Here is a 57,362-nt window from a genome sequence, read left to right on the forward strand (position 1 = left end):
CTTTTGTTACCTCTGTGGAAAAAATCCTGAAAGAATTTGGAGAAAACTATGTAATTAATTTTGTCTAGCTACTTATCAGGCGGAGTCCAAAAGTTTTATGCAAAATACTACTTTTTTGTTACAAAACTTTACTTAGCGCCCTCTGACTTTTGCAAATACTAGCTTTGACGTTAGTTGAAGCGATGGCGCCTCCCCGTTTATCTAAGTATTTACACTTATATATTTAGTATTAGTAAAATAATACACTAGCTACCGCTACCAAGCAACTAACAAACGCTAGCAATTTCCGTTATGCTATCGTTAGCCACATCTCACCACACCCGAAAATGGCATCAAAAGAAGACTTATTTGCCGAAGCCGCCAAACACTGGGATTTAGAAAGGCTGTACCAAGCTTTTGCAGAAGCTAAACGGCAAATCTCTCCTTGATCGCGCAGGGGACTAACAGAAACAGAAAAACTCTACCTGCGAGGATTGCTTTCCGGTTGCAGTCCCGCCGAAATCGCCCGCCAACTATTTCAGAGTTCCAAAAGTGCAGAGGTTTATTTATGTAAAACTTTATACCAATATGTTAAAAAACTCGCAGATGTACCTAACGAACCTGTAGGAAATTGGCGCAATATTTGCGATCGGCTACAGGAAGCCGGATATAAAACTCAGTCCTCTCCTGAATTTAAAATAAATAACTCTGTACCTACAGAAGCATTAGTAAAAATAGTTAATATAGGTTTTAAAGAAAGTACAGTATCAATTGATATTAACATTCGACTAGAATTCCCCTCAACTTCAGAAACTCCGAAAACAGAAGATTTGGATAAAGATGATTAGATGGGCGATCGCCCCTACACTAACCAATCTAACTGAAGGGCGATCGCCTACAATAGAATCAACACTCCTCATCTCAAACACCATGCAAATTGTTTTGCCTCCTGAAGTCGAAGCCCTCGTGCAGCGCCAACTCACCAGCGGCAAATACAACAGCGCGATCGACGTTATCCTTGCAGCCATTAAACTACTCGAACAACAGCAAGATATTTATCAAGGACGACTGCAAGAACTCCAACAAGACGCACTGATTGGTCAGCAAGCATCCCAACGCGGTGAAGTCGTAGACCGTGCAACCGCAATGGCACAAATTCGAGCTAATTTGCGATCGCGCTACAGTTCAAAAGAAACATGAGTCCAAAATTTCGCCTCACCCAACCCGCAATTCAAGACATTGAGCAAATTGCAGACTACATCGCTAGTCGATCGGGACTCGATCGAGCCGATCGCTTTTTAAGCAATCTTGACGCTAAATTCGCCACAATTGCTCAATTTCCCAATATTGGACGACAAAGAGACGAAATTTTACCATAGCTTCGCAGCCTCTCCATAGACAACTATCTCATCCTCTATATGCCGATCGGACAAAATGTAGAAATCTTTCGAGTTGTCAGTGGTTATCGAGATTTATCCGCCCTCTTCGCCGATGCTGATGATTGAATTTAACTAAACAACGATCGCCCTTTCATTCACCTGACCAAAAACGCCGCACACTCAACATGAGAAGTCTGAGGAAAGAAATCCGCCGGCTGCACTCGCGCTAACTTATAATCCCCATTTTCGCACAAAATCTTCAGGTCGCGAGCCAAAGTAGCAGGCTTGCAGCTAACATAAACAATGCGATTTGGTTTGATTTCCTTGATAGCTTCCAAAACCGCGCGATCGCACCCTTTTCTCGGCGGATCTAGCAGCACAATATCCGGTGTCAATCCCAAGGAAGGCAGCAAACTCTCTACTGTTCCGGTCTGAAACTCGACATTTCTCACGTCATTTAACTCAGCATTTAATTTGGCTTGTTCGATCGCCGCCGGTTGCACTTCTAAACCTATGGCTATTTTTACTTGTTTTGCCAGGGGTAAAGTAAAAGTACCAATTCCGCAGAAAGCGTCAACCAAAATCTCGTTTCCCTGCAAATTCAATTCCCCTACGATCGCCTCTAACAACCCTTCAGCCGCCTCTGTATTAACCTGAAAAAAAGTATCTGCTCTTAGCTGAAATTTCAAACCAGCAAAACTTTCTCGCAGATAAGAACGACCCGCAATGCAGCGAGTTTCAGTCCCAAAAATCACATTAGTTTGATCGGGATTTATATTCAAACAAACCCCTGCCAGTTGAGGATATTGTTTCAGCCACTCTGATGCTTGCTCTTCAAGTCCCGGCAACTCTCCAGTGCGAACTATTAAAGTTAGCAGCATCTCGCCGGTGCGCCGTCCGATTCGCAAGGACAAGTGACGCAATTCTCCTGTATGTTTCTTTTCGTCGTAGACTTGCCAATCCCGCCAGTGGATGTCTTCTTTGACTTCTTTTAACAAAGGATTGAGGCGCGGGTCTTGCACCGGACACTGATTGAGATTGACTAATTTGTGGGTGCTTTTTTGATAGTAACCTGCTTGGACTTGACCTGTCGCAGATATTGCCACGGGATAAGTCGCTTTGTTGCGGTATCCCAAAAATTGGGGAAATCCCTCGATTTTGCCCGTTAAAATTTCATCAACTTGCGGATTGCTAAATCCGCCAATTCGTTCTAAGGCTTGAGTGATTTGATTTTGTTTGGCTGCAAGCTGATATTGATAGTCTACGTGCTGCCACTGACAGCCGCCGCACTTGTCGGCGACAATGCAGTTAGCTCGAATGCGGTGTTCGGATGTTTCGAGAAGTGTGTCCAGCTTGCCTGTAGCATAGGTGGATTTGACTTGCACGAGGCGGACAAGGACTCGATCGCCCGTCACGGTATCGGGAACAAACACCACTAACTCACCAAAACGACCAACTCCGTCGCCGGTGTCTGTCAAGTCGGTAATCTCTATCTCAATCAGTTGACCTTGCTGGCAAGGGTTTGCCAATTTCGTCGAGTTTGGGGTCGGGAATTTAGATTTGGTCACAAGTAGTCGTGGTAGGATTTAATGTGGTAATGCAATATCGATCTCTCTTTCCTGAGATAAGTCGTAGCGAAGCGGGGCTCCATCCATCGCACTCAAGCTCAATAGCAGGCTGTATTCCTGCTGCTGAACGTCTTGCTGCTAAAGCCAAGCTTCAACCTGCAAGTCAAGCCTGCCGTGAGTTGTCCCGATCGAGCCTGTGCGATATGCTGTTGGGGCGAGCTAGCCAAAACTCGTTAAACAGTCAAAGTGTCTGCCGACATCAAAACTCTCACTCGCAGTTTTTGAGTTTTTCCCGCAGTACCCTGGAACACAGGGAAACTGGCTTGAACATCAAGCATAACGTTTGCGGAGATTTACCCGCTACTTCTAATGTTGATAAATGTTAGAAGCAAAGTAAATCGTCCAACCCTGAATCTCATCTTTAACGGATGAGAATGTCAATTAATCTTACTCTCAAATATCCTCAATTCTTTTGAATAACAATGAGCGTAGTTAGCCAACTAATTCTCCAAGCCGACGACGAACTTCGCTATCCCAGTACCGGCGAACTTCAAAGCATCAAAGATTTTTTTAAAACCGGGGAACAGCGGGTGCGTATTGCTACTGCGCTGTCTGACAGTGAGAAAAAAATTGTTGAAGAAGCTAGCAAAAAACTCTGGAAAAAACGCCCTGACTTTATCTCCCCCGGAGGTAATGCTTACGGCCAACGCGAACGGGCTTTGTGTCTGCGCGACTACGGCTGGTACTTGCGCCTGATTACCTACGGTATCTTGGCGGGTGACAAGGAGCCGATCGAAAGCATCGGTTTGATTGGCGTTCGGGAAATGTATAATTCTCTCGGCGTTCCTGTTCCTGGCATGGTCGAAGCTATCCGCTGTTTGAAGGAAGCTTCTTTGGCTTTGCTCAATCAGGATGATGCTAAGGAAGCAGCTCCTTATTTTGATTATATCGCTCAGGCAATGTCTTAATTGCTTTGGTGATTGCTTTCATGAATGTGGCGGAGCATTCGCGGGTGATTTTTGGGGTGATTTTATCTCGCAATTGCTCGCAAATGTTTCGCTTCTGTTTTGGGCAAGGAAATCTGCCTAATGTCTGCTAGGAAGCAATGCAGTTTAAGCTTTCCCAGATTTTGAGTTCGTCTTGTCTTTCAATGCACATTTGATTTAAAAAGTCAAGTGTTTTTTGGAGACATTGTTTTTTGAATTTCCGGCTGTCGTACAGAATGGATGTTTTGAGCTGCGAGAGTTCTCCAAGGGTGGGGCAGGTTTGGATATGATGGGCGATCGCATTTTGCCATTCTTCCAGCCTGCGGTACGAGATAAATTGTCCGCCTCTGTCCCGCCGATGCACAAACACCACGAAAGCCCAGGATTCGACTCGCTTAATTTGATTTTGGCTGATTTTGAGCAGTTGGGCGATCGACCTGACGGTGATGCGGAGCTTTTTCGAGGGTTGGATGCGGCGAAATAGTGCTGTCATAGCTGTATACTCAGGGCTTGAGAGGCAAGTTCTGTTTAGAGTCAATTACATATTACTATATCAGACTCTTATTGCACAAGTGCAAGAAAACTTAATTTAAACTTCTTAAGCTCAGATGTTGCTCGTGCAACCCTCAATCATTGATGCTGTGCTAGTTTGAGAGTTAACGTAGGTGGGAAAAATGTCAGGACTCTCTAACAAAGCTGTGGTAGACAAAGAGCAGGAATTGCGTCCCGTTCGCTTCACTGAAACGGGGCGGATGCGTTTGGGGAAGATTTTAAAAGCAGCAAGACAGACAACAGGCTGGTCTGTCAGCGAAACAGAGTTCAAAACAAAGGGATATGAAGAGGCGCTGTTCAGAGCTACAAATCAACCCGTACCGAAAGATGTGGGTATCAGTGCCGCAACAGTCAACCGTTACGAACGCGGGAAGCTGGATAATTTGGATTGGCGATCGCTCAGTCTGTTATGCTTTGTCCTCAAGCCGATCGACCCGGTGACAGGAGAGGCCCTGGAACCGACAAATGCGCTTTACATCGCGTGCGAACATCCCCCATACAACGATGCGAAGCTCTACGACTAGATTATTTGCAGATAGGTGATGACTGATGGTGATAGCAGAAGCTAAGCCAGAAAAAGAATACTTGAGACGGAGATTTACTGACACCGGGCTGCGGCGGTTGGGTAAATTTTTGCGATCGTGGCGGGAAGCTAGGGGGTGGAGCGTTCACGAACTGAGCGAAAAGACCAAGCAGCATGAGGCTCAATTTTATAATCTAGGGGGAGAGCCTTTGCCCAAAGTTTTGGGGGTCAGCATTGCAGGCATTTCGAGAATCGAAAATGGCTATTACAACAAGCCTGCACCCGATCTTTTGTGGCTGTTCCTCGATGTTCTCGAACCAGTTCACCCGGTTGAAAAGCGGTTGGTTACTCTAGAAGACTTACTGTTGATCGGAACTGAATTTTGGAACCCCAACGTCGAGGCGTAGGATTGACTTAATAGTTAAATTGGAGCTGTAAAATGCCCGGATTTCTTGACTTTAAGGCTGTCGTCGATCGAGAAAAACTGCGCCCTGTGCGATTTACGGATACGGGACGCGGTAGATTGGGCAAACTTCTGAAAGCAGCTAGAGAGATTCGGGGCTGGTCAATTATTGAAACAGAAATGGTCACAAAAGAATACGAGGCCGCTCTGTTTCGGACAGCCGGAGATCCTGTACCAAAAGATGTCGGTATTAGTAATGCTACTGTTAGTCGCTACGAACGCGGGAAGTTAGAAAGTTTGGATTGGCGATCGCTCAGTCTGTTATGCTTTGTCCTCAAGCCGATCGACCCGGTGACTGGGGAAGCCCTGGAACCGACAAATGCTTTATATATCGCGTGCGAACATCCCCCATACAACGATGCAAAACTTTACGAGTAGTCGATTGCTGACATCTGATTAAAGCAAATTAGTTAGATTGGGAGTTTTTAACCGCAGAGGGCGCAGAGGGCGCAGAGGAAAAGAAGAGAGAGATTAATCATTCTGATACCAACGGATTTGATATTACGCATCGCCCTTTTGTTTAGCAATTAAAGCTTTAGCTTGCTGCCACAGAGATTCTAACTCTTCTGGGGCATAATCTGATAAAGGTCGATCGCACGCAGCCTCCACCTTCGCAAACCGCTGCACGAAGCGATCGTTTGTTCCCTGCAAAGCAGCCGACGGATCTAAATCGTACCAGCGAGCTAATTGAATCAACACAAACATAATATCTCCCAATTCTGACTGCTGCGCTGCCTTATCCTCGTGTTTGAGAGCGTGTTCAAATTCTGCCATTTCTTCGTGAAATTTATCCCAAACGCCCTCTACACTGTCCCAATCAAAACTCACTTCCGCAGCTTTTTGAGAGATTTTCATCCCGGCGGTTATCGGCGGCAAAGTGCTGGCATAACGGCTCATTTTTGAGGCTAAAGTTGGCGGCTTTTCCGAAGTTGTGCCTTTTTCTGCTGCTTTGATTTTTTCCCAGTTTTCGTTGACTTCATCGACGCTGTTGAGTTCGACATCGCCGAAGACGTGGGGATGTCGCCGAATTAGTTTTTCTGTAATGCCCGCAGCGATTTCGGCGAAGGTAAACTGATTGGATTCGCTGGCAATTTGAGCTTGCAAAATTACCTGTAACAGTAAGTCGCCCAATTCTTCGACGATCGCATCTTTATCTCCTTTGCGAATCGCGTCGGCGGTTTCATAAGCTTCTTCGATTATGTGGGAAATTAGAGTTTGGGGAGTTTGGGCTAAATCCCAAGGACATCCGCCGTCTGGCGATCGCAATTTAGCCACAACTTCTATAAGTTCTTTGAGTGCTGTGAGCGATCGACTGTGGGAATTAGACATCGGAATTTACCTTTTAGATTTGCTGGAAGTGCGACGGGTTGGTTGGCGTTTGCGCCTCTTAATTGTGCCAGGAGGCCGCAACCCGCTCAATCCTTTCTTTTTGAATCTTTTGTAAGCCGAGCCGCCCCAATCGCTCAGATAGTGGCTCATAGCGCCCAATTCTAGACCGATGTAAACGGCTAAAATTTCGATGTGGTGTTCCCAGATCGATCGCCCGTAACTCAAAACCACATCCTGCCAATTCCCGCCCAAGTTCCCGACTTTTTCGGCAATTGCCAATCCCAACAATCCGAAAACCACGATCCAGATAGCGAGGTACAAGATTCGCAAAGCAGTGCCGATTAGAGGGCCGTGGGACAAAAAAGAGCGGTGGCGCAGGCTTTTTTGGTACGGGAGCCAAATCGGTTTGAACCATCCCCAGCGCTGATACTGGCAGGAGTAGATATCCAAGTCGGGGCCAAACATCAGCCCGCCGAATAAGAAGCTGCCGGAAACGAGCAAAGTCAGGTTGCTGCTCTGAGTCTGGCCAAAGGTGAGGGCTGCCACCAAGGGCAAACTCCACATGGTTATTTGATCGTGAGTGCGGCCAGAGGGCATTTAAAGTTTATGATTTTTTTTACTTGATCTTTCTGAGTTACTGTGATATGATAAATCCCGGTGAGTGCAATTGGGTGATTAGCTCAGTGGTAGAGCGCCTGCTTTACACGCAGGATGCCGTAGGTTCAAATCCTACATTACCCATCCGATAAGTCAATATCAACAGTTTCAGCCGTTTTTAGCCGTCAAGCCGAGAACGGCTGTTGCTGTTGAGGGTTGACTGTTGAATTGGGTGACGACTAAATTTAACATTCTGGGGCGGATGTTTCAAAAGTTGGCACCCAATGCTAGAAAATTAATTTATCGAAAATTTGGGTCTAAAACCCCGTCCTTTAACGAAGTGGAGGACGGCTTTACACATACTCAGTAAGTGTGTAAAATAATTTCATGCTAAACATGACGTGGGAATTCAAACTAGAACCAACTCCAGAACAGGTCGATACTATCGAGCGGATATTCGCTGTGTGTCGTTCTGTATGGAACTTTGCTTTGCGGGAGCGCAAAGACTGGTTGAATTCCCGCAAGTCGCCTGTAAATGCTTGTTCCATCGAACAGGAGTACATACTCAGGGCTGACGAGCCATACCCTAGTTACCACACTCAGGCTAAACGATTGACTCTTGCCAAAGAGCAATTTCCCCTCCTCACGAGCGTACATTCGCAAGTATTGCAACAAGTCTTAAGAACGCTGGACAGGGCATTTGAGGACATGAGAGCGAAGAAACTAGGCTTCCCTCGCTTCAAGAACAAATACCGAATGCGATCGTTTGTGTTTCCTCAATTGGGCAAAAATCCCATCAATGGAAGTTTGCTGAAATTGCCTCAACTAGGGTGGATTCGTTTGCGCTTGTCACGCCAAATCCCAGGGGGATTTGAAATTAAACAAGCCAGGGTTGTACGACGGGCATCGGGATATTTTGTCATGTTGTCATTACAGTTAAATGTATCAGTGCCAGATACACCCATATCCGGTCATCCGCGAGGTTTGGATTTAGGGTTTGATAAGTTTGTAGCTACTAGCGATAACGAGCAAATTGCTAGACCTCGCTTCCTGCAAACTCTACAACGCGAGTTGAAATTACTGCAACGTAGATTAAAGCATAAGAAGAAAGGGTCGAATAACAGACATAAGCTCAATCAAAAAATAGCCAGAATTCATCAACAGATTACTGACACCAGGAAAGACTGGCACTTTAAGTTAGCCCACCGTATGAGTGACGGCGTAGGGATGATATTTGTTGAAGACATCGACTTTCGCTCTTGGGCCAGAGGAATGTTGAGTAAACATAGTGCCGATGCTGGATTCGGTCAATTCGTCAACATACTGCAATGGGTGTGCTTTAAACGAGGTGTTTTCTTTGCCAAGGTAGACAAGGACTACACATCACAACAATGTCCTGAGTGTGGGACGCATACGGGCAAAAAGCACCTAGACGAAAGAATTCATTCTTGTCCAGTGTGTTTCTTTACTGCATCGCGTGATGTGGCAGCGGCACAGGTGGTTAGAAATCGTGGGTTGGAACTAATTTCTGGGCTAGGGCATAGCCTGGAAGTAAAACAAACTGTCTGTGGACTGGATGCGGCGGGGACTGGTGGTAAAGTCAGTCTAGCTGGCACGGGACGAAGCAGAAAACTCAAGAAGTGATTCTTGGGAATCACCCTCCCTTTAGGGCGGTGAGGATGTCAATGATTTTCTTTTTTAGAACCTTGTATATGAAGCCTAAAATAACTAGCCCGATCGCTTGGCAGCAAGCTGAACTGCTCATGCAACCAGCAATGATCCGAGTGCTCGATAACATCCGCAAACAATTAGAGGAGTCAGTTTGGACGGGTACTTATCAAGAAGTGCAGATTCCCATTCCTGGCTATCAACTAATTTTAGAGCTTCAAGGCGAGCAAAGATGTATCGATATTTGGGAACTTTGCTATCGAGTCTGCTTTGTCAACTACCAGCCCGCCCACAGTCAAATCCAAAGCCAAGAAGTTGTAATTGATACTAGCTTGATTGATGATGAGACTGGCGATGTAGATTGGAATCGTCTTGATGCTAAAGCCAGTCAATTAATACAAGAAATATTCGCCAATTTGGGCAAATAGTCAGTTGAGAGTTGTCAGTTGTCAGTTGAGAGTTGACAGTTGTGAGCTTTCCAGTCAACAGTCATCAGTCATCAGTCATCAGTCATCAGTCAACAGTCAACAGTCAACAGTCATCAGTCAACAGTCAACAAAATCTTATGATTCAAGAATTGCACGACATTCAAGCAGCGGCCGGTGCTACTTTTGCAGAGTTAACAACCAAAGAAATTGTGCCAGTCAGTTTTGGTAACGACGCAGAAGCGATCGCAGCAACTAAACAAGGTGCGGCTTTGTACGATCGCACTCACTGGGGACGCATTCAAATCTCAGACAGCGATCGCCTGCGGTTCTTGCACAATCAAAGTACCAATAATTTTAATATACTCAAACCCGGTCAAGGTTGCGACACCGTTTTTGTGACTTCCACCGCCCGGACGATCGACCTCGCCACCGCTTACGCTACAGAAGATGCCGTACTGCTGTTAGTTTCAGCCAACCGCCGCCGCCAACTGCTGGAATTGCTCGATCGCTATATTTTCCCAATGGATCGCGTCGAGTTAACAGATTTAACCGATACAACTGTTGCTTTCAGTTTCCTCGGCCCGGAAAGCACTCAACTATTAGAAAAAATAGGAGTTACCGAACTCGAAAATCAACCTTACGCTACTCACAAATTGATAAAGTTTGCAGGTATGGAAGTCCGAGTTGCGGTGGGTAGCGGTTTAGTAACTCCCGGATACACCTTAATTGCGCCAGCAAGCGATGCAGCCAACTTGTGGAAGGAATTAGTCAAAGCTGGGGCCGTACCGATGGGCGATCGAGTTTGGGAACAACTGCGAATCGAACAAGGACGCCCCGCACCCGATTTTGAACTCACCGACGATTACAACCCCCTAGAAGCCCGCCTTTTACACACGATTACCTATGACAAAGGCTGCTACATCGGTCAAGAAACAATTGCCCGGTTGAACACTTACAAAGGAGTCAAACAGGAACTTTGGGGCGTGCAGTTGAGCGGTGCGGTTGAACCCGGAACAGCAGTCACCATCGGAGAAGAAAAAGTCGGCAAACTCACCAGTTTTACGGAAACTGAATCCGGCTTTTTTGGTCTTGCTTACATCCGCACAAAAGCGGGCGGCGAAGGACTGAAAGTGCAAGTCGGATCGGTGTCAGGGGAAGTAGTAAATGTACCTTTCTTGAGTTCGTAGTTGCGATCGGTCGTTTGTTTGTTGACGCCGCAGCGCCAAAAAGTTTTTTGTTGAGGTTGATTTGGGAAGGATGGTAACACCATAAATTGGCCACAAGTCCTATCTTTAGATAGATTTGCAAACCAACAACCGCAATTATTCTGTATTACAGTCGTCACAGAAAAAACAGAGTTTTTCAATGAAAAAGTTTACATCGCGCTTAGTTACAACTTGCCTGCGAGTTGGAATAATCTTTGCTGTAGGAATAGCGCTGATTTTTAGCTCAGAATTGGAATTTTCGGGCAATAAAATGCAAGCGAACGCTACACATTTAACGCCAGAAGCTACGTCTTACGAAGTTGCCCGTCCCGATCGCCAGCCCACAAGTGATATCGAGAAGGGCGGAAATGATGCCGTTGACAATATCCGAGAAAAGCTGAATCTTGACCAACCCATTGCCCCCAGTACCAAAAGATTTATAGAATCGGTAAAAGATAACGTAGGCGAAGCAGTTACGCCAGCACGGGAAGCAGTAGAAAAAGCGGCAGATCGAGGTGGCAGCGATCGAGCCAACTAATTCAATCGTATCCAGTTTTCAAATATCAAATTCTTAGTCCCTCTCTGCTGGGACGAAAGTTTGTGTAGTAGCGATTTCAAGCCGAATCATGGAAGCGATAACGAACCCGGATTTGATGGTTCATATTGGGACTTCAGGTTGGAGTTACGACCATTGGGAAGGTGTGCTTTATTCCCACCAGCTACCGCCTGGCTCTAGGCTCGATCGCTACATCCAGCACTATCAAACCGTAGAAGTTAATAGCACCTACTACCGCTGGCCACCAAACACTACCTTTGCTAACTGGCGAGAGCGCCTCCCCCAAGGATTTCTCATGACCGTAAAAGCGCCCCGTGGTCTAACCCACTCCAAGCGTCTTTACTCGCCAGAAAAGTGGTTGGAACGCATGAGTGAGGGACTTCAATGCCTGGGCGATCGATTGGGTATTCTGCTCGTCCAACTCCCTCCCCAGTTCGGCTGCGATTTGGCCCGCCTAGCTTACTTTCTAGAACAGATGCCCCCCTGGATCAAAGTAGCTGTCGAATTCCGACATCCAAGCTGGCACACAGAAGAGGTATTTTCGCTGCTGGAACGCGAAGGAGCAGCTTACTGCGTCATGAGTGGCGCCCACCTTCCGTGTATCCTGCGTGTAACGGGTTCATTCGTCTATGTGCGACTCCACGGCCCCGACGCCAACAATCTCTACGGCGGCTCCTACTCGGATGATGATTTGCATTGGTGGGCCGATCGCATCCACGAGTGGGAAAGCCAGGGGCGACCTGTGTTCGTCTACTTCAACAATGACGGAGAGGGAAATGCAGTTCGCAACGCTTCAAAGCTGAAAACCTTTGTGGAGAATGGTACTTCCTGACAGACTCTAATTGAGACCATTCCCATTCTTTTGGGCGCATTCAAAAACTCTCCGCATTTCCCTGAAGCTGAATTACAAATCGGAGGTGGCGTTCGTCTAGGTTATGGTTTGACGATCGCACTCACCCCGAACCCGCACATCCAACTCAACATCACCCACCACAAGCCGATCAAATTCAAATCAACATTACTGAGCACTTTTGCTTCCATTTCAAACAAATCCCGCAGGGTGCGTTTGACATTGGGAAACACGAAATACTCCGTCAGTTTCTCAATGCAATAATTAAACGCTTTGTAGTGGCGTTTGAAGCACAGTTCCACCTTCCCTCAGTTTTCCCACCATCCCAGCAACTTGATGGCAACCTCTGAGTAATGGACTCTCACATCCCGCTGCACTTCGGCTATCCGTTCCTCAATTAGTCGAGTCGTAATTCCAATTTTAGAGAATGAGTGAGGAAACTTTAAAAAAGTTATGGACAGACTGAAACGAAATTGCAATGCTGTATCAGCCATCCGCTACAGACAGGAATTTTCAAGGTAAGCGTTGTTTTTTGGACGCTTGCTCCACAAACGCCAAACTCTAACTTAACTGCTTGTAGCGAAGTATACGCTTGATTGTGGTTATAAGTCCCTCTAAAGAATTATTTGTATATTCTCCTGAAGACAGATGATAGCAGCGACCAAGGTAAATAACATACAAAGTGTAAAGAGTTATTAGGTAATCTAAAGGCATAATTTAAAAGTAGTCTATTTGCGCCTTGTAGGAAAGACATTCGACTTACGCACGTGTACAAGCTAAACAAATTGGCAGTATGTGGTGTACTCTTGTGCCTTACTTCAGGTTAATGACTACTTGATATTTGATACTTTATTAAGTTTGCCTGATTTCTTCTTTCACTGTTATACCTATCAGACCCTAATTACCCTGTTGTTATAAGTCCCTATAAAGAATTGTTTGTAGATTCTCCTGAATACGGAGGATAGCAGCAACCAAGGGAAATAACATCAAAGTCTACAGAGCTATTTGGGAATCTCAATCCAGAATTAAAAGCACTCTATTTGCGCCTTATAGGACATACATTCGGCTTACGCACTTGCCAAAGTTGAACAAAGTTGCAGTAGGTCGCGTACCCTTGTGCCTTACTTCAGGTTAATGACCAATTGAGCTTTGATTCTTAATTAGGTTTACCTGATTTTTTCTTTCTCTGCTCTATCTATCACACCCTAACTACCATCTGGTAATACGCTTCTTTGTAGATAGCACACAGGATACCCGAAATTTTCGCAGTTTGAGACATTTGTGTTGCTTTTAGGTCATTGGGTATACCCAGACTGACCAATTTTCATTTTACCTTATCAAACTTATTTAAGAAGTCTCATGGTTAACTTACTCAGACCGCCCAGTGTTTCTTCAAGTTCTCGCTTCGGTACTGTAACTGGTTTGTGGAGAGAACAGTCTCTTTACGACAGGAGGGCGCTTAAGACTGGTATCGTCCATTTCGGGCCTGGTCGTTTTTTTAGGGGTCACCTCGCCTACATAATACATAACTATCTTGCACAGAAGGATTCCCAAGAGCAGAGATGGGGGATTTGTGGGGTTAGCCTGAAGAGTCAACAGACAATTACTAGGTTGAAACCGCAGAGATTCCTTTACACTTTGACCAAACATTCTAGCTGCGCTCAAAATCGTGAGGAAGCGGAAGTTATAGCTTCTATCAGGGAAATAGTTAATGGTAGAGAGAGGTGCGAGTATGTGCTTGAAAAGATGGCGTCTCCCTCTGTGCATCTGGTGACTCTTACTATTACTCAAGGAGGCTACCATCTAGACAAGAGTTTTAATCTCGACACAACGAATGAAGACATCGCGCACGATCTGCAAAACCCTTCCACTCCAACTACTGCAATTGGCTTTATCGTAGAGGCGCTACGCCGACGGCGCGATCGCAAAATGACCCCCTTCACGACACTTTCTTGCGACAACCTCCCAAGAAATGGGGAAATCTTGCGAAAAGCAGTGCTAGCTTACGCTGAAGAGCTCGATCCTCAGCTTGCAGAATACATCAGGGATAACGCGGTGTTCCCTAATTCAGTTGTAGACAGGATTGTGCCTCAAGAACAGGAATCCGACTATAACTACCCCAGCCGACTCTTGCAGGTTCGCGATCGCGCACCCATTGTAACCGAACCATTTTGGCAGTTTGTCGTGGAAGACAAATTCACAGGCGATCGCCCCAAGTGGGAAGATACGGGGGTGATTATGACTAGCGACATCACTCCCTTCCTCTATATGAAGTCGAGATTCTTGAATGCAGTACACTCCTTCATAGCCTGTTTAGCTGTAAGAGCAGGTATAGAGTATATGCACGAGGCGATCGCCCTACCGGAATTCCACTTGTTTACTCGGCATCTCATGGACGATATCGCAGCAGCAACACCAGTGCCTCGCGAGATGTGCGAACAATATATGGAACAGGTGTTACTAAGGCTGAGTAACGAGGATCTTCCCGATTCTACTGAGAGAATCTCTTCAGAAACAGCGAGGAAAGTAGGCAAGTATATATTTCCGATACTTCAGGATGCTTATAGCCGAAAAGTCAGCATGAAGCGGATTATACTTCCTGTTGCGGCGTGGCTGCTTGCAGTCAGAGAAGAGGCGTGCGAGTCTGGTCAACCCTATTATGCTAAGGATACCCAAAGCGCAATTACAGCCATTCAAAAAGGCGCAGTAATTAGCGGGATTCTGGGATTGGACAATTGCGAACACACAGAGGTCGTAGATAAGGAATGCCAACAAGCTTTGCGAGATATCCAAACCCACGGACTATTGACTACGCTTAAGAATTACTGTGATGGAGGTCTTTTAAATGAAACAGCTTCAGCATGATAAGGTGGTGCTTTTTGATCATGACGGAACAGTTGTTGACAGTGAAACCATAGCACTTAAGAGTGCATGGAGGCTGACAAATGAAGTGGCTCGTGAGTTCCCTGGCGCTCAACATTATGAGCTTGAGGACTTTGTTAAAAGCTTCGCCGGGAAACCCTACAGGGAAATACTCAAAAAGCTCTACCCAGACTCATCAACCAGTCTTAATGAGCGCGATATTGACAAGCTAGTGGCTGAAGAAGAAAAGAGAGCGATCGAACGGCTTACTGTAGAAGCAAAAGCGACGGTCGGAACGCCCCAAGTGCTGTCTTACCTGCGCGACGACGGAGTTGAATATGCGCTAGTAAGTAATAGCAGCTTACAGCGGCTGAGTGCTTGCCTTAGTGCTGCTGCCCTGACCGACTATTTCCCAAGCCAGCAGGTATTTAGCGCTCACGACTCTCTCCCGGTTCCGCGGCCCAAGCCGCTTCCTGACATCTACCTATATGCAGTGAAATGTCTGGACGCAAAAGTTTCCGATTGCGTGGCAATTGAAGATTCTATCAGTGGGGTAAGGTCTGCCGTTGCCGCCGGAATTGGGCAGATTATCGGTTATGTAGGGGGAACTCATATAAGCGAGGATGAACGAAAAAGCCGTGCAGATGCTCTTGTGTCGGCTGGGGCCGAGCAAGTTATCGATCGGATGCACGACCTTATCGGTCTATTATCACCAACCCCAGTGTAAGAACACGTGGCATCAGGCGATCGCTGGATGCCGTTAGTTGGGATGGTGAAAAATAGCGTTGCTGAATATCAAGAATTCTCAGCCATCGAATGCTTCACTTTATCAATCCAACCTTGGCTCAGACTCAACACCTGCGAATAAGACAAGTCCGTATCTAACACCAAATCAAACACAGACGGCTTAACTAAACGGGGAAACCATCGATGAAATAGCCTTCCGATCGTCAACCGCAAGAAAAACTCAACCACCAACAACTTCGTGCGAGGAAAGGAATAATTTGATAACTCTTGCAAGGCATGAGCATCCGGGACTCGCTGCTGTGAAAACTGTGGCAAAACCTTCCCCCAATCATCCCCATACTCCTCCAACAATTGCCCCAAAATTAGCACATCTTCTAAGGAAGAATTACACCCCTGCCCAATCGAGGGAGACACCGCATGAGCAGCATCGCCAATCAGCAACACACTATCGCCCTCATGAAAGCGATCGCAGCGTACCGTTAGCACCTTTGCCACTGGACGCTTCAACAACGCTTCCGCTTCTTCCCACGACATCAACTGACCAAACAGCGGGAAATTTTCCTCAAAAAATGCCTTGACTTCTTCTTTCGTGGATAATCCTTCTAGGGGATTAGTCTGTGCATCAAAAATAATCACGCCATTCAGCTGATCTCCTGGCTGGGGTACCATCAACATCCGGGTTTTATTATTCAAATTCCAGGCATGGATTTTATTCGGTTCTAACTCCACTCCTGCAGTCGGATTGAGCCGACTTAAAAACACCGATTTATAGGCATCTGGAACATAGCTTTGGGAACACGACAAGCCTGCATTCTCGACTAAATAGTCTCGAATTTGCGATCGCGCCCCATCGGTACCCACCAGTAGATCGTAGTGAACGGTAAAGCTATCTCCTTCTGAATGTTTCAACATCACGGTTTTAGCCGTTGCATCCACAGCCGTACATTCACAGTTGAAATGTACTTTAACCTGATTCGGACTAGAGGTTTCAGTTAATTGCTTCAACAGAATCGTCACGAGGCGATTGCGATCGATTGTGAGAACCGGATTTTCACGAGGAATCCGTCGGGATTTGCCATTTTTCCGATAAATAATCGTCCCGTGACAGAACACACTTTGAGCAGCGATCGCCTCCTCTAACCCAGCAATGGCTCGAATGGCTTTTCTACCCCGTTCCTGAAGCGAGAGCGGAAATGTGCGGTTTCCAGAAACATCAGTCAACCGAGGATCGAGACGACGTTCATAGATATCAATATGGTAGTTGCCCCGACGCAATAAATAATGTGCCAGTAACAGTCCAGCCGGACCCGATCCAATGATCACAACGTTTTGAACCATACGGGTTTACCGAATACGATGAGTTGATGTACCGAACTTTATTATGCTTCCCCGCAGAGCCCAGACTTCTGAATCACATTGATTCAGGGCAATCAGGGTTTCAACAAAGAAGTGGGGGTCTGAGTTGTCTTTTCATCTGTGATCGGCAACCCCTGAAAAGTTAGATATTCTCAAGAATAGCTTGGGCGACAACTTCATCGGCGATCGGTTTTGCGATCGACTTGCTATGCAGATCCGCCAAAATAGAGTCCACCTTTTTCAACCATCCTGCAATACTGATAATCAGCCGTCATCACAAGGTCATACATTAAGATGAACAGCAATACCAGCACAGACTCAACAATCAAGCTGAATCAAGCATCCCTGTCTCGTTTACCTGGAAACGTGCGCGTACCCAAGTACGATCGCCATCAAATTACTAATGGAATTGTGCATATTGGGGTTGGTGGATTTCATCGATCGCACCAAGCGCTCTATCTCGATGATTATTTCCATCAGAATCCTGGTAGTGACTGGGGAATCTGTGGGGTTGGATTGCTTGACAATGACTATGACAGGCGAATGCGGGATGCGCTTCTGCCCCAAGATTGTTTGTATACCTTAGTTGAGCGATCGCCTGAGAGCGATCGCGCTCGGATCATTGGTTCAATTACTCGATATCTATTTGCACCAGACAATCGTCAAGCAGTTATTGAAGCATTAGCCGATCCCAAATGCCGAATTGTTACTCTAACGATCACTGAAAGCGGCTACTACTACATTGAAGGAAGTGGCAATTTCGATGTAAACCACCCGACGATGCAGCACGATTTGCAACATCCTGACCAACCAATTGGGACATACGGTTTTTTGACAGCCGCACTCGAAAAGCGGCGTAAACAGGGGTTGGCACCCTTTACAGTCTTGTCCTGCGACAATATCCAGGGCAACGGCAACATGGTGCGGAAAATGCTAACTACATTTGCCCAAATGCGCGATCGGGATTTAGGAAGTTGGATTGCTGAACACGTTGCGTTTCCTAACTGCATGGTCGATCGCATTACTCCGCTGACAACCCCAGCAGATATCAAAATGGTGGCCCAACAGTTTGGTATTGATGATGCGTTTCCCTGCGTCGCGGAACCTTTCATTCAGTGGGTAATCGAAGATACCTTTTGTGCAGGCAGACCCGATTGGGAATCCGTTGGCGTAAAGATGACTAAGGATGTTCATCCCTATGAAATGATGAAAATTCGGCTGCTTAATGCCAGCCATATGCTGATTGGCTATCTCGGCTCTCTGGCAGGTTATAACTACGTTTATGAAGTCATGGCTGACCCTTTGTTTCAGCAAGCCGTTGCTAACCTGATGGATGAGGTGACACCTACGCTTCAACCCGTTCCGGGGATTGATTTAGACGATTATAAAAAAACTTTAATTGAACGGTTTTCTAATCCTAAAATTCGCGATCAGCTTCCACGCCTTTGCCTGAATGGATCGGCAAAAATTCCTAAGTTTGTTTTGGGATCGATCCGCGATAAATTACAACTTGGAGGTGCGATCGATTACCTAAGTTTGACGATCGCTGCTTGGTGTCGCTATCTCAATGCTTACGATGACCAAAACCGTCCTATCGTCATTGATGACCCTTTAGCAGACAACCTCACTCAACAAGCCCGCTCAGGTAAAACAGATCCCACTCCATTTCTCAGCCTATCTGAAATTTTTGGAGATTTAGTAAAGTCCCCACGTTTCGTCGAGGCTGTTGCTGACAAGTTGCGTAATTTGCATGAGTTTGGTTCTCAAGGAACGCTAGGCCGATTGTCGTAAGTACCATCTGCATCCGTATTGCCTCTGGCTAAAGCATCTATCTTAAGGTGGATTCTCCTGAGTGAGTCACTCAGGTTCAATGGAGAAGACCGTGTATGTATACGGATGAATCTTAATGAAGCGCGACGCCACAGGCAAGTTTCTTAGCAATTGGAACTCGGAGACGAAAGAACGAGTGAGCGTATCTCTCACTAATACAGCATGGCGATCGCTCGATAAAGAGGCTCACAGGCGAGGAATTTCTCGCTCTGAAGTCATTGAACGCTTTGCCCGCACTCTTGAAGGCGAACAGTTGTTCCCTGCCCAAGAAACTGAGGGCAAGGTAGCAATAATTCTGGAAAGCATTACGGATGCTTTTGTCGCCTTCGATCGCGACTGGCGCTACACCTACGTGAATGGGGCGGCGGCTCAAATCCTGCACAAAACACCAGAAGATCTACTAGGAAAGCACGTTTGGAATGAGGTTTTTCCTGAGCTAGTTGGTGCAATTCCCTATCGAGAACTCCATCGGGCAATGACGGAACAAGTTCCTGTTGCCTGGGAAGAATTTGGGGAATCTGTCCAGCGTTGGATAGAGGCGAAGGCCTATCCCTCGACGGCAGGAGTAGCAGTTTATTTTCGCGATATTACAGAACGCAAGCAAGCAGAGGCAGAACGAGAACGGTTATTGCACGAGCTTGAAATCGAACGCGCCCGATTTGAAGCCGTTTTGCGACAGATGCCTGCGGGTGTAATAATTGCCGATGCGGCATCCGGTAAGTTAGTTCTAGCGAACGAACAAACCAAGCAAGTTGTTGGGTATGACTATGAACAGTCGCTTGAGATTGAGGAATATGCACCCATTGCTCCCTTTGAAGCCTTTGGCTCAGATGGTCAGCTCTATGCCCCTCATGAGTATCCCCTGGCGCGATCGCTAAAAACCGGTGAGGTCGTTACCAACGAAGAGATGGAAATTCATCAAGATGATGGTAGCCGCGTCTTCATTAACATCAACTCAGCACCAATTCTAAATAGTCAGGGAGAGATTGTTGCAGCCGTTGTTATCTTCCAAGATGTGACGGATTACAAACAGGTTGAACAGGCATTACGAGAGAGCGAAGAACGCTTGCGATTGGCATTAACGGCGGCTCAGATGGTGGTCTGGGATATGGATTTGCCGACCAATCAGGTCGTGTGTTCTGCTAATGCTCTAGACGTTTGGGGTTTTCATGAAGGGACGGGAGAAGAGTTTGTTGCGCTCATTCATCCAGACGATCGACAACAGGTGCTCCAAGCGACGGTAGGGGCAATGGCTGGAGAACAGCCCTACGCACCGGAGTATCGGGTAATTTGTCCAGACGGCGTTGTGCGCTGGCTCAACAGTCAGGGACAAGTCTATCGGGATGAGACGGGGCAAGGAGTTCGCATGATTGGCGTTTCGGTTGATATTACAGAACGCAAACAGATCGAAGCAGAACGCGATCGTCTTTTAAAACGAGAACAAACTGCCCGACTCGAAGCAGAAAGCGAACGCAAGCGGTTGTATGAAATCCTGATGCAGCTCCCTGTCATGATTGGCATTTTGAAAAGTCCCGATCTTGTGTATGAATTTGCCAATCCAACCTATTTGCAAGGGACTGGACGCACTCCAAACATTATTGGTCAACCGATGCGGCAGGTTTTCCCAGAAGTAGAGGGGCAAATTTACTTTGACGTGCTTGAACAGGTTTATCGAACGGGAGAAACATTTATTCGGGAGGAGTCACCTACTTACTTGGATCGCAATGGCGATGGGGTGTTGGAAGAGGCATTTTTTAACTGTATCTTTCCGGCTTGGCGAGATGCTGAGGGAACCATTCAGGGCGTCTTAATTTATAACATGGACGTAACAGCCCAGGTGCGGGCAAGGCAACAGATTGAAGCATTACTGGCAGAACTTCAGCACAAGGAGAGACAGCAGCAATTTCTGATTGAATTGAATGATGCGATTCGTGCCATTCAAGACTCGAAGGAAATTATGTGGCGAGTGGTTAGCTCCGCAGGGCAACATTTCCAAGTCACTCGCTGTACCTACGGTGAAATTGATTCTACTCAGGAATATGTGATTGTCGATCGCGATTATTGCAATGGTGTAATCAGCATAGTGGGTAGACATCACCTAGATTCGTTTGGCCCTGAACTCATTGCTGAATTAAAGCAGGGCAAAACTATTGTCGTAGATGATGTTGATCGCGATCCTCGGACTGCCGGATCGGGGGCTGCTACCTTTGACGCAATTCAAACCAAATCTCTCCTATGTGTTCCATTGGTGAAAGAAGGGCGGTTTGTTGCATTGTTGGTGTTGCACCATGTCTCTGTTCGCCACTGGACGGAGGAAGATAGGGTGCTGATGGAGCGAATTGCTGAAAAAACCTGGCTAGCCGTGGAGCGGGAGCGGGCAGAAGAGGAATTGCGCGAAAGTGAAGCTCACCTGCAACTGGCAGTAAGAATCGGACGCATGGGAACGTGGGACTGGGACATGCAGACTGATGCTTTGCTTTGGTCAGAAGGACACTTCACCATCCTGGGTCTACAACCGAATGAGTGCGAACCCACCTATGAAGTTTGGGCAAATCGGGTCCATCCGAATGACTTAGCAGAAGTTGAGGCGAAAGTTCAGCGAGCCATAGCTGAGAAGAAAGAGTATCACCATGAATATCGCCTGTGTTGGTCAGATGGCTCGATTCACTGGGTCGAAGCCAGAAAAGAGTTTACTTATGATTCTCAGGGAAATCCCAAGCACTCGATCGGAGTTGTCATTGATATCACAGAACGCAAGCAAGCGGAAGAGGCGTTGCGTCAAGCCCTACAAAAGCTCAACTTCCATGTTGAAAACTCTCCAATGGCAGTCGTTGAATGGAATCGAGACTTTCAAATCATTCGGTGGTCTGCTGGTGCAGAGCGCATTTTGGGCTGGAAAGCCGAAGAAATTCTGGGCAAGTCTTTAACCGAGATACCTTTTGTCTTTGAGGAAGACCTAGAATCGGTGACTGAAGTCTGCCAACGGCTGGTCTATGGTGATGAACCCCATATTTTTTCATACAACCGCAATTACACCAACGATCGCAACATTGTGCATTGCGAGTGGTATAACTCCAGTCTCAGGGACGAATCGGGACGGATGATTTCGGTGTTATCGCTGGTGCTGGATGTGACGGAGCGCAAGTATGCCGAACAAGAACGAGAACAACTGTTAGAGCGCGAACGTATTTCCCGTTCTCAGGCAGAAGCCGCACAGCGCCAACTGGCAACTATTTTTGACACGTCTCCGGTGGGACTTGCCCTGTTAGATGCCCAGCAGCGATTTATTGCTATTAATGAAGCATTAGCAGAAATTAATGGATTAACCCGCGAGCAACACTTAGGCTATTCAATTCCAGAACTTTTTGGTCAATCCGATCCTCAATTAGTTGAAGTCTTTGATCAGATCTACACAACAGGAAATCCCTTCACTTCACCCAACTTGGCGGTGAATGTTCCCGGACGCAGTGATCGCCGTCCCGGCTATTACAACGTTTACTATCTTCCGACTGTTAACTTTAATAGCCAGGTAGAAGGCGTTCTAGTCTATGTGGTAGATGTGACGGAACGGATGCAGTTAGAGCTTGCCCAACGTTTTCTCTCTGAAGCAAGTGCGGTGCTTGCATCCTCACTTGATTATCAAACTACTTTGGAGCAAGTCGCGCAGCTTACAGTGCCGGAATTAGCGGACTGGTGTACGGTTCACATCATAGAAGAGGATGGTGCGATCGAGCAGATTGCGGTTGCTCACATTAACCCTGCCAAGCTGGAATGGGCATATCAGATGAGAGACAAGTATCCTCTGAACCCAGATGACCCTCGCGGTGCTGCATTGACCTTGCGAACTGGGGAATCTGATTTGGTGCCAGAGATTCCCGATGAACTATTGGTACAGGCAGCCCGTGACCCAGAGCATTTAGAGATTCTGCGGCAGGTTGGATTCAAATCGGTAATGACGGTGCCACTACGAACTCAGGCACGAATTCTAGGGGCCATTTCCTTTATCTCAGCCGAATCTGGACGACGGTATACCTCAGCAGATTTGCAACTGGCAGAGGAATTGGCGCGTCGTGCTTCCTTGGCGATCGACAATGCTCAGTTATATCGGTTAGCTCAACGCGATCGCGCAAAAGCAGAAGCCGCTAACCGGATTAAAGATGAATTTTTAGCCGTATTGTCCCACGAGTTGCGATCGCCCCTCAATCCGATTCTGGGCTGGACAAAATTGCTACGAACAGGGCGACTAGATACCACAAAAACCCAGCAAGCGCTGGAAACGATCGAACGCAACGCCAAGCTGCAAGCCCAATTAATTGAGGACTTGTTGGATGTCTCGCGCATTCTGCAAGGAAAAATGACGTTAAACGTCGCTCCTGTGAATCTAGCGGCAATGATTGAGGCTGCACGGGAAACGGTACGACTAGCAGCCGAAGCCAAACACATTCAAATCCAAACTACATTTAATCCTATTTCAGGAACGGTTTCAGGCGATAGTAATCGCCTCCAACAAGTAGTCTGGAACCTCCTCTCCAATGCTGTGAAGTTCACCCCAACCGGAGGACGTATCGACGTGCAACTAGAGCAGGTTGGTATGTACGCTCAGATTCGAGTCAAAGATACTGGAAAAGGCATCCAACGAGAGTTCTTACCCCATGTGTTTGACTACTTCCGTCAAGAAGATGGCACCATAACCCGACAATTCGGCGGATTGGGATTGGGACTAGCGATCGTCCGTCATTTTACCGAACTGCATGGAGGAACCGTTCAAGCAGACAGCTTAGGACAGAACTTAGGGGCTACATTTACCATCCGGCTACCGTTAAACATCGTAGAACCGGAGCCCTCTTCTGATGACAGGCATCCAGAAAGTGCGGCAGACTTAGCAGGTATTCAGGTCTTGGTTGTGGACGACGATGCAGATATGCGGGAGTTAGCAGCATTCACCTTGATGCAATCTGGCGCACAAGTTGCCACAGCAGCTTCGGGGGCACAGGCGTTGACCCTCCTGAATCAATCTCTCCCCGATCTACTTTTATGTGACATTGGGATGCCAGAGATGGATGGTTATGCCCTGATTCGGCAAATTAGAAAGTGGTCCCCCCAACAGGGAGGCACGATTCCTGCGATCGCACTTACTGCCTATGCTGGGGAGATCAATCAGCAGCAAGCCTTAGCTGCCGGATTTCAGATCCATATCTCCAAGCCTGTCGAACCTGATGAATTGGTACAAGCGATCGCCCGTTTGCTAAGACACTAAATGATTTGAGGATTAGCTATCATGCTGCTTGGAATTGATTTAGGAACAGGCTCTGCTAAGGCATTGCTCCTAGCGACAGACGGAACCACTATAGGTGAAGCATCAACATCCTATCCTGTTCATGCACCCCAACCTGGATGGGCTGAGTCGGAACCAGAAGATTGGTGGTTAGCTGTTGCCTCGGCTGTTAGGAAGGCAGTGGGAAATCACGCTCAAGAGGTACAGGCGATCGCACTTTCAGGGCAAATGCACGGTGTTGTCCTAGCTTCGGAGTCGGGTCAGCCCCTGCGTCCTGCTATCCTCTGGGCAGATACTCGCTCTAGTGCCACGCTGAACACTTATCATTCGATCGATGCGGCTATTCTAGAGCGCTTGGGCAACCCGATTACGGCTGGAATGGCGGGCCCGACTTTGTTGTGGCTACGAGAACACGAGGCTAATGTCTACACCGAAGCGCGTTGGGCACTCCAGCCCAAAGATTGGCTGCGGTTACGGATGACTGGAGAAGTCGCAACCGAACCATCTGATGCTAGCGGTACTTTGCTTTACGATGTTGTGTCGGACAACTGGGCAGAGGATGCAGTCTCAGCCTTGAATCTACGTAGTGATTGGCTACCAAAAATTATCCCCTCAAGTGCGATCGCAGGCTATCTAACAACTGTTGCTTCAGAGCATCTTGGCTTACCTGTTGGCTTACCCGTTATTGCTGGTGCGGCGGATACGGCAGCGGCGGCACTTGGCAACGGGCTACTAGAGCCTGGTTTGGTTCAACTAACGATCGGCACAGGCGCTCAAATCATTACACCTCGATCGCAACCAATTATCGATCGTCATGGTCGTACACATCTCTATCGAACCGCCCTACCTAACCAGTGGTACACCCTTGCAGCAATGCAAAATGCCGGGTTAGCGCTTGAGTGGGTGCGAGGTATCCTCGGCTTGAGCTGGCAGGAAGTCTATACTAAAGCGTTTTCTGTTCCCCCAGGATGTGAAGGGTTGACATTTTTGCCCTACCTCACGGGTGAGCGAACTCCACACCTTGATCCATATATACGTGGGGCATGGGTGGGGCTGGGACTTCATCACACACAGGGGCACTTGATGCGGGCGGCTTTAGAGGGAGTGGCTTTTGCTTTGCGACAAGGTTTTGAGGCACTTGAGGCAACAGGTTTTAAAGCGACAGAACTGCGTTTAGCAGGCGGTGGAACGGCAGAAATGCCTTGGAAACAATTACTGACCGATGTATTGAGAATACCCCTCTATGCAACTACAGTTGCTGCGGCTTCCGCCCGTGGTGCGGCTCTACTGGCGGGTATCGGAATTGGCGTATACGCAGATGCTAATGACACCATCAAACTGGCAGCCACACCAATGCTTGCTGCCACTCCCCAATCAGTTAATCCAATCCTAGAAGAGGCTTGGTTTCGATATCAATCCCTTTATCCACGACTAAAAAAAATGTGATAGGAGTTATGCCTAAAGGGGGAGGTACTAGAACCTATCGACAATTTACTCTTAAGCTAAGACTGTTTAACATCTGTCAAATAAAATAACTAAGTTTACTACAATAAGAGGTAGATATTACATGAATATATTAGCTGGAATTAAGCTGCCAAAATCAGCCGAGAGCTCGGATGTATATATACGGTGTAATGAATCTGCATCTATAAACTACCAGGAAGATGACAAAAAAGTTGTTTTATCTCAGGGTGGTGTTGTCTCCTCAAATTCTTACTTTAATTCGTTTTACGAGAGATATTATACTCAATATACAACTCTTAGATCTATCTACTATGTGCTGAAACTTGAAGGCGATTTTAAAGTTTCTGTTTACCGAGAATTTGATGGACAAAAAAACAAAGAAATAATTTCTGAAGAGAGCTTTGAGAAATGTCAATTCTCTGATCCTGTAAAAATCTCACCAATAAATCTCCTTCAAGGTAAAAAAGCGGGCAGAATATATTTTGAAATAACTTGTTCTAGTGAACAGGGTGAATTTAAAGGGGCATGGATAGCAACCGATCAAAGTAAAACTAGAGAAGCATCCTTGGGGATTGTAATATGCACCTTTAAAAAAGAGGACTTCATACAAAATACATTAAGTGCAATTTTTCAAGATGAATTACTAGAAGCCAAGGACTTTAAAGTATTCGTGGTTGATAATGGTAGAACTTTAGATGAAGCTGATTTCGGAAAGCCAAAACTGAGGCTAGTTCCTAATATAAATGCTGGTGGAAGCGGGGGCTTTACCAGAGGGTTGGTCGAAGCTTTAGAGGAAAAAAAATATTCTCACTTCTTGCTTATGGATGATGATATAGAGTTAGAAAGTGAATGTATTTATAAATTATTTCCTTTGTATGAATACGCCAATTCGGATTTTGCTGTAGCCGGTGGACTGCTAAATTTACAAAAAAAGCATATGTTGTATGAAGCAGGAGCATCGTACAACGCCTATTCTAAAACTAGAGGATTTGGGCCTGGGGCATTAATTGCTTTAAATTATAATATCGATTTACGAGATTCTAATTCTCTCAACAGGTTGCTCAAGGACGAAGATGTAGACTATGGCGGATTTTGGTTTTTCTCTTTTTCTAAGGAACTTGTTGGACAAACTCAATTACCGCTACCTTTATTTATCAAAATAGATGATGTAGAGTTTGGTTTAAGAATAAAAGAGTTGGGCAATAACATTGTAGCTTTTCCATCAATGGCGGTGTGGCATCAACCAGCGGCGGCCAAGAATGTAAATTGGGAAAATTATTATTATATCCGCAATGATTTAATAGCTTATTCCATCCATTATTCTCCAGAATATATGGCTGCAGTTGAGCATTTGACAAAAGTAATACTTCAGGCTTTAGCAAATTTTGATTACAATCATGTAGAGATGGTTGTAAAAGCTTTTGAAGACTATCTAAAAGGCCCAGATTTTATCAAAAACTCTGACCCAGAAACCTTTCACATGAGCATTGTAAAGCTTAGTAAAAGCTATAATAACCAAAATGAGGTAGATAAATTAGCTGGTACTAACCTTTTAACTAGGTGGTTTAAAGTTGCTGCTGAAGGTATTAATGAATGGTCATCCGTAAGTGAAAAATGGAAAAGTGATTCAAAGGAGATGACATCTACTATATTTTGGCAGCAATACCTTGGGCTAAAGAAATAGAATTGAGAGCCTCTATTGGTTGATGGTTGACAGCTTTGACTGCCAGCAACTCAACAATCCACCACAAAAGCGCCTTGGGATTAATTGTGGTAGTTGACACTCCCCCGTCACAACGTAGGGCTGTTTCGGGACAACCACGGGGGATTGCCCCTACGGAAAACTAGGCTTTTGTAGGGGCGGTGCCCCTGTGCCCGCCCTCACCCACAGATGATGTCATGGGCATTTCAGGCATCGGGGTAACCACGGGGGGTTTGCCCCTACAAGAAAATGAAACAGCCCTGCCGCATTAGGGCATTCCCACTTTCTGATATCCAATGAAAGCCAATTTACAACACATTGCTAGCTTATAGACGACAATAGCCACATTTAGAAAACCAGTTTTTTAGATGTTGATAATTAATTAAATAAGCGTGCGAAGTGCGATCCGGATTGGGTATCAGATGGAAGCAACTTGAGTTAAATGATGACATAATCTTCGCCCAAAACAGCTTGATTCACCTGGGGTTCCGGTTCTACTGGGTCGCTGTAATGAGTCTCAATGTGTTGGATGAAACTTTCCCGATAAGCTTTGAGATGCGAGTTAAGCGCTCCGATATCCTGCTCTCCTGTCGCGTAACCCCTCTCTCTTCGGAAGTGACCGGATTCCTTAACAAAAGCCATGTCAACTTGCCACAAAGCTGAATCAATCGGGCGATATGCCAAATCAACTATATCGTAAGCTGCGAATCCTTGAGACTTCATAAAACTCATTACATCATACATCTGACCGAACAAAGTAACTTCTACAATTACATATTCAGTCTGCTGCAAAATTTCAGTTGCTCCCGCTAAAACATCTAATTCCTTTCCGTCTACATCAACTTTAATTAAATACGGGCCTGGCAAGTTTCTTTCCCTGCATATTCCATCGAGGGTAATGGCTGGTATGTTTCTCAAATAAGGATTGCTGCTGTCAGTAACGCGATTTTCAGAAATTGAAGAATGCAGCATACTGGGACTGACGTTGAGGGTGAAAACTCCCGATTCTTTGGTCGCTGCTGCAATAATGTATTCTGCACTTTTGAGTTTGCGGCAAATTTTGGCGAGATAAGGTTCATTTTCGGCGATCGGTTCAATTAGCAAATGTCGCGCATCGGGGAAAGTTTCGTAAAGGTTAAAAGTTCCTAATGCTGCACCGACATCAATCACAGTTTTTGGTTCAAAACCTAAGTTTTTAGCCAGCAGCAAGCTGCCTGACATGGAGTTTCTGATAATTCCTGTTTGTTGTTGGCTCACAATTTTTCCCAGATTTAAATGTGGATATAATTAATATTATGTCTGGCAGGAGACTTATTGTATGTCCGAATAAAAAAACGAAGCAATCGCCGAGGTTTGCGATTGCTCCCCTCCGGATCGCAATGACAGAAATAGGTTTCAACTGAGATATTGCACCATTCTCAATCAGTTTTTGAGGAACAGGCTTTCCGGCCTGTTCCACAAAGAGTGAATTTTCTTGTGGAACAGGCCGGAAAGCCTGTTCTGGAGAATGGTGCAAGATGTGAGTTTCAACCCAACTTGCTACTATTTCGGGGATTTCTGCGACTTGTTTTCCGGTTCTACAGATTGCAAAGCTTCGTCGAGAATTGCCCGCGCTTCTTCGGCTTTACTTCTAGCTTCTCGATAGCGGACGTTAGCTTGAGCAAAGTTTTTGAGAACCTTGAAACCATCTTTCAAACGACCAATTTCCTCGGCACTCACAGCCTCATCTGTAAACAAAATGTCGATCGCCGCCCGGATTTTGAGTGCTTCTTCGCGGGACTCCATTACTTTCAATTTGAGACTTGCCAAATTGCTCAAAATCTGGACTGCTTCAGTAATCGCGTCCTCGCCGTCAGACGCAGCGTCTTCGATATCCTTAACTTCAACAAACTGCTTGGGCCCAAATCCCTCCACGAGTTCCGTAGGCAGCTTGCCCTCATCCATGAGATCCATCAGCCGATCCATCGCTTCTTCCCGGGCTTTGGCTGAATCTTTCCCTTTGACAGTTAAAATAATTTCGGGGCTTTGAGGAAGTGTATAGCGAACCATATTTTGACAGCCTGTGCGCGAAAACAATTGAATGATATTTTATCTTTATTCGATCGCCAGTTGCAGCTATCAATCTGCTCCATTACCAACCGCTTGCCAAAACTTGACACATATACACTCAAAAGGAACCCTCGACAATGAAAGATAAATTTCTTAACTTGCTTAACTTGCTTTTAGTAGCTGATGTGTTTTTCGTCTTTGCCATTTTTGGGTGGTTTGTGATCGCAGTAGCGGGTCGATCAACTGGCGTGAATCTCGGTTTTGATTTGTGGTATAGTCTCTGGCAGCCCGTATTTAATCCCGCCCTGGGAATTCTTATGGGCGGTGCTATTCTCAGCGGTATAATTAACCAAGTTTCTAAACGCCTCAATCCCAAGTAAAATTGATGTTTTGTTGGAGACGGTGATTGGTGATACTACTTAGCGGGCGATCGAACTTGTGGAATGCGTCAAAGATGAGGCACTCAATTAGGTCGATGAAGCTTGAAAATACATAAGTAGTCAAAAACGAGTGAAACGCTCCCCAAAGGAGCGATATCTTATGACAGCCATCACAAAAGTTATGATAGCTTTACATTCTGTTACAGGGTAAAGTTTATTTTCGCTTGCCTATTTACGTCGAAAATAAAGATTGGACGATCGGGATCTAAAAGTATCAACTCATATTCGGAGTAACAAAAGTCGGGCAATTATGGGAGAACAAAAATGTATCGGTATCCTCACTAGCGGGGGTGACTGTGCAGGCTTAAACGCAGTTATTCGAGCCGTTGTCCACCGCGCAACGGGAACTTACAATTGGAAAGTGATGGGCATTCGTCAAGCCACGAAGGGATTGATGAGTCGTCCCCCTCAAGCAATTCCCTTGGATATTGAGAAAGTAGACTCGTGGCTCACCATTGGCGGTACGATGCTAGGCACGACAAATGAGGGCAATCCTTTTGCCTTCCCGATGTCAGATGGGACTCTACGCGATCGTTCTGACGACATTATCGAAGGCTATCATCAACTAGGTTTGGATGCCTTAATTGGCATTGGTGGCGACGGCAGTCTCGCCATTCTCAGGAAGATTGCTCAACACGGCAATTTGAATTTAGTTGCTATTCCTAAAACTATTGATAATGATGTCGGAATTACCGAGCGTTCCATCGGTTTTGATACTGCGGTCAATATTGCGACTGAAGCACTCGATCGCTTGCATTTTACTGCGGCCAGTCACAGTCGCGTCATAATTGTTGAAGTCATGGGACGCGACGCTGGACATATTGCGATCAGTGCCGGAATTTCTGGGGGAGCTGATATAATTCTGATTCCCGAAATCCCTTACAAAATTTCCAATATCTGTGCCCAAATCCAAGAACGCCAAGACCGGGGAAAAAACTACTGTTTAATTATAGTAGCGGAGGCGGTTCGCACTGAAGAAGGCGAGTTAGTAATGCACACAAATCGCTTAGGTCAAAGTCGATTAGGCGGAATTGGTCAGTATTTAGCTGATACAATCTCTGAGTGCAGCGGTGCAGAAACTCGCGTCACTGTTTTGGGACATATTCAACGCGGAGGAACTCCTTCATCGCTAGAAAGATTAATTGCTTCGGCTTTTGGCGTCGCAGCAGTTGATTTAATTGCCGAAGAGAAATACGACTGCATGGTATCTTGGCAAAAGCGGGAGGTTGTGAGCGTTCCTCTGGAAGATGCGATCGCCAAATACAGACCTGTAGACTTCGATGGTACTCTGGTTAAAACGGCCCGCGGTTTAGGGATTTGTCTGGGAGACTAAACAATTACCCGTCCGATTTCTCAAAGATTTAGTCCGGGACGCATTCAGAACCAAGAAACTGGGTTTTTCAACCGAGACTGAGGTTTTTAAGCCAGTTTCTTGTCATAAAAAAACCAAGGTGATGACCGTCTGTGCTTCCAGGACTAAGATTAACCTGGAAGCAGTGACGTTTCAACTATTTAGTGTAACCTGCAATCAGTTCCGAGCGAGTATCGACCCAGAGTGCGATCGCACTCGGAACTACAAAATACCGCAACAAGTGGAAAGGTGAGAAATTGGCACCATTTACTGCACAAATTAGAGTGCGCCATTACGAAATGGACGCCCTCGGTCACGTAAATAATGCTGTTTACCAGCATTATTTAGAACACGCTGCGATCGAACATTTAGAACACTTGGGATTTACACTGGATCGCTACCGGGAACTGGGTGGCGTCTTTGTAATGCGACGGATAGAGATTGACTATTTGCGATCGGCAGCCGCGGGCGATCGATTGGAGATATCCACTTGGATCGAACAAATGCGCGGCCCGCGTGCTGTCCGCCGCTACGAAATTCGCTTGGCTGGAAGTGACGAAATTTTGTTAAAAGCCGAGGCGCTTTGGGTTTGGGTTGAAGTTACCACCATGCGACCGCGAGCAATTCCCAAACAAATAATTGATATTTTTGAATCACAATCTCAAGCATTACCAACATAGAGAAAAAATCAACTATTATATTTGCAAAATCCTGTAAAAATCTATTGGTTTGTAGTGAGGACTTCCGTCCTCTATTCCACGTTTGTAGAAGTGCAAAAAGTTGATTGTCGCTGGGGCCGCAAATCCCGATGGCAAAAAGTCGGATCGCCCGCCTGCCAGTTTGGATGCCACAGAGGTACGATGGAATATAGGGAGGGAGGCCAAGCCGGCGAAGGTTAAGCTTGGTGACAATACCCACAGGAAGGAAAAAATGACACTTAACTTGCGGCGACCGATTTTAATAGGCGGAATAGGACTTTCAGCAGCGCTGTGGCTGCTGGAAACTCTACAGCATTCGGGTTCAGAAATGGGCGAAACGGCACTCATTGGCTTGGCGGCTGCCGGTGCGGGGTATTGGTGGTGGAAACAACAATCCCCCAAACTCGAACTCGCACTCCCGCAACCCCTGGCGAACCGGGAAGCAGCCGAAAAAGCGATCGCGGCTTCAGAAGCAGCAATTAAATTGCTAGCCTCAGAAGCTCAAAACTCAGCCGATCCTGCTAATCTAACAGCAAAGCTCGATCGGCTCAGAACCGAATTAGACAGACAAGATTTGCGGATTACCGTAACTGGCGGCAAAGCTGTCGGCAAAACTGTCTTAATTCAAGTTTTAAATTCTAATTGGGTCTCTCAACACCCACAAAAGCTTAGTTTACAAGAAACAGCAGCGCTGTTTGCTAATACAAATGCCGATGCCAAAATCAACGGTGATTTAGTGCTGTTTGTAACAGCCGGCGACATCACAGATTCCGAATTTAAAACATTATCTCAGCTAGCTTCTGGCGGTCAGCGCGTGCTGCTAGTCTGGAACAAACAAGACCAATATTTGCCAGAACAGCAGTCGCAGGTTTTGCACTCTTTGCAGCAGAAAATGCAAGGAATATTGGGAACAGAAGAGATAATTGCGATCGCAGCTTCTCCCAATTCTATTAAAGTGCGCCAGCACCAAGCGGACGGCACATTTAAAGAACGGATCGAAAATCAAGTCTCTCAACTCGACGCGCTGACAGAAAGATTGACTAAAATCTTAACGGAAGAACGGCAACAGTTGGTCTGGGCGAGTGCAGTGCGCGAGGCTGCAAGTATCAAGTTAGAGGCAAAAACCTTATTAAATGCGGTCAGGCGCGATCGGGCAATTCCGATTATCGAACAATATCAGTACATCGCCGCCGCCACCGTCTTTGCTAATCCGGTTCCGGCTTTAGACTTGCTAGCAACAACCGCCATCAGCACCCAACTCGTAATCGATCTCGGCGCTATCTACAAGCAACAGTTTTCCTTAGACCAAGCTAAGACAGTAGCGGCTACTTTGGCTAATCAAATGTTCAAATTGGGATTAGTAGAACTGTCTACCCAAACTATTACTGGACTGCTGAAAAGCAATGCCGTCACCTATGTAGCAGGAGGCGCGGTGCAGGGAATTAGTGCAGCCTATTTTACCAGAATAGCAGGACTGAGTTTAATTGAATATTTTCAAAATCAAGAACTGGAAAATGCTGCCAAAGGCATTTTCAGTCTCGACCAGTTGACTAAAACTTTGCAAGCAGTATTTACGCAAAATCAGCAAGTTTCCTTCTTGCAATCTTTCGTCAACCAAGTGGCGAGTCGCCTTTCATCTCAGGTATCTGGGCCCGAAACCGTTAAGTCGGCGGTCAATTAGAAGTAGTCCAGCATCTGATGTTGTTAAATTCGGTCGATCGCCCATGATATCCGTAGGGACACGGCAGTGCCGTGTCCTAGCCGCAGCCCATTAAGAAACGGTTAATTCAGCGACCAATTAAAATTAGTCCAGCATCTGATATTAAAGCCGGTCAATCGCCGAGGATATCTAATATTAAATCCGGTTGATTGCCCAGGAGATCCGTAGGGACACGGCAGTGCCGTGTCCCTACCTAATTCCTCACTAAAAAATTATAAATTTATGAAAAATTGTATTAAAATAAGAAATAGGATTTATAATTCGACGATCAATTATACCTGCTTAAAAAAGCCGATCGCCAATGGCTGACAATTCCATTCAAGAAAATCGCTTATCCCTTGCCCGCGCCAGTTTGCGCGAAGCCCTGGCGCGCTATTCCCACCTGCGCCAAGGGAAAAAAAACTCGAATAATACAGAATTAGAAGCGGCGCTGCAATATCAGTTAGATATCTTAACTTCCACCTCAGAAAAACTAGACCACAACATAATCCGCATTGCTACTTTCGGCTTAGTCAGCCGTGGCAAGTCAGCCGTATTAAACGCGCTTTTAGGTCACAAAATTCTGCAAACAGGCCCTCTCAACGGCGTGACTCAGTGGCCACGTTCCGTGCGCTGGAGTGTGCCTTTATCCTTCCTTGAGAGCGAGGAATCCCCCCAACCCCCCCTTGGCAAGGGTGGGACAGGAGGGGTGCAAGTAGAATTAATCGATACTCCCGGACTTGATGAAGTTGGCGGCGAAGTGCGCGGCGAAATGGCGAAACAAGTAACTCGCCAAGCTGACTTAATTCTGTTTGTCGTTGCAGGCGATATCACCCGAACTGAATATCAAGCACTGTGCGAATTGCAAACAGCTCAAAAACCGGTAATTTTAGTTTTTAATAAAATTGACCTTTATCCAGAATTAGACAGAAAAGCTATTTACCAAAGTTTGCAAGCGCTGGGAAATTCTGAAGAGTTAGCAGCCGCTGCGGTAACAGAGGAAACAGATAGCGAAAATTTGTCCGATCGCCCAAACAACTCCTCCGATAAATCTACTGCCAAATCACCGCCTAAAACTTCCAAATCTTTAGAAATAGTCATGGTAGCTGCCGAACCAGCGCCGGTGCAAGTGCGGGTGGAATGGTCCGACGGAAGAGTCACTAACGAATGGGAGTCGCCGCCCGCGCAGATAGACGAACTCAAACATAAAATTCTCACAATTCTTAACAGAGAAGGTCGATCGCTCCTCGCTCTAAATGCTTTAGTTGAAGCTAGAGATGCCGAAGCAAACATTGCCCGTCACGTTCTCAAATTGCGACAAACAGAAGCCGAAGATTTAATCTGGCAATTTGCAAAATATAAAGCTTTGGCTGTCGGTTTAAATCCAGTGGCATTCTTGGATGTAATGGGAGCAAGTGTCGCAGATTTAGCCTTAATTCGCTCTTTATCCAGACTTTACGGCTTACCCATGACTGGTTACGAAGCCGGAAAACTTTGGCAGACTATTTTCTCCAGTGCTGGCGGCGTACTTTTGGGAGAATTGGGTAGCAGTTTCCTCTTGGGATTTGGCAAGAGTGCGGCCGCTGCGGCCCCGCACATCGGCTTTTCTACTTTTGCCGGAGTCGCTGTCACTCAAGCTAGTTTAGCAGCTTACGGAACCTACGCTGTCGGTCGCGCCGCCCAAGTTTACTTAGAAAAAGGCTGCACCTGGGGTCCCCTGGGACAAGATACGGTAATTCAAGAAATTCTCGCCACCATCGAGCGTAATACAATTATCGATCGCTTGCAGCAAGAGTTTAAAATTGGCAATTAAAAATTGCGCTAGTAGTTGAGTAGGGTAGGTCAGCAGATGGTTATTTGTCAATAATCGAAGAGCTAGGATCTGACGCACCCTAATGCTTGTACTCTTATAGAACCCTTTTGAGATATTTGGTGACAAGCTAAGAGCACAGGAGTCTAGAATTCCAGAAATAAATGTCATACTCCAGCAGCTTAACCGACTCATAGTAGGAACTTATCGAACTCTTACTCCCACAAAAGAAGAAAACTAGACTTCCTCGTTGGAGTAAAAGGCAAATCCTGGATGGGACTTTTATCAGCTCAAAAACGGCTGTAATTGGTGTGATTTCCCTAAAGACTTCTCTCCCTATTCAACCGCCTCCTGGCATTACAAACAATGGCGTTCTGATTGTGTATTAGAACACACCATGTCTGCTTTACATGGACAAGTGCGACAACAACTTTAAAAAAACAAAAGTGGACGCGCTTACTCATCATTGACTCGCAAGCGGTCAAAAACACCTGCAATGCCAGTCTTGAATCCAAAGGGTTTTGTGATTACAAATGCACCAAGGGCATCTATAGGCAAGGAAAATCAAGCTTTTTAGCCACTATTTCCGTTTTCATTCTGATCTCGGTTCAATTCCTGTAAGTTTCTGTACGACTGCTTATTTACCCGCAATTTTATTGGTCACTGAAATGAACCCGACTATTTTAACTCCTTTGCAATAGCCCGAAAAAGTGCCATTACCTCATCATCATCCTTAGGTTTTGTTAAGCCAGAACTTGTTTTTACAATCACCATATTTTCTTTCGGATTAATATAGATATACTGCCCCCAAACACCTACAGCACTGTAGTCTCCATTAGAATCTGTAGGAACCCACCATTGGTATTGATATCCCCACTTACCATATTCCTCTGCTGTCGATCCAACTTGCAGATAGGGGCTATCTGGGGCAACAGACTTTTTAACCCAGGCTTGGGGGATGATTTGTTTTCCGTTAAAGTAGCCCTCATGGAGATAGAGTAGCCCAAACTTGGCGTAGTCTCGCAAGGTAGCATTTAAGCAGCAAAATGTCAGTTCTGTATTGTGATTATCTGTCAACCATAAGGCATCTGATTCAGCACCTAGTGGTTGCCATAGTTTGGTTTGAAAATATGAGGAAATACTCTGTCCAGTTACTCGCTCAATAAGCAAACCCAATACCTGTGTGTCTAAACTGATGTAATGAAATCTCTTTCCCGATGGATAATCTGATGGAAAGTTGAGAACAACTTTTTTAATTGGCTGCATATATAGAAAAAGCTGGGGAAGTAAATTGTTTATATCAGAGGAATCGTCGTCATAGTTCTCGCTAAATTTGACTCCAGAAGACATCTGAAGAATATGTTTAATAGGAACATTTCGATAGCCTGAGTCTGCTAGTTCGGGAATATATTTTGTGATTGAGTCATTGATACTATCTATGTATCCATCCGCGATCGCAATTCCAACTAATGCTGATGTCAAGGATTTTGCCATCGACCAAGAAGTATTCTTATATAAAGCACTATTCCCTTTAAAATATTTTTCATAAACAATCGTGTCATTCTTTATCACTAAAATACCAGTTGTCTCTGTCTTTGTTAGCAGTTCTGACATTTTATAAAATTGACCTTCAAACTTATAAAAAACATCTAAAATGTGCAGATTTTCTTTGAAAAAATATGGGTTACTAGAAGATTTGATTTGTTTGCTTGGGAAAATTTTTCCCATGTTCCGAAAGTTTGTTGCTCGCTTGTTAGGGTCAAACAAAGATAGCTTTGGATAAAAATAGAGTTGCCAAACAGAAAATAAAGAAATACATACTATAATTATCGAAACAACTGTCCAAATTAATAACTTATTCTGATTGGTTAACATATGATTAAAGTTAAGTAGAACAATGAGGAATAAAGGCTGGCTTGGTGTAAGAAGATTGTCGCTCTTTTGCGAATTTTAAAAATATCGCAAAGCTCTAGCAAAAGCTGAAAGCGAAAATGAATTAACAGCTCGATCGTATTTTATTTCGGGATTGACATTTATTCCTTGAGCAGTCACAGAGAAAATAATGAAGAATACAATTACTGCTGGACAGATCCTAGCCAGAAAAAATCTCATTACTATCTCCTTACAGATGACGTGTTCTCTATGGCCAATCCAAGACTCATATTAGAATGCCAAAAAGAATGATGAATAGTAGTTTTTTTTGATATAGATCAAATTTGATCTATATCAAATTTCAAGCTATCCAATTCAATTAGGCTTGCCCTGGTTGCGTTGATGCCTTCTGCGTCTCTTACGGAGATTGCTGAGAGTTTCTTGTCGGATTCCTAAGTAAGAAGCAATATGACCGAGATTAACCCTGTCTTCAATGTCTGGGTATTTTTGTAGTAATTGCTCGTAGCGCTCGTATGCTGTCAAAGAAAGGAAAGAAATCAAGCGCTCTTGAACATCAATATAGTAGCGTTCAATAAAGAGGCGGCTCAGATTTTGCCAGATCGGATCTTTACTGTAGAGATATTGGAGACTCTCGTAGGTAATCGAGAGGAATTTACAATCTGAGATCAGAATAATACTTTCTAGACTGGGTTGGCGATACGTAAAACTGAGGTGTGAATTTACAATATCCCCCTCAAACCCAAACCAAGGTATAACTTCTTTCCAATTATCATAGTGGACTGCTCTAACTACTCCTTCCAAAATGAAATGGAGATGGTTGCAAATCTGACCCCGTTCTAGCAATAAAGATCCTTTAGGCAACTCTAGGGGGTATGTAACTCTACGAAGTTCTTCGCGTTGCTGTGGGTCTAGAGGTATGAGCTGATTGAAGGTCTGGAAAAGTTGCTCCTGCATTCCTTATTAACCCTTTGTAAAAAACCTAAGAATTTTTAACTACTTAGCTGTCTAACAGCTAAATTGAGCCGCAACCGATCGCTACTAACTTAACTTAAAAATATCACAATTTGGGGTAAAACCGAGATACGGGCTTTCCGAGGAGATGACGTAAAATTTTGTAAGTAATCGAAATTTTGGGACAGGGTAGCGAAGCTATCACTAGCCACAAAGTAGCAATTAAAACCCTTATTAGGCAAGCATTACTGGCCTTAATTGCACTTTTTTACACATATCTCGGCTCAAGGTCAGAGGGAAATTATATCTATTACAAAGGAGTTTTTTATATAAGCAAGTTATTCAGCATAATGTCGAGATTCTTAAACTTTATTACTCGATATTATTTTAAATAGTGGTTTCAATACTCATAGTCATATCATCTGATTTAGTAACTATAAATCCCCTTTTCTAAAAACGGTAAGCCTACCCTGAAGGAATTTTTTATGAACTTTTGGGAGTAAAACTTCGCGTTTACCCATTTACAAAGAAATGAACTATCAACGAAAGAAAAAGTAAATTATCGAGAAGCAAGGTAAATCGTATCCCCTCTTTCATGCAAGTGTACAGAGAACCCCTACAACAAGCTATACGACTTAGTTTTAAAAATTGTAGAAACTTGTTTCGTGGTAAACAAAATCCAAAGAACTTTATAGAACCTCTTTGACTCTTTTCTTAAACAAGAAAGCCGACAAAAAAGCCGTCTCACATAACTCAATATCCACAAAATGATAAATCATGGGGCGATGGTGGCAAAAGGGTTCAAATTAATATGGCACAATGGTTACGGTTATAACAATAGATATCAAATTGGTTCTATACCCTTGTCAAAAAAGGATGCAACTATAGGTAAGCTCCACACCTTAATAGTAATTGGAGACTCCTAATTCTTTAATCGAAAATCGAAAATCGAAAATCGTATTACCGTCTCGCGATTCTAACACCTTCCCTAAAATGGGCGATTGTGGCAATTACCGCTATAGAAAAGTAAAATATTCTAATCAGCCAAAAACAAACCCGCATTGACCAAGTAACAATAGTCGGAGCAATACCTGTGAACTGTACAAATCTGGAATTAACTTTTTTTTCAAAGCTGTCAAGATCTTTCATCTCCGATTGTTTCGCTGGAATAACGGGAAACTGACCAGTATATACATAATAACCTATAAAACCAGGCACTCCTACTTTTCTATTCAAAAATGAGTTAGTTAATGTTGCAGTTTGCCGAGGCGATAATTTATCAGATTCTCCTACTTTCTCCAACCAATAATTATATCGAATGGCTGGCGTAATCATGAAAACTAAGGGAACTATAACTATCAACACAGCAGCACTAATTTTGCGACCGTATTGAGGGTGTAAAAGCCTTGTCGCCACACCCACTCCCATACCGATAAATGCAAATACTAATATATTTAACAGTTCAATAATTTCGATGCCTCTCAACAAATCGCCGATAATCAGAATTGTATATAATAATTTGTCTGCCAGTAGCAGAGCTGCCCACTTGATGAGAATTGAAACGCCTACAATAGTAGCTACAATCGCCACATACCCGATGGCACCTAGAACGTACAGTAAAATCGAACCGGCTTGTTTGAATGATTGCATGGAATTATTCACTCTTGTGAAAGTTGAGGAGTCTGATTGACAAAAAAAATTGAAATTTTAAAGCAATTTGGAGTTCCAAATTTGACTTTTAAAATTGATTAGTTTGATATCTAGAAATCAATCTACAATCTACAATCGATCGACAAGTTCCCGCGCCGCCGCTTTGGTGACTTGTGCGATCCGTTCTTTCACAACATCCTCTTCGATCGCCTTGGGGTCTGATTCCAGCTCGCGATCGATCCCCAACCATAAAAGATACTCGATATTACCGGCCGGGCCAAGTAAAGGCGACCACGTTAAGCCGCGTTGCTGCCATCCTAAAGCTGTGGCTGCCTTCCACACTTGAAAAATCGCATCAGCTTGAGTTGCTGAGTCTCGCACTACGCCTTTTTTCCCGACTCTCTCGCGCCCTACCTCAAACTGCGGCTTTACCAGCAACACCGCTTCTCGCGGTGGTGCCAACAATTCCCACAGTGCCGGTAAAATCTTATCCAGGGAAATAAACGACACATCTACTACCGCCAAATCTGCTCGCGCAGAGTCGCCGTAAAGCTCAGTAGCAGTCATGTACCGCAAATTGGTGCGTTCTTTCAAAACTACCCTCGGATCGTTACGCAAGCCCCAATCTGCTTGACCGTAGCCCACATCTACGCCGTAGACTAGGGCGGCGCCGGCCTGCAGCAAACAGTCGCTAAAACCGCCTGTGGAAATGCCGCCGTCGAGACAAATTCTGCCTGCAACGGGAATAGCAAAAACTTCTAAAGCTTTGGCTAATTTGTCGCCACCTCTAGAAACATAGCGCGATCGCTCTTTAATCTGAATTTTTGCTGCAATATCCACCTCAGTGCCCGGTTTGTCAACTACCTGTTGGTTGATGGATACTTTCCCAGTCCGAATCAAGGCCTGAGCTTGCTGTCTGGAACTGCACAAATCTAGGCTGACCAATAAAGTATCTAGTCGCTGTTTAGCCAAGGTTTTTAATCTGTACGGATAGGGTTAAGAACAGTACCAGATTAGCACTTACGCACAAGCCCCACTGCTAATTTTTGGCGATTATTTGGGTTTTGCGATTGTCGCGGGGCGATGCCCCCAGCTCACATGATGTGACTGAGATCGCTCTGAGTGTGTAGTTGGATCACAGATAAACATTCATAGAATCACACAATAATTTTTGTGACTAGCGGATGATTTATATGCAGCTAAAAGCGCTACACATACCATCAGGGCGATCGACCATGAAAACAATTAACTTTCCTATCAGAAATCCTGCCCATTGTCAAGAAAACCCCCTCGCCTTCGTCAGTGGTGACATTATTCACATTCTTTACCCCAACGGCGAAGTAGAAGCAACAACGGTCGCACAAATCGAGCTGCGCCAAACCAAAAATCCCCTGGACAAATGCCTCGTCTGGGGATGTGTTGACGATTTTTAGTACCAGTTTCAAACAAGAATGCAATTATAGGGCAGCTCCAAACCCTTAATTCATCAGTCATCCCCTATTATTTAAATTTTTAATCTATTATTTTTAATCTGAAATCTTTAATCTAAAATTGTATAACCCATAAAAAAAGATCGCTTGGAGGCGGTGAGGCCAAAAAAAGCGATCGATCCAACTGCTGCTAACTGCCAGCCACAAGTGCAATTTACTGCTAAAAGAATTAGCAAATTGACTTAAATATCTTGTTCGCTCAATTCGCGAATCATGTAATCAAAAGGCTGATCCAAAAAAGGCCCCACAGACAAGCCAGCAGCTTCCACCTGAGCCTTAACCATCTCCTTCATAATGCTAATCCCCATCACCGTCGGGCCAATGGGAACGCTTAGAGAATTGTAAGTTTCTCGCAAACCTTGCAGCACGCGCTCGTCGAGCACATCGGTACTTCCAGCCACCAGGGCGTAAGTAGCATAGCGCAAGTAGTAATCCATATCCCGCAGACAAGCCGCGTAGCGACGAGTCGTGTAGGCATTTCCACCGGGACGGATCAGTTCTGGCTGTTCAGCAAATAGCTGGATACCAGCTTGCTTAACAATTGCCGCAGCATTGCTGTTAATCGCAGCCGCCGCCTGTACCCGTGCCGTGCCCGTTGCAAAATAAGATTTCAACCGATCGATACCATCTCGGTCTAAATACCTACCAGCAACATCATAATTTTCAATCAGGCTCGTCACTGCATCGCGCATAAGTTTCTCTCCCAAAAATCTTTATCAATACTTTGCTATCTGAGACAGACCGCCTATTGTAGACTACTACAAATCGGCGTTTGATTAAGATTTGAGATAGGATTTTCACGAAGGGTAGTCTATCCGTGGCAAACTGTCGTAAAATTCAGCCGTTTGCCTTGTATCTTCAGCCGAAAAATCCACAGGGCAAGAATCTCAAATTGCCCGGCCGCACTGGGCCGCTATTTCAAAATTTTGTAGCCATAGATACAAAATAGTGGATACTGAAGGCCTACGATCGCCCACACAGTCTGAAATCGGCCGATCGCCAAGACACAACCAATATCAGGAGTAAGTCATGTTCCAGACACCCCAAGAAGCCTTAAACTACATACAAGAAAATAAGATCCAGATCGTTGACCTCAAATTCATCGATATGCCGGGGATCTGGCAGCACCTTTCCCTGTACCACGACCAAATCGACGAAACCGCATTCACAGACGGCGTACCCTTCGACGGTTCCAGCATTAGGGGCTGGAAAGCCATCAACGAATCAGACATGACGATGGTCATCGATCCGACCACCGCTTGGATGGACCCGTTCATGGCAGAACCGACCATCAGCTTCATTTGCAGCATCAAAGAACCTCGCACCGGCGAACCGTACAGTCGCTGTCCCCGCACAATTGCCCAAAAAGCCATAGACTACTTGCTTTCGACCGGTCTCGGCGATACAGCATTCTTTGGCCCGGAAGCAGAATTCTTTATTTTTGACGACGTTCGCTTCGACCAAACCCAAAATTCCGGCTACTATTACGTAGATTCGATCGAAGGTCGCTGGAATTCCGGCAAAGAAGAAGCAGGCGGCAATCTCGGCTACAAACCGCGTTACAAAGAAGGTTATTTCCCAGTAGCACCAACCGATACCTCTCAAGACATGAGAACGGAAATGCTGCTGACAATGGCAAAATGCGGCGTACCCATCGAAAAGCACCACCACGAAGTCGCCACCGGCGGTCAATGCGAACTCGGTTTCCGCTTTGCCACTTTAGTACAAGCAGCCGACTACTTGCTGACTTACAAATACGTCATCAAAAACGTCGGCAAAAAATACGGCAAAACCATCACCTTCATGCCCAAACCGCTGTTTAACGACAACGGTTCCGGGATGCACGTTCACCAGTCGATTTGGAAAGACGGCCAACCTCTATTTGCAGGCGATCAATATGCAGGTTTCAGTCAAATGGGACTGCATTACATCGGTGGCATTCTCAAGCACGCACCGGCGCTTTTGGCAATCACCAACCCCACGACAAATTCCTACAAGCGTTTAGTTCCGGGCTTTGAAGCGCCTGTAAACTTAGCTTACTCTCAAGGAAATCGATCGGCATCAGTGCGGATTCCGTTGTCGGGAACTAACCCCAAAGCCAAGCGGTTAGAATTCCGTTGTCCCGATGCCACATCCAACCCCTATTTAGCATTTGCAGCCATGCTGTGCGCCGGCATTGACGGCATCAAAAATCAAATCGATCCGGGCGAACCTTTGGACGTGGATATCTACGACCTTTCCCCTGAAGAATTGAGCAAAATTCCTTCAACTCCCGGTTCCTTGGAAGGCGCTTTAGAAGCTTTAGAAAAAGACCACAGTTTCTTAACTGAAACTGGCGTATTTACCGAAGACTTCATCCAAACCTGGATTTCCTACAAACTCGACAATGAAGTCAACCCGATGCGGCTGCGTCCTCACCCCTACGAGTTTGCTCTCTACTACGACTGTTAGAAAATTAAGAATTAAAAATTAAAAGTTAAAACTGGTAATTATACTATTTTTAACCTGTGATTTTTAATTAATAAGAACGCCGCTTTTAAGAGCGGCGTTTTTTTGAAGTTTAGAACTTCTGGATCAGCGCCCAGACTCTCCCGTTACCCGACACTATCTGAGCAACGCTGTTAGTAGTAGGGCCCATTGTAGCCTCAGAGACATCCTCTACAGCCCATTTAGTTGCTTTCTCATCAACAATAAATAAATCGTCAGCGGTAGTGCCTTCCTGAACCCGATATATCTTATTCAAAATGAAACGCTGTCGCGCCTCAGCTTTTGGTATGCCCGTAACTTCATCAGGATCGATAGAGAGGGCACTGCCTTCTTTTAATGTACCTTTCGAGTTGCTTAAATTGCGATCGTCCCTTTGAGCAACCCGCACGCCGTGAAGTTGCAAACCAGGCTCATTCTCAGAGATATTTGAGATAGCAGTTACGGCCCCACTTTTTCCCAAACCGAGAACCGCTGCACTCACAGTAAAAATTAGCAAAAACTTGAAATTATTCACCGTATTTATGCTCCTTTGTTTGTGAGATTCTGCACTCATTCTAAATTAGCAATTAGCAATTAACAATGACCAAACGATGTCCGATATTTTTGTGATGATCCGCAATCAGAGTAACGTCGCCATGACTTCAGTTGACGGCATGGCGTTTGTCACTTTACTGACTCAAGAAGGACGAGTGCTGGCCGAGGAGACAGTTGACCTGTTTGAAGCAGATGTGAATTTTGATAACCTGAAGCAGGGAAAATATACTGTAGTTGTCAGACACGAAGGCGTTGAACCTCGATCGGCAACCTGTAGTGTTACAATCACCGATGAAGATAAAGTAATCATGCTGACATTTGTTTACTTGGAGCTAGAACGGGTGCTGCTCCGCATTCAAACTTCTACCGAAGAAAGACTATGACCGTGAAAGTTACTCCGCCAAATTCAATTAAAATGTTTCGCTATCGAGTACATTTCTTGGCAAAAGACCTCTGGAGGGAAAAAAACCCGATTTGTCGGATGAATCTGGCTTTACAGTTAGCCGATGTGGCGACAACTCTGGCTAGGCTAGAAGTAGAAGAGGCGCGAAAATTTCAACAAGAGTCTGCTATTGTTGAGGCTTCAGACTCGACGGAAACTGAAAAGTTTTAAGTGTATGAGGTTGCTGTCTGTGATCCGCGCAACCCTTGCGTGATAGCAGTTGAAAAAAATAATCTAACTGTAGAAAAGCTCCCAACCCTGATAGTCATCAGTCATTTTTAATCTAAAATCTAAAATGGTATGACTCGCAACTAAAAACTATTGTCATTGGTTGAGCTAGTAAAAAAAGTGTCTTTATAAAATTGAATCTCCGTGCTAAACAATAACTTTCTGCCTTGGGAGGTAATTGGTTGTCGAAAAAAGTGCGTTACACTTATATAAGTATCTTTACAAAACAACATAAAAGCATGACTGTTGCCTATCCCCGCAAGCTTCGCAACGCTATGGGAGCGCGCGAAATCTTAGCTAATGTAGTGCGCGATCGCGAAATTCACTTGATCACCCTCAACCGCTACCGCTACAGCGAACAGCGTAGTTGCAAAGACCTCACCGACGTGATCGAACGGCTAGACGGGGAACCTGCCGAACTCGTGCGCGACCTCTCCCGGCACATTTCCGACGAAGCGCGACACGCGATGTGGCTCACCGACTTGCTGGTAGACCTCGGCCAAAATGTGGGAACGCCGCCGGGAATCTCCTACATTGACGAATTTGACCGCCTGCTGAACAAAGAGCAATACCGGAACCTCGATGACGGTATAATTGCAGTTTTAGCCGCAATCAATGTCACCGAGAAGCGGGGCTGCGAATACTTCTCAGCGCACATCCACGCCCTCAAACAGGCTCCCCAAACCGCAGAAAACATCAAAATCCGCGAAACAATCGAAAAGATTTTTCCAGAAGAAGCTGGTCATGTCCGCTGGGGCAACCGCTGGCTCGGCTCTATAGCTGCCAAAAGCCCGGAACACCGCCAGAAGGTGGAACAGGCAAAGCGCAAGTATGTAGCGATCGAACAAGCAGCATTTGAATCGGGCATGGATATCATGTTGGGGGCAGAACTCCGTCGCGTCACCCGCCTAGTTGATATTGCCAACACCATGCCGATGTGGGAACGCCCGCAATACCTGATGGAACGCTTGCCCGCAAGCCTGCTGGCCCCCGACCTGCAAATGACCAGAGTCGATGTAGCTCAGCGGGCCTGGAACCGCGACCCCCAGGCATTTATGGAGAAATTGGTGCCCATGTTCCTCAACGGCTTGAATACCATTGAGAAGAAGCCGGCGGCGGCTAAGCCCAAGGCTTAAATACGATCGCGAACCTGGTTGAAACCGCTTTGCAAGTCCAACTTGCGTCTGCCTCCGCAAACAAGCGAGATTAACTGGTTCCCAGGCCTAGCCTCGGAACCAGTTATTTAAAGTCATAATTTTAAGCTTTAGCCAGTAAACTGATTATTGGAATAGTTTTCCATCTAAATATAATTATGACTACCAGCGAGCCGAACATACAAACAGCTTCCGCAGAAAGCCTATCGAGTGAAAGCGCGATCGCCTCTGAGCAGGTCGAAAAAGCCACAGCCGTCACCTATGCAGAAGAAATTGAAACTGTCATCGCCAGCATGGCTGTAGACCAAAAAGTGATGGTCGGTCAAAATGAAGCTGGCGGACATCTTTGGAAGTTTAAGTACGGCAGTGTTGAAGTGTTCGTGCAACTCACCGGCGAAACCGAAGAGGATACTTTGACTGTTTGGGCTTTTGTACTGCAGTTGCCAGCGAAGAATGAAGCTCAATTAATGCGGAAACTTCTAGAAATGAATTGGCTGTCTACTTTGGAATCTCATTTTGCCATTGTTGACAATCAAGTTGCGGTAATATCGACTCGGACCATCGCCGAAATCTCGGCAGGGGAAATTTCTCGGGTTATTACTATTGTCGCCACGATCGCCGATGATAATGACGATATTCTGCAAGCAGAATTCGGTCAGTAGTGATTAGTTAACAGTTAACAGTTAACAGTCAACAGTCAACAGTCAACAACTAACAGTTAAAAGTTAACAGTTAACTAATATGCAGGCCCTGCGATCCAAGCAATCGTGATTCCCAGCCCCAAACCTACAAGCACTTGAAAAGGAGTGTGTCCCAGCAACTCTTTCAGGCGAGCCTCATTAAGGTTGTGATCTTCCTCAAAAAACTCATCAATAATTTGGTTGAGGATGCGAGCTTGTTTGCCGGCTGCTTGGCGGACGCCTGCTGCGTCGTACATCACAATAATTGCAAAGATCGCAGCGATCGCAAAGTCCGGACTTTCCCATCCCATCGTTTGTCCCACTCCAGCAGCCAAAGCGCCCACAAAAGACGAGTGAGCGCTGGGCATTCCCCCCGTTGTTACCAAATACTGAAGATTAAACTTGCGATTTTTGACCAACTCGATCGGCAACTTCATGATCTGAGCCGCCAGACAAGCGAGCAAAGCAACCACGAGTACATGATTGTTGAATATGCCGCTGCAAATTTCCTGCATAGTGTTTAGTATTTCTAGTTACTGCGGCTGGTAATAAAATCGGCGATAGCCAGCAGCGGTAGAGCTTTGCTCCCAAACACTGCCAATTGAGCCTTAGCATCAGCAACAAGCTGCGAGGCTTGGCGCCGAGACTCCTCAATTCCCCACAAACTGGGATAAGTGACTTTTCCTGCTTGAACATCTTTGCCAGCAGTTTTGCCCAGTTCTTCTTGGGTAGCAGTAATATCCAAAATGTCGTCAATGATCTGGAAAGCCAACCCAATATTTTGAGCGAAACGAGACAGCCGCTGCAAATCGGGAGCCGAGGCACCAGCCAGAATTGCCCCACAAACTACGCAGGCTTCTAACAGCGCGCCTGTTTTATGAGCGTGAATGTAATTCAAAGTTTCCAGAGAAACATCTGTCTTTCCTTCCGATTCCAAATCAACCACCTGACCGCCTACGAGTCCAGCAGCACCCGATGCCCGCGCTAAATGGGCGATCGTCTGCAACACCTGTTGGGGGGGTACGTTCTCAGTTTTAGTGGCGATAAATTCAAAAGCATAGGTCAACAAACCATCGCCAGCCAAAATGGCAATATCCTCGCCGTAGACTTTGTGGTTCGTCAGTTTGCCGCGCCGGTAGTCGTCATTGTCCATTGCCGGCAAATCGTCGTGAATCAGCGACATCGTGTGGATCATTTCCAAAGCGCAAGCTGTCGGAATTGCCATAGATGTAGTGCCACCTGCCAGTTCACAGCTAGCCAGACACAGGATCGGACGCAGGCGCTTGCCCCCCGCTAGCAGCGAGTAGCGCATTGCTTCGTAGATTTTCTCTGGGTAGATGACCGGCAGTGCACTGTCGAGAGCTACCTCGATCGCCTCTTTTCGTTTGACTAGATAAGTAGATAAATCGAAAGAGGATTCCGGTTGGGACGAACCCATTTCTGTTGCCAATACCATCCCTTGCTCTCTTGTACTTAATATTTATATGGGATATTGTGAGCCGTTGGGGTCGCATCGTGCCGACTTTTACGGCAGTAGTTGCTCGAACTCCGAGCATCAATTAATCATTCTACGGGTGTTGTTGCACAGAAAATCTTTGAGTTTTGATAAGTTTGTCAAATTGCCAGTTAATCTAAAATTTACCAAAAATAATGGGTTTAAAGCCCCGTCCTTCTAGGACGGCTTTCTTTAACTGTGGTATACTTACGCTAGTTATGTCAGCGTAAGTATGCTTGTTTTTGAGGCAAAACTAGAGGGACAAAGCGAGCAGTACGAGCGGCTCGATGAAGCCATTCGTACTGCTCGCTTTGTCCGCAATAGCTGCCTTAGATACTGGTTGGACAACAAGGGGATGGGTAAGTACGAGTTGAGCGCCTATTGCGCTGTTCTCGCCGCATTGTTTCCGTTCGCCGGCAAACTTAATTCCCAAGCTCGACAAGCTTCTGCCGATCAGGCTTGGAGTTCTATCGCTCGGTTTTATGACAACTGCAAAAAAAACAAGCCTGGGAAGAAAGGCTTTCCACGCTTTAAGAAGCATCAAACACATGGCTCTGTTGAATATAAAACAACGGGCTGGAAGTTGTCGTTCGATAGACGAACTATCACCTTCACTGATGGGTTTGAAGCCGGAAGCTTCAAGATGTGGGGAACTCGTGACCTGCACTTCTACCAGTTTAAGCAGATTAAGCGAGTGCGTGTTGTTCGTAGAGCTGATGGGTACTACGTTCAGTTTTGCCTTGACCAAGAACGGGTAGAGAAGAGAAAGCCAACGGGTAAGACTGTTGGACTGGATGTTGGATTGACTCACTTCTACACCGATTCTGACGGTCAGACAATCGAGAACCCCCGTCATCTGAGAAAGTCCGAGAAAGCGATAAAGCGTCTTAGTCGTAAATTTTCTCGCACCACCAAAGGGTCGAAAAACAGAGTCAAAGCGAGAAATCGCCTGAGTCGAAAGCACCTCAAGGTAAGTAGGCAGCGTAAAGATTTTGCCGTGAAGTTGGCAAGATGCGTCATCCAGTCTAACGACTTGGTTGCCTATGAGGACTTGCAGGTGCGTAACATGGTTAGAAACAGACAACTGTCAAAGTCTATATCTGATGCTGCGTGGTCGGCTTTCCGTCAATGGTTAGAATATTTTGGCAAGGTGTTTGGTGTGGTAACGGTTGCCGTACCACCGCACTACACTTCTCAAAACTGTTCCAACTGTGGGGAAGTCATCAAGAAGTCTTTGAGTCAAAGAACACATCGCTGTCACCATTGTGGTTTTGTAATAGACCGAGACTGGAATGCGGCAATTAACATACTTGAGTTAGCACTCCGTACCGTGGGGCACATGGGAACGTTAAACGCCTCTGGAGACATCGACCTCTGCATTGGTGAGGCAACTCCTCAATGTAAGCCGAGTCGTGGAAAGAGGAAGCCCAAGAAGTGATTCTTGGAATCCTGCGGTACGGCCGGGGAGGATGTCAAAATCTCAAATATCAAATCTCAAATCCGCTGCTGCTGTCTGGCGACTTCCAAAAACCGCTGCACCGCCGCCGTTGGATCGCTGCGCCAAATTAGAGCGATCGCCACAATGCAGGTTGATTCTGGCAAAGATTTGTAAACAACCCCGCTGCGCTGAAAATTTTGCATCGACTCAGGGACGATCGCCACTCCCATCTCGGCCGCTACCAGACTCACAATGGTTTGCATTTGAATTGCTTCTTGAGCCGCGATCGGGCTAAAACCTGCTTGCTGACAAAGACTGACGATCGCATCGTACAATCCCGGAGCCTGGGAACGGGGAAATAAAATCAACGGTTCCGTGGAAAGTTCGCGTAATTCAAGATGCGTGCGATCGGCCGCCGGATGCGTTTCTGGCAATGCCACGATCAGCGGTTCTCGAAAAACGATTTCAGAATTTATCCCGTCTTCCTCAACCGGAGGGCGCACGAAGCCGATATCAATTTGCCCGAACCGCAGCCGCTGCAACTGTTCGTTTGTCGTCAGTTCGTGCAGTTCGAGCTTAACGGCGGGACACCGAGTGCGAAAGGCCTGCAAAATCGCTGGAACCACGTTGTGTGCAGCAGAACTCACAAAGCCGATCGTCAATTGTCCGAGTTCGCCCCGACTGGTTTGTCGGCCGAGTTGAATTGCTCGATCGACTTGCTGCAGAATTTTCCCGGCTTCCTCGAAAAAAACCTGTCCCGCTGCCGTTAACTGCACCGTCCGCTTGGTGCGGCGAAACAGTTGAAACCCCAACTCTGCCTCTAAATGCTGGATTTGTTGACTCAGTGGAGGTTGAGCAATATGCAGTTTTGCCGCTGCACGAGTGAAATTCAGTTCCTCTGCAACTGCAATGAAATAACGCAAATGCCGAAGTTCCATAGCTCCCCAATCATTGATATTTTAAAAGTATAAGTTGTTAGTTAAACATATATTGGACATTTATGATGGCATTTAATACAGTGATTAATAGGCGAGATTGAGAATTAAACAATGGCTAATTTGGATATCAAAATTAGAGAAGCAGAGCTGGCAGATTTGGAATTAATCCTGGATTTTATTTCACAAAAAAGCGAGTTTGATGGATGTAAAAATCTGTTGAAAGCAACAGCCGATAAATTGCAGGAAACCTTGTTTTGCCAGCCTCCACTAGTGCGGGTTTTGTTGGCTGAAGTTGCAGGAACAGCGGTAGGCTTTGCTCTTTTTTATTTCTCATATTCAAGTTTATTGACGCAGCCGTGTCTTTGGCTTGATGATTTATTTGTGCAAGCTCCTATGCGCGGTATGGGAGTCGGTACAGCGCTGTTAAAGTATTTAGCACAAATTGCTGAGTCCACAAATTGCGGGCGGATTGAATGGACTGTTAATACTGGCAATGCGCCGGGAATTGCTTTTTATCAAAAGCAGGGAGCGCGGATTTTGGAAAATATTAGGGTTTGCCGTATTGATGGAAGTGCGCTCGCCCAACTCGCTAACAAATAATTTGATTGGTTTTGTGAAGAAGGTTTTTTGTTAACCGCAGAGAACACAGAGAAAACAGATAAAACAGATAAATAGAAGACAGATTTAGGGTAGTTATCATGGCACAAAATTCTTGGAATACCGCTCTTTATGAGGGAAATCATGCTTTTGTTTGGCGGTACGGTGAATCGCTTTTGGAGTTACTAGATCCGAAGGCGGGTGAACAAATTCTGGATTTGGGCTGCGGTACGGGGCAGCTAACTGAAAAAATTGCTCAAACGGGTGCTTTGGTGCAAGGTTTTGATTCATCTTTGTCAATGATTTCCACGGCAAAAGTTAACTATCCTCACATTAATTTCTCCGTCGCAGATGCGAGGAATTTTCAAGTAGAAAAGCCGTTAGATGCTGTGTTTTCTAATGCAGTTTTGCACTGGATTAAGCAGCCGGATGCTGTGATTAATTGTGTGGAAAAAGCGCTGAAGCCGGGAGGGTGTTTTGTGGCTGAGTTTGGCGGTAGGGGGAATGTGGATGCGATCGTCCGCGCACTTTTGAGTGTTTTGTCAGAAATTGGCTGCGAGGAGCCTGAAGCGCTTAATCCTTGGTATTTTCCGAGTATTGGCGAGTATGCTGGGCTTTTGGAAAAGCAGGGATTTGATGTGGGTTATGCGGTTTTGTTCGATCGCCCGACTCCCCTAGAAGGTGGCAGCGCGGGTATGGTAAATTGGATTGAAATGTTTGCTGGCGGGTTTTTGTCGGGGTTGTCTGATGATGTGCGATCGCAGGTAATTAACGCAGTTGAAGAACGTTTGCGCTCGGCGCTGTACCGCGATGGTAATTGGATTGCAGATTACCGCAGAATTCGCGTTGTTGCTGTCAAAAATTCCTATTTAAATTGTGTATGAAGATCAAAATTAGCTTAAAATCACCCAACCCTGTCAAATTAAGTTGACACGCCTTCTATGCCTACATTAAAAGAAAAAGAACCTCAATCCATCTTTGATCCTCCGACTTTTGCTAAGGTCGAGGAAGAACGCCGTCATCGCAAGCAGCGCCTTGCAGCAGCCTTACGTCTGTTTGGACACTTCGGGTTTAGTGAGGGCGTCGCGGGACACATTACCGTCCGCGACCCTGAACACCTGGATTGCTTCTGGGTCAATCCGTTGGGTAAACACTTCAGTCTCATCCGGGTCAGCGACCTGCTGCTGGTGAACCATGAGGGTGAAGTTATAGAGGGGCATAAGCCTATTAACACGGCAGCTTATGCAATCCATTCTCAAATTCATGCAGCCCGTCCTGATGTCGTGGCAGCAGCACACGCTCATTCAATTTACGGCAAAAGCTGGTCTAGCCTCGGTCGTCTCCTCGACCCCCTCACCCAAGATGCCTGTTCCTTCTACGAAGACCACAGCCTGTTTGATGACTACACGGGAGTAGTTCTCCAGCTTCAGGAAGGCAAGCGCATAGCAACAGCACTAGGAGAGAAGAAAGCCATTATCCTCCGCAACCACGGTCTACTCACGGTGGGTCATTCAGTTGATGAAGCGGCTTGGTGGTTTGTGGCAATGGAACGTTCTTGTCAGGCGCAGTTGATGGCAGAGGCGGCTGGCACCCCCATCCTTATCGACTCTGACAATGCTCGTCTGGCGCAGCGCCAGGTAGGCTCACATCAGGTAGGCTGGTTTAGCTTTCAACCGCTTTACGAATTAATCGTACATCAACAACCTGAACTGCTGGAGTAAAGCAGGTTTGATGTATTTTGAATCAAGGACTATTTAGAAATCTCAATGAATCGGCACTGATTGTTTCAACCACGCTCTGTACACAGTAGAAAATAGCTAGGAGATAGATATGAAGGTAAATACACAGCTTTTATCAAAAAATGTTGGTCAACAAATCATCAATACGGATAATATTAATATTTTAGACCTGGACAGGGAAGAAATTATTAACCTGTTTAAATCTTATGGTTTCTTGCTGTTTAGAGGGTTGGAAAATAGTGTTGACACTTTTACGCAATTCACTAACTCCCTTAGTAAAGATTTTCTAGATTACACCGGAGGCGTCTTTAATCGCCGAGTAATTAATGGGAATGCAACTATTTTAAGCGTCAATGATTTTAAGGACGAGATTAAATTACATGGAGAAATGTACTATCAGCAAGATATTCCGTTGATGCTTTGGTTCTTCTGTGCTCATCCAGCATCACAAGATGGTGAAACAATATTATGTGATGGGAGGCAATTTTTTAATGAACTGAGTAGTCCCCTCAAAGAGTTATTTAGCAAGAAAAAACTAAAGTATGTTGGTCATTTGAATAAAGATGCTTGGCAGAAGCAATACAAAACTAATGATTTAAAAGTAGTAGAACAGACCTGTATAAGGAATAATTTATTGTTGCAAATAAATGACGATGAATCCATTGATCTTCAATATATTTGTCCAGCAATACATCCTAGTAGATGTGGGAAATATCCGACCTTTATCAGCAGCTTATTGCCAGCAAAACATAGATATAAAAACACTGTTTTCTTTGAGGATAATTCAGAAATTACTGATGATATTGTTTCTGAGCTTAATGAAGTGGCTGATAGAATAACTACAGAGATATCCTGGCAAGCAGGGGATATTCTAATGGTTGACAATACTAGGATAATGCATGGAAGAAGAGCTTTCTCTGATCATCAACGAGATATTTATTTGCGGTTATGTTCTCCAGCGTTTCCATTCTAAATCCAACTCCACGCAATCACGGTAAGAGCATCTCAATCAGACTGGGAAAAAAGACTTGATAATTTTCATTATGTAGTCATCATTGATCGCAGCTCGTAGTCTTTTCTGGCGTCAGCTAGGCTTGAAAGTGTTTTTTTGATTGACAGCATTAACTGCAATATTTGTAGGTGCGTTGCTTCCTGAAAACTCGATTTTTTCACCCAATTTTTTAGCAGCGACGCACCCTAACTTAGGTGTATTTCTAATGACTAAAGACTACTTGATACTGTAACTCGCAACCGTATTTTCCAAAAGCATAGCAACAGTCATCGGCCCGATTCCTCCTGGCACCGGCGTGATAAATTCGGCTACTGTTTTAACAGCATTAAAATCAACATCTCCGGCCAAACGACTCGTACCGTCTGGATTGACGACGCGGTTAATACCGACATCAATTACTACTGATCCAGGTTTGACCATATTAGCTGTAATCATTTCTGTGCGGCCGACGGCGGCGATTAGAATATCGGCTTGGCTGGTAATCGATTCTAGGTTTTTCGTCCGTGAATGAGCGACAGTAACAGTGCAATCGGCTTCTAATAGCATCAGCGCCATAGGTTTACCTACCAAAATACTCCGTCCCAATACAACGGCATTTTTTCCTTTCAAATCAATCTGGTATTCCTGCAATAACCGCATCACTCCGGCGGGAGTACAACTTCGCAAACCTTCCTCCCCGCGCACGAGACGGCCTAAATTTACAGGGTGAAGTCCGTCAGCATCTTTGTCGGGGGCAATTTGGTACAGCAGCGAAATTGCATCTAAGTGCTCTGGTAGTGGTAATTGCACTAAAATGCCGTCTACTCGATCGTCCTCGTTGAGCGCACGAATTGCAAGTTCTAGTTCGGCTTGAGTAGCGTTTGCGGGGTAATGCTGGCCGAAGGAAGCTATGCCAACTTTAGCGCAGGCTCGCTCTTTATTGCGAACATAGGCTGCGCTAGCTGGGTTGTCGCCCACCATCAGCACCGCAAGTCCGGGAGGACGGCCCTTTTGGGGTTGTAGGGTGCGGACTCGATCGCTCAGCTCGGTTTGAATCTTTGTCGCTAAAGCTTTGCCATCTAGTATTTGAGCAGTTTTGGCATCCATTGTAGACTCGGGGTTAGGGGCTGACGATTTTAGATTTTAGCTTAATCCTCGTCAAGGACTACACTAGAGAAATTTCTTACTTGCGATCGATTCTGGGGATTCTGTTAAAGTAAGTCGTATCTCAAATCTCAACTCAGTTGACCAATGACTACTGCAATTAAGCAAGTTTGGGTTCAAAGATTCTGCACCGGCTCTTTATCGCTAATCCTCGCCAGCGGTTTTTTCAGTTGCGGCAATTTACCTCTGTCTCAACTTAATCTTGGTTTTAATGTTGCTAGCATTGGCGACGTTCAACAAAAGCGGCAAGTGGATGCTGAAGTTTATCTTCGGGGAAAGGTAGAAAATCGCGCTCCATTTGTAGGGAATGCGGCTTATCAACTTGAGGATGGTACTGGCAGTATTTGGATTTTAACCAAGCAAGATTTGCCCCAGCTTGGCGATGAAGTGCTGCTGAAGGGAGAAGTCCGCTACAAGAGTATTACTCTGAAGGAATTAGCCGGAAAAGATTTAGGTGAAATTTATGTTGAGGAAATGGAACAGTTAAAGCGCACTCCCAGTTCAGACAAGGGGAAATAGGCATTGGTTATTTGTTGTTTGTTATTTGATAATTGCTCTTTGTTCCCTCTTCCTTATTTAATATCTGAGGAATACTCCATAATTCATCCGTGTATTCGTGTTCAATTACTAATGACTAATGACTAATGACTACTGACTACTGACTAATAACACATGACTAAAATTCACGTTGCGATCGCGATTTTGTACCAAGACGGCAAGTTTCTCTGTCAGTTGCGAGACGATATTCCTCATATCAGGTATCCCGGACATTGGGCTTTGTTTGGCGGACACTTGGAACCGGGAGAAACTGCGGAAGTGGCTGTATTACGGGAATTATCAGAGGAAATTTGCTATGCTCCTGCAAGTGTTTCTTTTTTCTGTTGCGATGTCGAAAAAGATGTGGTTCGCCACGTTTTTCACGGACAACTTAGTGCGGATGTCAAGGATTTAGTTTTGCTGGAGGGTTGGGATATGAAGTTGTTGACCCCGGAGCAGATTCGGGCCGGCAAATGCTATTCTGAGCAGTCAGGAGATGTGCGACCTTTTGGCATTGCTCACCAGCGTATTTTATTGAATTTTATTGACTCGATTTGAGAAAATTTCCACGCACCCTAGATGGGAGCGGTTTGAGCAAAGAGATATTCGTAAGGTGGACGGCAGAGCCGCGCACCCTACATTGCAGGGGGTTTAACAGTTAAGAGCGAGCCGCAATCATTCCCGTCTGGCGCGCGTAGTCAAACAATCCTCCGGCATCAATTACGGGGCCTACTTCTCCTAAAGGTTTGAGCGAGAAAGTTCGATCGAGAGTGTGGTTGACAATTACCTCTGCTGTAAAGTCGATCGTCACTTCTTGGCCGGTTACAAACAAGTCGCAGAGTCGCTCGACTGATTCGATCGGGTACAATTCGCCAGTAGCCGAGCAATTGCGAAAGAAAATGCGTGCGTAAGACAAAGCTACCACCGCTGTGACGCCAGCGGCCCCCAGAGCTATCGGAGCGTGCTCCCGCGAAGAACCGCAGCCAAAATTTTCGCCCGCTATGATAATCGGATACCGGGTTTTTTGTTCACCGGATTCGATAAACTTACCGTAGCGATCGGGCAAGCCAATCATCGCGTAACTGCCTAGTTTCTCGTACTCGTCCGGCTTCGAGGGAACCAGGGTCAAGTATTCTGCCGGGATAATTTGATCTGTATCGATGTTGTCGTCTACAACAAAAATTTGACCGCTAATTACTTTACCCATAGTTTATTTCCTGTTAGCCTCGCTCGATGCTGTGGTGATAATTTTAAGTGGATCCGTATGCAAGATTTGCATCTGTTTATTTTAACCTGGCAGTGTCAGTGATAACCTGTATGAGTAAAAATTAGATCCGAGACTTTGGGTTAACAATTAACAATTGCTAAGCGTCAAGATAGTTTTATGGCAAATCCAATAGATGACATTGCTCGACAAGCTCGCGAGGGCTCGGTTGCATCGATTATTCAAATCCTTAATGACGAACTGGCACAGGTAGGGGTGAGGGCCCGAGCCGTGTTTGCAGACGGCGTGCTGCAACTGCTGTGCGAAGCTGCAACGCCCCAACTGCTCGAAGAGTCTAGTTTGGTCGATCGAGTCAGAGAAATT

The 57,362-nt window shown here is 45.6% G+C and carries 57 protein-coding genes and 1 tRNA gene (1 of these 58 running past the window's edge); 38 read left to right on the forward strand and 20 right to left on the reverse strand.

What is annotated here, in order from left to right; all coding sequences use genetic code 11:
• Positions 1–473: 473 nt before the first annotated feature.
• The 3 genes from QUA24_RS12435 to QUA24_RS12445 are packed head-to-tail and all read left to right on the forward strand — an operon-like array spanning position 474 to position 1,358.
• Positions 474–827 (forward strand): helix-turn-helix domain-containing protein, encoded by a 354-nt coding sequence (locus QUA24_RS12435; protein ID WP_333230030.1) that lies wholly within the window; start codon positions 474–476, stop codon positions 825–827.
• On the forward strand, positions 820–1,179 hold the full coding sequence (locus QUA24_RS12440; RefSeq protein ID WP_333230032.1) for a type II toxin-antitoxin system ParD family antitoxin: 360 nt from the start codon (positions 820–822) through the stop codon (positions 1,177–1,179). The genes QUA24_RS12435 and QUA24_RS12440 overlap by 8 nt, the downstream gene beginning before the upstream one ends.
• Positions 1,176–1,358 (forward strand): type II toxin-antitoxin system RelE/ParE family toxin, encoded by a 183-nt coding sequence (locus QUA24_RS12445; RefSeq protein ID WP_333230034.1) that lies wholly within the window; start codon positions 1,176–1,178, stop codon positions 1,356–1,358. Before QUA24_RS12440 ends, QUA24_RS12445 begins: the two co-directional genes overlap by 4 nt.
• A gap of 155 nt (positions 1,359–1,513) precedes the next feature.
• On the opposite strand, the gene rlmD is transcribed toward QUA24_RS12445, so the two are convergent.
• Positions 1,514–2,926: a 23S rRNA (uracil(1939)-C(5))-methyltransferase RlmD gene (gene rlmD, locus QUA24_RS12450; protein ID WP_333230036.1), complete on the reverse strand. Its 1,413-nt coding sequence runs from the start codon at positions 2,924–2,926 to the stop codon at positions 1,514–1,516.
• Between the two features lie 482 nt (positions 2,927–3,408).
• Here rlmD and QUA24_RS12455 point away from each other — a divergent pair, with 482 nt between their 5' ends.
• A complete protein-coding gene (locus tag QUA24_RS12455) occupies positions 3,409–3,894 on the forward strand; it encodes an allophycocyanin subunit alpha-B (RefSeq protein WP_190746013.1) in 486 nt (161 codons plus the stop codon).
• A 127-nt stretch (positions 3,895–4,021) separates the two neighbouring features.
• Here the strand turns inward: QUA24_RS12455 and QUA24_RS12460 are convergent, their stop codons facing one another.
• Positions 4,022–4,405 carry a hypothetical protein gene (locus tag QUA24_RS12460; RefSeq protein ID WP_333230038.1) on the reverse strand — a complete coding sequence of 128 codons (384 nt, stop codon included), beginning with the start codon at positions 4,403–4,405 and terminating at the stop codon, positions 4,022–4,024.
• 181 nt (positions 4,406–4,586) lie between these two features.
• Here QUA24_RS12460 and QUA24_RS12465 point away from each other — a divergent pair, with 181 nt between their 5' ends.
• Genes QUA24_RS12465 through QUA24_RS12475 form a run of 3 tightly spaced genes read left to right on the forward strand, consistent with a single transcriptional unit; the run spans position 4,587 to position 5,828 of the window.
• Positions 4,587–4,988 carry a helix-turn-helix transcriptional regulator gene (locus QUA24_RS12465; RefSeq protein ID WP_333230040.1) on the forward strand — a complete coding sequence of 134 codons (402 nt, stop codon included), beginning with the start codon at positions 4,587–4,589 and terminating at the stop codon, positions 4,986–4,988.
• A gap of 25 nt (positions 4,989–5,013) precedes the next feature.
• Positions 5,014–5,394, forward strand: coding sequence for a helix-turn-helix transcriptional regulator (locus tag QUA24_RS12470; RefSeq protein ID WP_333230042.1), 381 nt, complete (start codon positions 5,014–5,016; stop codon positions 5,392–5,394).
• 32 nt (positions 5,395–5,426) lie between these two features.
• Complete coding sequence (locus QUA24_RS12475) at positions 5,427–5,828, forward strand: helix-turn-helix transcriptional regulator (protein WP_333091252.1); 402 nt, start codon at positions 5,427–5,429, stop codon at positions 5,826–5,828.
• A 123-nt stretch (positions 5,829–5,951) separates the two neighbouring features.
• On the opposite strand, the gene mazG is transcribed toward QUA24_RS12475, so the two are convergent.
• Positions 5,952–6,779 (reverse strand): nucleoside triphosphate pyrophosphohydrolase, encoded by an 828-nt coding sequence (gene mazG, locus QUA24_RS12480; protein ID WP_333230044.1) that lies wholly within the window; start codon positions 6,777–6,779, stop codon positions 5,952–5,954.
• A 6-nt stretch (positions 6,780–6,785) separates the two neighbouring features.
• Positions 6,786–7,376 (reverse strand): metal-binding protein, encoded by a 591-nt coding sequence (locus QUA24_RS12485; RefSeq protein ID WP_333230046.1) that lies wholly within the window; start codon positions 7,374–7,376, stop codon positions 6,786–6,788.
• A gap of 72 nt (positions 7,377–7,448) precedes the next feature.
• Here QUA24_RS12485 and QUA24_RS12490 point away from each other — a divergent pair.
• From QUA24_RS12490 to QUA24_RS12515, 6 genes are all read left to right on the forward strand, one after another.
• Positions 7,449–7,520 (forward strand) — tRNA-Val (locus QUA24_RS12490).
• A 243-nt stretch (positions 7,521–7,763) separates the two neighbouring features.
• Complete coding sequence (locus QUA24_RS12495) at positions 7,764–9,020, forward strand: RNA-guided endonuclease InsQ/TnpB family protein (protein ID WP_333091256.1); 1,257 nt, start codon at positions 7,764–7,766, stop codon at positions 9,018–9,020.
• A 68-nt stretch (positions 9,021–9,088) separates the two neighbouring features.
• Complete coding sequence (locus tag QUA24_RS12500) at positions 9,089–9,472, forward strand: hypothetical protein (protein ID WP_333166739.1); 384 nt, start codon at positions 9,089–9,091, stop codon at positions 9,470–9,472.
• Positions 9,473–9,609: 137 nt separating this feature from the next.
• Complete coding sequence (gene ygfZ, locus QUA24_RS12505) at positions 9,610–10,659, forward strand: CAF17-like 4Fe-4S cluster assembly/insertion protein YgfZ (protein ID WP_333230112.1); 1,050 nt, start codon at positions 9,610–9,612, stop codon at positions 10,657–10,659.
• A 178-nt stretch (positions 10,660–10,837) separates the two neighbouring features.
• The gene (locus QUA24_RS12510) at positions 10,838–11,215 is read left to right on the forward strand and encodes a hypothetical protein (protein ID WP_333230048.1); all 378 of its coding nucleotides are present in this window, start codon (positions 10,838–10,840) and stop codon (positions 11,213–11,215) included.
• 88 nt (positions 11,216–11,303) lie between these two features.
• Complete coding sequence (locus QUA24_RS12515) at positions 11,304–12,065, forward strand: DUF72 domain-containing protein (RefSeq protein WP_333230050.1); 762 nt, start codon at positions 11,304–11,306, stop codon at positions 12,063–12,065.
• 101 nt (positions 12,066–12,166) lie between these two features.
• Here the strand turns inward: QUA24_RS12515 and QUA24_RS12520 are convergent, their stop codons facing one another.
• Positions 12,167–12,385 carry a hypothetical protein gene (locus tag QUA24_RS12520; RefSeq protein ID WP_333230052.1) on the reverse strand — a complete coding sequence of 73 codons (219 nt, stop codon included), beginning with the start codon at positions 12,383–12,385 and terminating at the stop codon, positions 12,167–12,169.
• 1,057 nt (positions 12,386–13,442) lie between these two features.
• On the opposite strand from QUA24_RS12520, the gene QUA24_RS12525 reads away from it, so the two are divergent.
• On the forward strand, positions 13,443–14,948 hold the full coding sequence (locus tag QUA24_RS12525; RefSeq protein ID WP_333230054.1) for a mannitol dehydrogenase family protein: 1,506 nt from the start codon (positions 13,443–13,445) through the stop codon (positions 14,946–14,948).
• Positions 14,929–15,672: an HAD family phosphatase gene (locus QUA24_RS12530; RefSeq protein WP_333230056.1), complete on the forward strand. Its 744-nt coding sequence runs from the start codon at positions 14,929–14,931 to the stop codon at positions 15,670–15,672. Before QUA24_RS12525 ends, QUA24_RS12530 begins: the two co-directional genes overlap by 20 nt.
• 68 nt (positions 15,673–15,740) lie before the next feature.
• Here the strand turns inward: QUA24_RS12530 and QUA24_RS12535 are convergent, their stop codons facing one another.
• A complete protein-coding gene (locus QUA24_RS12535; RefSeq protein WP_333230058.1) occupies positions 15,741–17,030 on the reverse strand; it encodes an NAD(P)/FAD-dependent oxidoreductase in 1,290 nt (429 codons plus the stop codon).
• A 312-nt stretch (positions 17,031–17,342) separates the two neighbouring features.
• Between QUA24_RS12535 and QUA24_RS12540 the strand changes: the two genes are divergently transcribed.
• The 4 genes from QUA24_RS12540 to QUA24_RS12555 all read left to right on the forward strand — a co-directional run bounded on the left by QUA24_RS12540 (position 17,343) and on the right by QUA24_RS12555 (position 27,301).
• Entirely contained in the window at positions 17,343–18,839 is a 1,497-nt protein-coding gene (locus QUA24_RS12540; protein ID WP_333211648.1) for a mannitol dehydrogenase family protein, read from the forward strand.
• A gap of 115 nt (positions 18,840–18,954) precedes the next feature.
• Positions 18,955–24,135: a PAS domain S-box protein gene (locus QUA24_RS12545; RefSeq protein ID WP_333230060.1), complete on the forward strand. Its 5,181-nt coding sequence runs from the start codon at positions 18,955–18,957 to the stop codon at positions 24,133–24,135.
• A 21-nt stretch (positions 24,136–24,156) separates the two neighbouring features.
• Entirely contained in the window at positions 24,157–25,599 is a 1,443-nt protein-coding gene (gene xylB / locus QUA24_RS12550) for a xylulokinase (RefSeq protein ID WP_333230062.1), read from the forward strand.
• A 121-nt stretch (positions 25,600–25,720) separates the two neighbouring features.
• Entirely contained in the window at positions 25,721–27,301 is a 1,581-nt protein-coding gene (locus QUA24_RS12555) for a glycosyltransferase (RefSeq protein ID WP_333230064.1), read from the forward strand.
• On the opposite strand, the gene QUA24_RS12560 is transcribed toward QUA24_RS12555, so the two are convergent.
• The 3 genes from QUA24_RS12560 to QUA24_RS12570 all read right to left on the reverse strand — a co-directional run bounded on the left by QUA24_RS12560 (position 27,264) and on the right by QUA24_RS12570 (position 29,368).
• Positions 27,264–27,401 carry a hypothetical protein gene (locus QUA24_RS12560; protein ID WP_333230066.1) on the reverse strand — a complete coding sequence of 46 codons (138 nt, stop codon included), beginning with the start codon at positions 27,399–27,401 and terminating at the stop codon, positions 27,264–27,266. The two genes, QUA24_RS12555 and QUA24_RS12560, sit on opposite strands and share 38 nt — an antisense overlap.
• 356 nt (positions 27,402–27,757) lie before the next feature.
• Complete coding sequence (locus QUA24_RS12565; protein ID WP_333230068.1) at positions 27,758–28,576, reverse strand: FkbM family methyltransferase; 819 nt, start codon at positions 28,574–28,576, stop codon at positions 27,758–27,760.
• Between the two features lie 285 nt (positions 28,577–28,861).
• On the reverse strand, positions 28,862–29,368 hold the full coding sequence (locus QUA24_RS12570; RefSeq protein ID WP_333230070.1) for a hypothetical protein: 507 nt from the start codon (positions 29,366–29,368) through the stop codon (positions 28,862–28,864).
• Between the two features lie 137 nt (positions 29,369–29,505).
• Between QUA24_RS12570 and QUA24_RS12575 the strand changes: the two genes are divergently transcribed.
• The 5 genes from QUA24_RS12575 to QUA24_RS12595 all read left to right on the forward strand — a co-directional run bounded on the left by QUA24_RS12575 (position 29,506) and on the right by QUA24_RS12595 (position 35,369).
• Complete coding sequence (locus QUA24_RS12575; protein WP_242720156.1) at positions 29,506–29,748, forward strand: hypothetical protein; 243 nt, start codon at positions 29,506–29,508, stop codon at positions 29,746–29,748.
• A 310-nt stretch (positions 29,749–30,058) separates the two neighbouring features.
• The gene (locus QUA24_RS12580; protein WP_333230072.1) at positions 30,059–31,141 is read left to right on the forward strand and encodes an ATP-dependent 6-phosphofructokinase; all 1,083 of its coding nucleotides are present in this window, start codon (positions 30,059–30,061) and stop codon (positions 31,139–31,141) included.
• A gap of 275 nt (positions 31,142–31,416) precedes the next feature.
• Positions 31,417–31,839: a thioesterase family protein gene (locus QUA24_RS12585; RefSeq protein WP_333166772.1), complete on the forward strand. Its 423-nt coding sequence runs from the start codon at positions 31,417–31,419 to the stop codon at positions 31,837–31,839.
• A gap of 250 nt (positions 31,840–32,089) precedes the next feature.
• Positions 32,090–33,538: a slr1306 family protein gene (locus tag QUA24_RS12590; RefSeq protein ID WP_333230074.1), complete on the forward strand. Its 1,449-nt coding sequence runs from the start codon at positions 32,090–32,092 to the stop codon at positions 33,536–33,538.
• Positions 33,539–33,878: 340 nt separating this feature from the next.
• Positions 33,879–35,369: a DUF697 domain-containing protein gene (locus tag QUA24_RS12595; RefSeq protein WP_333161014.1), complete on the forward strand. Its 1,491-nt coding sequence runs from the start codon at positions 33,879–33,881 to the stop codon at positions 35,367–35,369.
• Between the two features lie 675 nt (positions 35,370–36,044).
• Here QUA24_RS12595 and QUA24_RS12600 read toward each other — a convergent pair.
• From QUA24_RS12600 to QUA24_RS12615, 4 genes are all read right to left on the reverse strand, one after another.
• Positions 36,045–37,241, reverse strand: coding sequence for a serine hydrolase (locus tag QUA24_RS12600; RefSeq protein ID WP_333161016.1), 1,197 nt, complete (start codon positions 37,239–37,241; stop codon positions 36,045–36,047).
• 372 nt (positions 37,242–37,613) lie between these two features.
• Positions 37,614–38,213, reverse strand: coding sequence for a Crp/Fnr family transcriptional regulator (locus QUA24_RS12605; protein ID WP_333161018.1), 600 nt, complete (start codon positions 38,211–38,213; stop codon positions 37,614–37,616).
• A 957-nt stretch (positions 38,214–39,170) separates the two neighbouring features.
• Positions 39,171–39,860, reverse strand: a complete 690-nt coding sequence (locus QUA24_RS12610) for a hypothetical protein (protein ID WP_333161020.1) — start codon at positions 39,858–39,860, stop codon at positions 39,171–39,173.
• Positions 39,861–39,989: 129 nt separating this feature from the next.
• Entirely contained in the window at positions 39,990–40,832 is an 843-nt protein-coding gene (locus QUA24_RS12615) for a TlyA family RNA methyltransferase (protein ID WP_333161022.1), read from the reverse strand.
• 221 nt (positions 40,833–41,053) lie between these two features.
• Here QUA24_RS12615 and QUA24_RS12620 point away from each other — a divergent pair, with 221 nt between their 5' ends.
• Positions 41,054–41,293 (forward strand): hypothetical protein, encoded by a 240-nt coding sequence (locus tag QUA24_RS12620; protein WP_333161024.1) that lies wholly within the window; start codon positions 41,054–41,056, stop codon positions 41,291–41,293.
• Positions 41,294–41,532: 239 nt separating this feature from the next.
• On the opposite strand, the gene apcB is transcribed toward QUA24_RS12620, so the two are convergent.
• On the reverse strand, positions 41,533–42,042 hold the full coding sequence (gene apcB / locus QUA24_RS12625; RefSeq protein WP_293258696.1) for an allophycocyanin subunit beta: 510 nt from the start codon (positions 42,040–42,042) through the stop codon (positions 41,533–41,535).
• Between the two features lie 337 nt (positions 42,043–42,379).
• Between apcB and glnA the strand changes: the two genes are divergently transcribed.
• Positions 42,380–43,801 carry a type I glutamate--ammonia ligase gene (gene glnA, locus QUA24_RS12630; RefSeq protein ID WP_333057654.1) on the forward strand — a complete coding sequence of 474 codons (1,422 nt, stop codon included), beginning with the start codon at positions 42,380–42,382 and terminating at the stop codon, positions 43,799–43,801.
• Positions 43,802–43,910: 109 nt separating this feature from the next.
• Here glnA and QUA24_RS12635 read toward each other — a convergent pair whose 3' ends face one another.
• Positions 43,911–44,390 carry a hypothetical protein gene (locus tag QUA24_RS12635; RefSeq protein ID WP_333230077.1) on the reverse strand — a complete coding sequence of 160 codons (480 nt, stop codon included), beginning with the start codon at positions 44,388–44,390 and terminating at the stop codon, positions 43,911–43,913.
• Between the two features lie 37 nt (positions 44,391–44,427).
• On the opposite strand from QUA24_RS12635, the gene QUA24_RS12640 reads away from it, so the two are divergent.
• The 4 genes from QUA24_RS12640 (at position 44,428) to QUA24_RS12655 (ending at position 46,857) form a co-directional block, all read left to right on the forward strand.
• Entirely contained in the window at positions 44,428–44,754 is a 327-nt protein-coding gene (locus QUA24_RS12640) for a hypothetical protein (RefSeq protein WP_333230078.1), read from the forward strand.
• Positions 44,751–44,984, forward strand: coding sequence for a hypothetical protein (locus QUA24_RS12645; protein WP_333230080.1), 234 nt, complete (start codon positions 44,751–44,753; stop codon positions 44,982–44,984). Before QUA24_RS12640 ends, QUA24_RS12645 begins: the two co-directional genes overlap by 4 nt.
• A 296-nt stretch (positions 44,985–45,280) precedes the next feature.
• Complete coding sequence (locus tag QUA24_RS12650; protein ID WP_333230082.1) at positions 45,281–46,177, forward strand: ferritin-like domain-containing protein; 897 nt, start codon at positions 45,281–45,283, stop codon at positions 46,175–46,177.
• A 176-nt stretch (positions 46,178–46,353) separates the two neighbouring features.
• On the forward strand, positions 46,354–46,857 hold the full coding sequence (locus tag QUA24_RS12655; RefSeq protein WP_333211678.1) for a YbjN domain-containing protein: 504 nt from the start codon (positions 46,354–46,356) through the stop codon (positions 46,855–46,857).
• Between the two features lie 74 nt (positions 46,858–46,931).
• Here the strand turns inward: QUA24_RS12655 and QUA24_RS12660 are convergent, their stop codons facing one another.
• Positions 46,932–47,390, reverse strand: a complete 459-nt coding sequence (locus QUA24_RS12660) for a divergent PAP2 family protein (RefSeq protein ID WP_190658220.1) — start codon at positions 47,388–47,390, stop codon at positions 46,932–46,934.
• A gap of 14 nt (positions 47,391–47,404) precedes the next feature.
• Positions 47,405–48,331 carry a geranylgeranyl diphosphate synthase CrtE gene (gene crtE, locus QUA24_RS12665; RefSeq protein WP_333230084.1) on the reverse strand — a complete coding sequence of 309 codons (927 nt, stop codon included), beginning with the start codon at positions 48,329–48,331 and terminating at the stop codon, positions 47,405–47,407.
• A 271-nt stretch (positions 48,332–48,602) separates the two neighbouring features.
• Here crtE and QUA24_RS12670 point away from each other — a divergent pair, with 271 nt between their 5' ends.
• Positions 48,603–49,808 carry a transposase gene (locus QUA24_RS12670; protein ID WP_333211683.1) on the forward strand — a complete coding sequence of 402 codons (1,206 nt, stop codon included), beginning with the start codon at positions 48,603–48,605 and terminating at the stop codon, positions 49,806–49,808.
• Between the two features lie 56 nt (positions 49,809–49,864).
• Here the strand turns inward: QUA24_RS12670 and QUA24_RS12675 are convergent, their stop codons facing one another.
• Positions 49,865–50,746 (reverse strand): LysR family transcriptional regulator, encoded by an 882-nt coding sequence (locus tag QUA24_RS12675; RefSeq protein WP_333230086.1) that lies wholly within the window; start codon positions 50,744–50,746, stop codon positions 49,865–49,867.
• A gap of 111 nt (positions 50,747–50,857) precedes the next feature.
• Here QUA24_RS12675 and QUA24_RS12680 point away from each other — a divergent pair, with 111 nt between their 5' ends.
• The 4 genes from QUA24_RS12680 (at position 50,858) to QUA24_RS12695 (ending at position 54,055) form a co-directional block, all read left to right on the forward strand.
• Positions 50,858–51,346, forward strand: coding sequence for a GNAT family N-acetyltransferase (locus QUA24_RS12680; RefSeq protein ID WP_333230088.1), 489 nt, complete (start codon positions 50,858–50,860; stop codon positions 51,344–51,346).
• A gap of 98 nt (positions 51,347–51,444) precedes the next feature.
• Entirely contained in the window at positions 51,445–52,227 is a 783-nt protein-coding gene (locus QUA24_RS12685) for a methyltransferase domain-containing protein (protein ID WP_333211689.1), read from the forward strand.
• A 57-nt stretch (positions 52,228–52,284) separates the two neighbouring features.
• The gene (locus QUA24_RS12690) at positions 52,285–53,064 is read left to right on the forward strand and encodes a class II aldolase/adducin family protein (RefSeq protein ID WP_333211691.1); all 780 of its coding nucleotides are present in this window, start codon (positions 52,285–52,287) and stop codon (positions 53,062–53,064) included.
• Between the two features lie 109 nt (positions 53,065–53,173).
• Positions 53,174–54,055, forward strand: coding sequence for a TauD/TfdA family dioxygenase (locus QUA24_RS12695; RefSeq protein WP_333230090.1), 882 nt, complete (start codon positions 53,174–53,176; stop codon positions 54,053–54,055).
• 255 nt (positions 54,056–54,310) lie between these two features.
• Here QUA24_RS12695 and folD read toward each other — a convergent pair whose 3' ends face one another.
• On the reverse strand, positions 54,311–55,180 hold the full coding sequence (gene folD / locus QUA24_RS12700; RefSeq protein WP_333230092.1) for a bifunctional methylenetetrahydrofolate dehydrogenase/methenyltetrahydrofolate cyclohydrolase FolD: 870 nt from the start codon (positions 55,178–55,180) through the stop codon (positions 54,311–54,313).
• A gap of 144 nt (positions 55,181–55,324) precedes the next feature.
• On the opposite strand from folD, the gene QUA24_RS12705 reads away from it, so the two are divergent.
• The gene (locus tag QUA24_RS12705; RefSeq protein WP_333165902.1) at positions 55,325–55,756 is read left to right on the forward strand and encodes a DNA-binding protein; all 432 of its coding nucleotides are present in this window, start codon (positions 55,325–55,327) and stop codon (positions 55,754–55,756) included.
• A 153-nt stretch (positions 55,757–55,909) separates the two neighbouring features.
• Complete coding sequence (locus QUA24_RS12710; protein ID WP_333165904.1) at positions 55,910–56,332, forward strand: NUDIX hydrolase; 423 nt, start codon at positions 55,910–55,912, stop codon at positions 56,330–56,332.
• A gap of 100 nt (positions 56,333–56,432) precedes the next feature.
• Here the strand turns inward: QUA24_RS12710 and QUA24_RS12715 are convergent, their stop codons facing one another.
• Positions 56,433–56,981: a LeuD/DmdB family oxidoreductase small subunit gene (locus QUA24_RS12715; protein ID WP_333042404.1), complete on the reverse strand. Its 549-nt coding sequence runs from the start codon at positions 56,979–56,981 to the stop codon at positions 56,433–56,435.
• A gap of 177 nt (positions 56,982–57,158) precedes the next feature.
• Between QUA24_RS12715 and QUA24_RS12720 the strand changes: the two genes are divergently transcribed.
• A protein-coding gene (locus QUA24_RS12720) for a hypothetical protein (protein WP_333230094.1) crosses the window boundary here: on the forward strand, positions 57,159–57,362 show its 5' portion. The gene runs 675 nt beyond the window's last position; the window shows 204 of its 879 coding nt (coding positions 1–204); it begins with the start codon at positions 57,159–57,161; its stop codon lies beyond the right edge, outside the window.

Origin of the sequence: Microcoleus sp. Pol12B5, from assembly GCF_036701335.1 — a bacterium.
Lineage (GTDB): Bacteria > Cyanobacteriota > Cyanobacteriia > Cyanobacteriales > Microcoleaceae > Microcoleus.

Coding starts and splice junctions, on each gene's coding strand:
- QUA24_RS12440 (WP_333230032.1), top strand. CDS start 820: ATGATTAGATGGGCGATCGCCCCTACACTAACCAATCTAACTGAAGGG.
- QUA24_RS12445 (WP_333230034.1), top strand. CDS start 1,176: ATGAGTCCAAAATTTCGCCTCACCCAACCCGCAATTCAAGACATTGAG.
- QUA24_RS12455 (WP_190746013.1), top strand. CDS start 3,409: ATGAGCGTAGTTAGCCAACTAATTCTCCAAGCCGACGACGAACTTCGC.
- QUA24_RS12460 (WP_333230038.1), bottom strand. CDS start 4,405: ATGACAGCACTATTTCGCCGCATCCAACCCTCGAAAAAGCTCCGCATC.
- QUA24_RS12465 (WP_333230040.1), top strand. CDS start 4,587: ATGTCAGGACTCTCTAACAAAGCTGTGGTAGACAAAGAGCAGGAATTG.
- QUA24_RS12470 (WP_333230042.1), top strand. CDS start 5,014: ATGGTGATAGCAGAAGCTAAGCCAGAAAAAGAATACTTGAGACGGAGA.
- QUA24_RS12475 (WP_333091252.1), top strand. CDS start 5,427: ATGCCCGGATTTCTTGACTTTAAGGCTGTCGTCGATCGAGAAAAACTG.
- mazG (WP_333230044.1), bottom strand. CDS start 6,779: ATGTCTAATTCCCACAGTCGATCGCTCACAGCACTCAAAGAACTTATA.
- QUA24_RS12485 (WP_333230046.1), bottom strand. CDS start 7,376: ATGCCCTCTGGCCGCACTCACGATCAAATAACCATGTGGAGTTTGCCC.
- QUA24_RS12495 (WP_333091256.1), top strand. CDS start 7,764: ATGCTAAACATGACGTGGGAATTCAAACTAGAACCAACTCCAGAACAG.
- QUA24_RS12500 (WP_333166739.1), top strand. CDS start 9,089: ATGAAGCCTAAAATAACTAGCCCGATCGCTTGGCAGCAAGCTGAACTG.
- ygfZ (WP_333230112.1), top strand. CDS start 9,610: ATGATTCAAGAATTGCACGACATTCAAGCAGCGGCCGGTGCTACTTTT.
- QUA24_RS12510 (WP_333230048.1), top strand. CDS start 10,838: ATGAAAAAGTTTACATCGCGCTTAGTTACAACTTGCCTGCGAGTTGGA.
- QUA24_RS12515 (WP_333230050.1), top strand. CDS start 11,304: ATGGAAGCGATAACGAACCCGGATTTGATGGTTCATATTGGGACTTCA.
- QUA24_RS12525 (WP_333230054.1), top strand. CDS start 13,443: ATGGTTAACTTACTCAGACCGCCCAGTGTTTCTTCAAGTTCTCGCTTC.
- QUA24_RS12530 (WP_333230056.1), top strand. CDS start 14,929: ATGAAACAGCTTCAGCATGATAAGGTGGTGCTTTTTGATCATGACGGA.
- QUA24_RS12535 (WP_333230058.1), bottom strand. CDS start 17,030: ATGGTTCAAAACGTTGTGATCATTGGATCGGGTCCGGCTGGACTGTTA.
- QUA24_RS12540 (WP_333211648.1), top strand. CDS start 17,343: ATGAACAGCAATACCAGCACAGACTCAACAATCAAGCTGAATCAAGCA.
- QUA24_RS12545 (WP_333230060.1), top strand. CDS start 18,955: ATGAAGCGCGACGCCACAGGCAAGTTTCTTAGCAATTGGAACTCGGAG.
- xylB (WP_333230062.1), top strand. CDS start 24,157: ATGCTGCTTGGAATTGATTTAGGAACAGGCTCTGCTAAGGCATTGCTC.
- QUA24_RS12555 (WP_333230064.1), top strand. CDS start 25,721: ATGAATATATTAGCTGGAATTAAGCTGCCAAAATCAGCCGAGAGCTCG.
- QUA24_RS12570 (WP_333230070.1), bottom strand. CDS start 29,368: ATGGTTCGCTATACACTTCCTCAAAGCCCCGAAATTATTTTAACTGTC.
- QUA24_RS12575 (WP_242720156.1), top strand. CDS start 29,506: ATGAAAGATAAATTTCTTAACTTGCTTAACTTGCTTTTAGTAGCTGAT.
- QUA24_RS12580 (WP_333230072.1), top strand. CDS start 30,059: ATGGGAGAACAAAAATGTATCGGTATCCTCACTAGCGGGGGTGACTGT.
- QUA24_RS12590 (WP_333230074.1), top strand. CDS start 32,090: ATGACACTTAACTTGCGGCGACCGATTTTAATAGGCGGAATAGGACTT.
- QUA24_RS12595 (WP_333161014.1), top strand. CDS start 33,879: ATGGCTGACAATTCCATTCAAGAAAATCGCTTATCCCTTGCCCGCGCC.
- QUA24_RS12600 (WP_333161016.1), bottom strand. CDS start 37,241: ATGTTAACCAATCAGAATAAGTTATTAATTTGGACAGTTGTTTCGATA.
- QUA24_RS12605 (WP_333161018.1), bottom strand. CDS start 38,213: ATGCAGGAGCAACTTTTCCAGACCTTCAATCAGCTCATACCTCTAGAC.
- QUA24_RS12610 (WP_333161020.1), bottom strand. CDS start 39,860: ATGCAATCATTCAAACAAGCCGGTTCGATTTTACTGTACGTTCTAGGT.
- QUA24_RS12620 (WP_333161024.1), top strand. CDS start 41,054: ATGCAGCTAAAAGCGCTACACATACCATCAGGGCGATCGACCATGAAA.
- apcB (WP_293258696.1), bottom strand. CDS start 42,042: ATGCGCGATGCAGTGACGAGCCTGATTGAAAATTATGATGTTGCTGGT.
- glnA (WP_333057654.1), top strand. CDS start 42,380: ATGTTCCAGACACCCCAAGAAGCCTTAAACTACATACAAGAAAATAAG.
- QUA24_RS12635 (WP_333230077.1), bottom strand. CDS start 44,390: ATGAGTGCAGAATCTCACAAACAAAGGAGCATAAATACGGTGAATAAT.
- QUA24_RS12640 (WP_333230078.1), top strand. CDS start 44,428: ATGTCCGATATTTTTGTGATGATCCGCAATCAGAGTAACGTCGCCATG.
- QUA24_RS12645 (WP_333230080.1), top strand. CDS start 44,751: ATGACCGTGAAAGTTACTCCGCCAAATTCAATTAAAATGTTTCGCTAT.
- QUA24_RS12650 (WP_333230082.1), top strand. CDS start 45,281: ATGACTGTTGCCTATCCCCGCAAGCTTCGCAACGCTATGGGAGCGCGC.
- QUA24_RS12655 (WP_333211678.1), top strand. CDS start 46,354: ATGACTACCAGCGAGCCGAACATACAAACAGCTTCCGCAGAAAGCCTA.
- QUA24_RS12660 (WP_190658220.1), bottom strand. CDS start 47,390: ATGCAGGAAATTTGCAGCGGCATATTCAACAATCATGTACTCGTGGTT.
- crtE (WP_333230084.1), bottom strand. CDS start 48,331: ATGGTATTGGCAACAGAAATGGGTTCGTCCCAACCGGAATCCTCTTTC.
- QUA24_RS12670 (WP_333211683.1), top strand. CDS start 48,603: ATGCTTGTTTTTGAGGCAAAACTAGAGGGACAAAGCGAGCAGTACGAG.
- QUA24_RS12675 (WP_333230086.1), bottom strand. CDS start 50,746: ATGGAACTTCGGCATTTGCGTTATTTCATTGCAGTTGCAGAGGAACTG.
- QUA24_RS12680 (WP_333230088.1), top strand. CDS start 50,858: ATGGCTAATTTGGATATCAAAATTAGAGAAGCAGAGCTGGCAGATTTG.
- QUA24_RS12685 (WP_333211689.1), top strand. CDS start 51,445: ATGGCACAAAATTCTTGGAATACCGCTCTTTATGAGGGAAATCATGCT.
- QUA24_RS12690 (WP_333211691.1), top strand. CDS start 52,285: ATGCCTACATTAAAAGAAAAAGAACCTCAATCCATCTTTGATCCTCCG.
- QUA24_RS12695 (WP_333230090.1), top strand. CDS start 53,174: ATGAAGGTAAATACACAGCTTTTATCAAAAAATGTTGGTCAACAAATC.
- folD (WP_333230092.1), bottom strand. CDS start 55,180: ATGGATGCCAAAACTGCTCAAATACTAGATGGCAAAGCTTTAGCGACA.
- QUA24_RS12705 (WP_333165902.1), top strand. CDS start 55,325: ATGACTACTGCAATTAAGCAAGTTTGGGTTCAAAGATTCTGCACCGGC.
- QUA24_RS12710 (WP_333165904.1), top strand. CDS start 55,910: ATGACTAAAATTCACGTTGCGATCGCGATTTTGTACCAAGACGGCAAG.
- QUA24_RS12715 (WP_333042404.1), bottom strand. CDS start 56,981: ATGGGTAAAGTAATTAGCGGTCAAATTTTTGTTGTAGACGACAACATC.